General features: G+C 72.6%; 51 protein-coding genes (2 of these 51 running past the window's edge). 17 read left to right on the forward strand and 34 right to left on the reverse strand.

All coding sequences use genetic code 11. The features are described from left to right. From ACIP64_RS05135 to ACIP64_RS05155, 5 genes are all read left to right on the forward strand, one after another. Positions 1-7, forward strand: partial view of a WGR domain-containing protein gene (locus ACIP64_RS05135; RefSeq protein ID WP_401582011.1) — the end only. Its footprint begins 1,439 nt before the window's first position; 7 of the gene's 1,446 nt are visible here — the last part of the coding sequence; its start codon lies beyond the left edge, outside the window; its stop codon occupies positions 5-7. Positions 8-100: 93 nt separating this feature from the next. Next, on the forward strand, positions 101-2,977 hold the full coding sequence (locus tag ACIP64_RS05140) for a SpoIIE family protein phosphatase (RefSeq protein ID WP_401582013.1): 2,877 nt from the start codon (positions 101-103) through the stop codon (positions 2,975-2,977). 71 nt (positions 2,978-3,048) lie between these two features. After that, positions 3,049-3,720, forward strand: coding sequence for a nitrile hydratase subunit beta (nthB, locus tag ACIP64_RS05145; protein ID WP_401582015.1), 672 nt, complete (start codon positions 3,049-3,051; stop codon positions 3,718-3,720). After that, positions 3,717-4,313, forward strand: a complete 597-nt coding sequence (nthA, locus tag ACIP64_RS05150; protein ID WP_401582018.1) for a nitrile hydratase subunit alpha — start codon at positions 3,717-3,719, stop codon at positions 4,311-4,313. Before nthB ends, nthA begins: the two co-directional genes overlap by 4 nt. Then, the gene (locus tag ACIP64_RS05155; protein ID WP_401582020.1) at positions 4,310-4,651 is read left to right on the forward strand and encodes a nitrile hydratase accessory protein; all 342 of its coding nucleotides are present in this window, start codon (positions 4,310-4,312) and stop codon (positions 4,649-4,651) included. The genes nthA and ACIP64_RS05155 overlap by 4 nt, the downstream gene beginning before the upstream one ends. A 49-nt stretch (positions 4,652-4,700) precedes the next feature. Here the strand turns inward: ACIP64_RS05155 and ACIP64_RS05160 are convergent, their stop codons facing one another. Then, positions 4,701-5,657 (reverse strand): hypothetical protein, encoded by a 957-nt coding sequence (locus tag ACIP64_RS05160; RefSeq protein WP_401582022.1) that lies wholly within the window; start codon positions 5,655-5,657, stop codon positions 4,701-4,703. A 216-nt stretch (positions 5,658-5,873) separates the two neighbouring features. Then, positions 5,874-6,314 (reverse strand): winged helix-turn-helix transcriptional regulator, encoded by a 441-nt coding sequence (locus ACIP64_RS05165; RefSeq protein ID WP_401582023.1) that lies wholly within the window; start codon positions 6,312-6,314, stop codon positions 5,874-5,876. 203 nt (positions 6,315-6,517) lie between these two features. Here ACIP64_RS05165 and ACIP64_RS05170 point away from each other — a divergent pair, with 203 nt between their 5' ends. Beyond that, the gene (locus tag ACIP64_RS05170; RefSeq protein ID WP_401582025.1) at positions 6,518-7,171 is read left to right on the forward strand and encodes an FMN-dependent NADH-azoreductase; all 654 of its coding nucleotides are present in this window, start codon (positions 6,518-6,520) and stop codon (positions 7,169-7,171) included. 72 nt (positions 7,172-7,243) lie between these two features. On the opposite strand, the gene ACIP64_RS05175 is transcribed toward ACIP64_RS05170, so the two are convergent. Then, positions 7,244-8,551, reverse strand: coding sequence for an FAD-dependent oxidoreductase (locus tag ACIP64_RS05175; RefSeq protein ID WP_401582028.1), 1,308 nt, complete (start codon positions 8,549-8,551; stop codon positions 7,244-7,246). Continuing rightward, complete coding sequence (locus tag ACIP64_RS05180; protein ID WP_401582031.1) at positions 8,548-9,447, reverse strand: LLM class flavin-dependent oxidoreductase; 900 nt, start codon at positions 9,445-9,447, stop codon at positions 8,548-8,550. Before ACIP64_RS05180 ends, ACIP64_RS05175 begins: the two co-directional genes overlap by 4 nt. Positions 9,448-9,677: 230 nt before the next feature. On the opposite strand from ACIP64_RS05180, the gene ACIP64_RS05185 reads away from it, so the two are divergent. Continuing rightward, positions 9,678-10,397, forward strand: a complete 720-nt coding sequence (locus ACIP64_RS05185) for a hypothetical protein (RefSeq protein ID WP_401582034.1) — start codon at positions 9,678-9,680, stop codon at positions 10,395-10,397. Here ACIP64_RS05185 and ACIP64_RS05190 read toward each other — a convergent pair. Further along, positions 10,388-10,759: a winged helix-turn-helix transcriptional regulator gene (locus ACIP64_RS05190; RefSeq protein ID WP_401582037.1), complete on the reverse strand. Its 372-nt coding sequence runs from the start codon at positions 10,757-10,759 to the stop codon at positions 10,388-10,390. The two genes, ACIP64_RS05185 and ACIP64_RS05190, sit on opposite strands and share 10 nt — an antisense overlap. A gap of 64 nt (positions 10,760-10,823) precedes the next feature. Further along, positions 10,824-11,402: an MEKHLA domain-containing protein gene (locus tag ACIP64_RS05195; protein WP_401582039.1), complete on the reverse strand. Its 579-nt coding sequence runs from the start codon at positions 11,400-11,402 to the stop codon at positions 10,824-10,826. A 350-nt stretch (positions 11,403-11,752) separates the two neighbouring features. Between ACIP64_RS05195 and ACIP64_RS05200 the strand changes: the two genes are divergently transcribed. Continuing rightward, positions 11,753-12,199: a universal stress protein gene (locus ACIP64_RS05200; protein ID WP_401582042.1), complete on the forward strand. Its 447-nt coding sequence runs from the start codon at positions 11,753-11,755 to the stop codon at positions 12,197-12,199. 89 nt (positions 12,200-12,288) lie between these two features. On the opposite strand, the gene ACIP64_RS05205 is transcribed toward ACIP64_RS05200, so the two are convergent. From ACIP64_RS05205 to ACIP64_RS05300, 20 genes are all read right to left on the reverse strand, one after another. After that, on the reverse strand, positions 12,289-12,918 hold the full coding sequence (locus tag ACIP64_RS05205) for a hypothetical protein (RefSeq protein WP_401582394.1): 630 nt from the start codon (positions 12,916-12,918) through the stop codon (positions 12,289-12,291). A gap of 8 nt (positions 12,919-12,926) precedes the next feature. Continuing rightward, entirely contained in the window at positions 12,927-14,273 is a 1,347-nt protein-coding gene (locus tag ACIP64_RS05210) for a hypothetical protein (protein ID WP_401582044.1), read from the reverse strand. Continuing rightward, positions 14,270-15,061, reverse strand: coding sequence for an ABC transporter ATP-binding protein (locus tag ACIP64_RS05215; protein WP_401582395.1), 792 nt, complete (start codon positions 15,059-15,061; stop codon positions 14,270-14,272). The genes ACIP64_RS05210 and ACIP64_RS05215 overlap by 4 nt, the downstream gene beginning before the upstream one ends. A 29-nt stretch (positions 15,062-15,090) precedes the next feature. Continuing rightward, positions 15,091-16,023 carry a zf-HC2 domain-containing protein gene (locus ACIP64_RS05220; protein WP_401582047.1) on the reverse strand — a complete coding sequence of 311 codons (933 nt, stop codon included), beginning with the start codon at positions 16,021-16,023 and terminating at the stop codon, positions 15,091-15,093. Beyond that, positions 16,020-16,598, reverse strand: coding sequence for an RNA polymerase sigma factor (locus ACIP64_RS05225; protein WP_401582049.1), 579 nt, complete (start codon positions 16,596-16,598; stop codon positions 16,020-16,022). The genes ACIP64_RS05220 and ACIP64_RS05225 overlap by 4 nt, the downstream gene beginning before the upstream one ends. 293 nt (positions 16,599-16,891) lie before the next feature. Continuing rightward, on the reverse strand, positions 16,892-17,980 hold the full coding sequence (locus ACIP64_RS05230; RefSeq protein WP_401582052.1) for a sugar phosphate isomerase/epimerase family protein: 1,089 nt from the start codon (positions 17,978-17,980) through the stop codon (positions 16,892-16,894). Positions 17,981-18,014: 34 nt separating this feature from the next. Next, positions 18,015-19,403 carry a nucleotide pyrophosphatase/phosphodiesterase family protein gene (locus tag ACIP64_RS05235; protein WP_401582055.1) on the reverse strand — a complete coding sequence of 463 codons (1,389 nt, stop codon included), beginning with the start codon at positions 19,401-19,403 and terminating at the stop codon, positions 18,015-18,017. After that, positions 19,400-20,569 (reverse strand): metabolite traffic protein EboE, encoded by a 1,170-nt coding sequence (gene eboE, locus ACIP64_RS05240; RefSeq protein WP_401582057.1) that lies wholly within the window; start codon positions 20,567-20,569, stop codon positions 19,400-19,402. The genes ACIP64_RS05235 and eboE overlap by 4 nt, the downstream gene beginning before the upstream one ends. Before the next feature lie 13 nt (positions 20,570-20,582). Continuing rightward, positions 20,583-21,431, reverse strand: coding sequence for a TatD family hydrolase (locus ACIP64_RS05245; RefSeq protein ID WP_401582060.1), 849 nt, complete (start codon positions 21,429-21,431; stop codon positions 20,583-20,585). Continuing rightward, positions 21,431-22,060, reverse strand: a complete 630-nt coding sequence (locus tag ACIP64_RS05250) for an EboA domain-containing protein (protein WP_401582063.1) — start codon at positions 22,058-22,060, stop codon at positions 21,431-21,433. Before ACIP64_RS05250 ends, ACIP64_RS05245 begins: the two co-directional genes overlap by 1 nt. Next, positions 22,057-22,914: a sugar phosphate isomerase/epimerase family protein gene (locus ACIP64_RS05255; RefSeq protein WP_401582066.1), complete on the reverse strand. Its 858-nt coding sequence runs from the start codon at positions 22,912-22,914 to the stop codon at positions 22,057-22,059. The genes ACIP64_RS05250 and ACIP64_RS05255 overlap by 4 nt, the downstream gene beginning before the upstream one ends. After that, positions 22,911-24,074, reverse strand: coding sequence for an SCO3242 family prenyltransferase (locus ACIP64_RS05260; RefSeq protein ID WP_401582069.1), 1,164 nt, complete (start codon positions 24,072-24,074; stop codon positions 22,911-22,913). Before ACIP64_RS05260 ends, ACIP64_RS05255 begins: the two co-directional genes overlap by 4 nt. Beyond that, positions 24,071-25,240 (reverse strand): inositol-3-phosphate synthase, encoded by a 1,170-nt coding sequence (locus tag ACIP64_RS05265; protein ID WP_401582071.1) that lies wholly within the window; start codon positions 25,238-25,240, stop codon positions 24,071-24,073. Before ACIP64_RS05265 ends, ACIP64_RS05260 begins: the two co-directional genes overlap by 4 nt. Before the next feature lie 75 nt (positions 25,241-25,315). Continuing rightward, the gene (locus ACIP64_RS05270) at positions 25,316-29,044 is read right to left on the reverse strand and encodes a ThuA domain-containing protein (protein WP_401582073.1); all 3,729 of its coding nucleotides are present in this window, start codon (positions 29,042-29,044) and stop codon (positions 25,316-25,318) included. Positions 29,045-29,345: 301 nt separating this feature from the next. After that, on the reverse strand, positions 29,346-30,350 hold the full coding sequence (locus ACIP64_RS05275; RefSeq protein ID WP_360904023.1) for a sugar phosphate isomerase/epimerase family protein: 1,005 nt from the start codon (positions 30,348-30,350) through the stop codon (positions 29,346-29,348). 30 nt (positions 30,351-30,380) lie between these two features. Continuing rightward, complete coding sequence (locus ACIP64_RS05280; protein ID WP_401582076.1) at positions 30,381-31,598, reverse strand: Gfo/Idh/MocA family protein; 1,218 nt, start codon at positions 31,596-31,598, stop codon at positions 30,381-30,383. Positions 31,599-31,647: 49 nt separating this feature from the next. Beyond that, positions 31,648-32,703 carry a substrate-binding domain-containing protein gene (locus ACIP64_RS05285; protein ID WP_401582079.1) on the reverse strand — a complete coding sequence of 352 codons (1,056 nt, stop codon included), beginning with the start codon at positions 32,701-32,703 and terminating at the stop codon, positions 31,648-31,650. A gap of 164 nt (positions 32,704-32,867) precedes the next feature. Then, the gene (locus ACIP64_RS05290) at positions 32,868-33,902 is read right to left on the reverse strand and encodes an ABC transporter permease (protein WP_401582081.1); all 1,035 of its coding nucleotides are present in this window, start codon (positions 33,900-33,902) and stop codon (positions 32,868-32,870) included. After that, on the reverse strand, positions 33,902-35,443 hold the full coding sequence (locus ACIP64_RS05295) for a sugar ABC transporter ATP-binding protein (protein ID WP_401582083.1): 1,542 nt from the start codon (positions 35,441-35,443) through the stop codon (positions 33,902-33,904). The genes ACIP64_RS05290 and ACIP64_RS05295 overlap by 1 nt, the downstream gene beginning before the upstream one ends. A 127-nt stretch (positions 35,444-35,570) precedes the next feature. After that, the gene (locus ACIP64_RS05300; RefSeq protein ID WP_401582086.1) at positions 35,571-36,752 is read right to left on the reverse strand and encodes an ROK family protein; all 1,182 of its coding nucleotides are present in this window, start codon (positions 36,750-36,752) and stop codon (positions 35,571-35,573) included. A 286-nt stretch (positions 36,753-37,038) separates the two neighbouring features. Between ACIP64_RS05300 and ACIP64_RS05305 the strand changes: the two genes are divergently transcribed. Further along, entirely contained in the window at positions 37,039-38,355 is a 1,317-nt protein-coding gene (locus ACIP64_RS05305) for an acyltransferase (RefSeq protein WP_401582088.1), read from the forward strand. A 25-nt stretch (positions 38,356-38,380) separates the two neighbouring features. On the opposite strand, the gene fabV is transcribed toward ACIP64_RS05305, so the two are convergent. After that, positions 38,381-39,607, reverse strand: a complete 1,227-nt coding sequence (gene fabV, locus ACIP64_RS05310) for an enoyl-[acyl-carrier-protein] reductase FabV (RefSeq protein ID WP_401582090.1) — start codon at positions 39,605-39,607, stop codon at positions 38,381-38,383. A 223-nt stretch (positions 39,608-39,830) separates the two neighbouring features. Next, positions 39,831-40,718 (reverse strand): alpha/beta fold hydrolase, encoded by an 888-nt coding sequence (locus ACIP64_RS05315; protein WP_401582092.1) that lies wholly within the window; start codon positions 40,716-40,718, stop codon positions 39,831-39,833. Positions 40,719-41,363: 645 nt separating this feature from the next. On the opposite strand from ACIP64_RS05315, the gene ACIP64_RS05320 reads away from it, so the two are divergent. From ACIP64_RS05320 to ACIP64_RS05330, 3 genes are all read left to right on the forward strand, one after another. Next, the gene (locus tag ACIP64_RS05320) at positions 41,364-41,879 is read left to right on the forward strand and encodes a hypothetical protein (protein WP_401582094.1); all 516 of its coding nucleotides are present in this window, start codon (positions 41,364-41,366) and stop codon (positions 41,877-41,879) included. A gap of 96 nt (positions 41,880-41,975) precedes the next feature. Then, the gene (locus ACIP64_RS05325; protein WP_401582097.1) at positions 41,976-42,227 is read left to right on the forward strand and encodes a hypothetical protein; all 252 of its coding nucleotides are present in this window, start codon (positions 41,976-41,978) and stop codon (positions 42,225-42,227) included. 47 nt (positions 42,228-42,274) lie between these two features. Continuing rightward, positions 42,275-42,829 (forward strand): GNAT family N-acetyltransferase, encoded by a 555-nt coding sequence (locus tag ACIP64_RS05330; protein WP_401582100.1) that lies wholly within the window; start codon positions 42,275-42,277, stop codon positions 42,827-42,829. A 29-nt stretch (positions 42,830-42,858) separates the two neighbouring features. On the opposite strand, the gene ACIP64_RS05335 is transcribed toward ACIP64_RS05330, so the two are convergent. Then, positions 42,859-43,530, reverse strand: a complete 672-nt coding sequence (locus ACIP64_RS05335) for a hypothetical protein (RefSeq protein WP_401582102.1) — start codon at positions 43,528-43,530, stop codon at positions 42,859-42,861. A 172-nt stretch (positions 43,531-43,702) separates the two neighbouring features. Here ACIP64_RS05335 and ACIP64_RS05340 point away from each other — a divergent pair, with 172 nt between their 5' ends. The 3 genes from ACIP64_RS05340 (at position 43,703) to ACIP64_RS05350 (ending at position 48,122) form a co-directional block, all read left to right on the forward strand. After that, the gene (locus tag ACIP64_RS05340; RefSeq protein ID WP_401582104.1) at positions 43,703-44,911 is read left to right on the forward strand and encodes a HupE/UreJ family protein; all 1,209 of its coding nucleotides are present in this window, start codon (positions 43,703-43,705) and stop codon (positions 44,909-44,911) included. Positions 44,912-45,040: 129 nt separating this feature from the next. Beyond that, positions 45,041-46,966 (forward strand): fibronectin type III domain-containing protein, encoded by a 1,926-nt coding sequence (locus ACIP64_RS05345; protein ID WP_401582106.1) that lies wholly within the window; start codon positions 45,041-45,043, stop codon positions 46,964-46,966. A gap of 76 nt (positions 46,967-47,042) precedes the next feature. Further along, positions 47,043-48,122, forward strand: coding sequence for a WxL protein peptidoglycan domain-containing protein (locus ACIP64_RS05350; protein WP_401582108.1), 1,080 nt, complete (start codon positions 47,043-47,045; stop codon positions 48,120-48,122). A gap of 273 nt (positions 48,123-48,395) precedes the next feature. Here the strand turns inward: ACIP64_RS05350 and ACIP64_RS05355 are convergent, their stop codons facing one another. Continuing rightward, positions 48,396-49,301 (reverse strand): alpha/beta hydrolase, encoded by a 906-nt coding sequence (locus tag ACIP64_RS05355; protein ID WP_401582110.1) that lies wholly within the window; start codon positions 49,299-49,301, stop codon positions 48,396-48,398. 181 nt (positions 49,302-49,482) lie between these two features. Here ACIP64_RS05355 and ACIP64_RS05360 point away from each other — a divergent pair, with 181 nt between their 5' ends. Both ACIP64_RS05360 and ACIP64_RS05365 read left to right on the forward strand, forming a co-directional pair. Then, positions 49,483-50,031, forward strand: a complete 549-nt coding sequence (locus ACIP64_RS05360; RefSeq protein WP_401582112.1) for a hypothetical protein — start codon at positions 49,483-49,485, stop codon at positions 50,029-50,031. 118 nt (positions 50,032-50,149) lie between these two features. Further along, complete coding sequence (locus tag ACIP64_RS05365) at positions 50,150-50,902, forward strand: SDR family NAD(P)-dependent oxidoreductase (RefSeq protein WP_401582115.1); 753 nt, start codon at positions 50,150-50,152, stop codon at positions 50,900-50,902. Positions 50,903-50,983: 81 nt separating this feature from the next. Here the strand turns inward: ACIP64_RS05365 and ACIP64_RS05370 are convergent, their stop codons facing one another. The 4 genes from ACIP64_RS05370 to ACIP64_RS05385 all read right to left on the reverse strand — a co-directional run. After that, positions 50,984-51,343 (reverse strand): DUF805 domain-containing protein, encoded by a 360-nt coding sequence (locus ACIP64_RS05370; protein WP_401582117.1) that lies wholly within the window; start codon positions 51,341-51,343, stop codon positions 50,984-50,986. 508 nt (positions 51,344-51,851) lie between these two features. Continuing rightward, entirely contained in the window at positions 51,852-54,368 is a 2,517-nt protein-coding gene (locus ACIP64_RS05375) for a CehA/McbA family metallohydrolase (RefSeq protein WP_401582119.1), read from the reverse strand. Positions 54,369-54,847: 479 nt separating this feature from the next. Next, entirely contained in the window at positions 54,848-55,480 is a 633-nt protein-coding gene (locus ACIP64_RS05380) for a TetR/AcrR family transcriptional regulator (protein WP_401582121.1), read from the reverse strand. 52 nt (positions 55,481-55,532) lie between these two features. After that, positions 55,533-56,211 carry the 3' portion of an MFS transporter gene (locus ACIP64_RS05385; protein ID WP_401582123.1) on the reverse strand. 641 nt of this gene lie beyond the right edge of the window, so the window shows 679 of its 1,320 coding nt (coding positions 642-1,320); the start codon falls outside the window, past its right edge; its stop codon occupies positions 55,533-55,535.

Raw genomic sequence — 56,211 nt, forward strand, 5'->3', positions numbered from 1 at the left:
CTTGTGAACGGCCCTCGCGGGCCCGCGCCCGCCCGCACGCGTTCGGCGACGTCGTACGGCGCCACCTGCCAGGTTTCCTCCAGAAATGTACATTTACATGGTGAACGACCGATTGGCACTGCTCTCCGCCGTCGAGAAGGGCATCACGGAAGGCGAGGTGCTCCGGCTCGCGATCCAGCAGGCGGTGGCCGGATTGGGCGGGCTGGGCGGAACGGTCCACCTGTGCGGGCCCATGTCCGCGCTTCGCCTGGTGTCGACCGTGGGGCTGTCCCCCGCCCTCGTGCGGCACTGGGAGATCATCGATCAGGACAGCGCGGCCGTGCCGGCCCGCGTGCTGGACCGGGAAGAAGGGCTGTGGGCCCCGCACGGGGCCGCCGGGAGCGCGCAGCCGCCCGGAACGCGGGCGTGGCCCGGCACGGGTCTGGCGGCGGTACTCCTGTCGGACGGGGAGATCCCGGTCGGATCGCTCACCGTGGTCACCGGTTCCGGGGGAGAGCCCACGCGGGAGCAGTGGGAGTTCCTGGCGGCGGTGGCCGCCTGGGCGCAGGAGCGCATGGGCCAGTCCCCGCCCCCCGCCCGCCCCCTCCACGAGGACCCCACCGGCACCGGCCTGCGGCAGGCGCTCAAGGCGGTCGAGGTGGGCACCTGGGACTGGAACATCCGCACCGGAGACCTGGCCTGGGACGACGCCGCCATGGCCGTCTACGGCACCGACCCCGCCGACTTCGTGCCCCGGGTCGAGAGCTGGATGAAGGTGGTCCACCCCGACGACCTGCCGTGGACGCTCGCCGCCGCCGAGAAGGCCATCCGCAACCGGGGCGTGTTCGAGGCCGAGTACCGCGTGCGGCGTCCGGACGGCGGTTACGCGTGGACCGAGACCCGCGCCAAGGTGGTGCTCGACGACACCGGCGAACCCTACCGGATGATCGGCACGGCTTGGGAGAGCAGCGACTCCCGCTCGGCCCGTGCCGCGCTCAGCCGAGCCCTGCGGCACATGAGCGACGGTTTCCTGTCCGTGGACGACGACTGGCGCATCACGTTCGTCAACCTCATGGCGGAGAACATGCTGGGCTCCCCCGAGGAGGAGCTCTTCGACCGCGTGCTGTGGACGCTGCCGTCGCTGCGGCAGATACCCGGCCTGGAGGCGCGCTGCCGCGAGGCCGCCGCCAAGGCGGTGCCCACGAGCTTCGACGTGGGGCTGCCCGACCGGGGGTCCTGTTTCCACCTGCGGCTCGTGCCGGTCCCCGACGGCGTCACCCTGTACTTCACCGATGTCACCGACCGGCGGCGGCGCGAGGCCGAGCGGGTCGCCTCCGAGCGGGCCTCCACCGAGCGCTCGGCCCGGATCGCCGAACTCACCGCGGCCCTCGCCGCGGCGACCACGTCGCGCGACGTGGTGGACGCGGTGGCCCAGCGGGTGCTGCCCCCGTTCGGCGCCTCCGGTCTGCTGGTGCAGGCGATCGAGGGCGACCGCGTCTACACCGTGGGCTCCGTCGGCTATCCGCAGGCCTTCCTGGACGGCCTCGAGGGCCGTCCGCGGGCCGTGGAGGACCCGGGATGGCAGTCGCTGTCCACCAGTGAACCGCTGTTCGTCTCCTCCGCCGAGGAGTACGCGGAGCGGTACCCCACCATGGCCGACCGTCCGGGCATGATCGGGAAGCAGTCGTGGGCCTTCCTGCCGCTGATCGCCTCCGGTCTCACCTTCGGGATCTGCGTGGTCGCCTTCGACGGGCCCCGCCGCCTCACCGACGAGGAACGCACGCTGCTGAGCACCATCAGCGCCCTGGTGGCCCACGCCCTGGAACGCGCGCGGCTGTACGACGCCGAGCACACCCGGTCCAGGGAGCTGCAGAGCGCGCTGCTCCCCCAGCAGCTGCCCACCCTCCAGTCGTGCTCGCTCGCCGCCCGCTACCTGCCGACGGAACAGGGCGCGGACGTCGGGGGCGACTGGTACGACGTCATCCCGCTGTCGGCCGGCCGGGTCGCGCTCGTGATCGGCGACGTGATGGGCCACGGCCTGTCCGAGGCCGTGACCATGGGCCGGCTGCGCACCGCCGTCCACACGCTCGCCGGCCTGGAGCTGCCCCCCGACGAGATCATGAGCCACCTCAACGACATCGTCAGCGGTCTCGGCGAGGACTCCTACGCCACCTGCCTCTACGCGCTGTACGACTCCACCACCGGTTCGTGCAGCATCACCCGCGCAGGGCATCCGCCACCGGCCGTCGTGCATCCGGACGGCACGGTCCATTTCCCCGAGGCAGCCCCGAACCCGCCCCTCGGCGCGGCGGAGCCGCCGTTCGAGACCGTCGAGATGGAGATCCCGCGGGAGAGTCTGCTGGTGCTCTTCACCGACGGCCTGGTCGAGTCGTCCGAGCGGGAGATCGACCAGGGCCTGTCCGACCTCGCGCACCTGCTGCGCAGCTCGGGCGGCGAGGACCTGGACCGGCTCTGCGACACCGTCATCACCAACCTGCTGCCCGCCGGGCGGACCACCACGGACGACATCGCGCTCCTGATCGCCCGTATGCACGCCCTCCCCGCGGACCGGATGGCCTCCTGGCCGCTCCCCCAGGACCCGCAGGCGGCCGCGCTCGCCCGCGGGCTCGTCCGGGAGCAGCTGTCGGACTGGGAACTGGACGAGCTGACGCCGACGACGGAACTGCTCGCCAGCGAGCTGATCGGCAATGTCGTCCGGCACGCGAAGGGGCCGATGCGGCTGCGGCTGCTGCGGGACACCGAGCTGATCTGCGAGGTCGCCGACGGCAGCCTGACGATGCCCCGTATCCGGCATCCCTCCGAGACGGACGAGGGCGGCCGGGGGCTGCAGCTCGTCGCCTCGCTCTCCCAGCGCTGGGGCACCCGCTACACCTCGAACGGCAAGTGCATCTGGACGGCGCAGCAGGTGCCCGGCAACGGCGCGCCCGTCCCGCCGCTGGAGGAATTCGACGTGGACGCCGTGCCGCCCCTCGCTTGAGCACCCCGGACCCCACAGAATGGGCTCTGTATGCATTTGTCCGTTCCTGGCGAGGTGCGAGAGGTGGTGCCATGGAGGGAATCGCCGACATGGGCGGCACGGACGGCTGGGGCCGTGTCCCCCCGTCGCGCGACGACGAACCGGTCTTCGCGGAACCCTGGCAGGGCCGCGCCTTCGCGCTGGGGATGGCCTCCATCCGGCTCGCCTGCGGCGGCCTCAACACGGACGCCTTCCGCCACACGGTCGAGCGGCTGGACCGGGCGGCCTACCTGGACGACGGCTACTACGGGCGCTGGCTCAACGGCGCGGAGCTGATGCTCACCGAGACGGACTTCCTCGCGCCGGGCGCCGTCGACGCCCGCGCCCGCAACCTGCTCGGCGGGCACACGGCCGAGCCTCCGGCGCCCGAGCACCCCAGGCCCGCCCCCGCACCGGCCCAAGACGGCTGGATGCGCGCCGTGGACACCCCGCCCGCCTTCGCCGTCGGCGAGCGCGTCCGCGCCAAGGACATCTCGCCGCCCGGTCACACCCGGATGCCGGGCTATGTCCGGGGGCACGCCGGCGTCGTCGAGGCGGTCCAGCCCGCCGCCGTACTGCCGGACACCAATGCCCACTTCAAGGGTGAGCATCCGCAGCACGTCTACTCGGTGCGCTTCGACTCACGGGAGTTGTGGGGCGCCGGGTCGGAACCCTTCGAGGTCACCGCCGAGTTGTACGAGAGCTATCTGGAGACACTTTCATGACCACCGCCGGACCGGGCGTGCGCCCGCCCGTGGCGCTGCGCGCCGAGGCCCTGGAGCAACTCCTCACCGAGCGGGGCCTGATCGACCCGAAGGTGATGGACGGGCTCATCACCGAGTACGAGACCACCATCGGCCCCCTGAACGGCGCCAAGGTCGTCGCGAGGGCATGGACCGACCCGGAGTACCGGCGCCGGCTGCTCGACGACGGGACCGCCGCCATCGCGGAACTGGGCTTCACGGGGCCGCAGGGTGAGCACATCGTGGTCGTCGAGAACACCCCGGCCATCCACAACGTCATCGTGTGCACGCTGTGTTCGTGCTACCCGTGGCCGGTGCTCGGGCTGCCGCCGAGCTGGTACAAGGACCCGGCCTACCGCGCCCGCGTGGTCAAGGAGCCGCGCGCCGTGCTGTCCGAGATGGGCCTCGACCTCGACGACGGCGTACGGATCGTCGTGCGCGACTCCACCAGCGAGGTGCGCTGGCTGGTGCTGCCCGAACGCCCGCCCGGCACCGAGCACCTGACCGAGGAGCAGCTCGTGCCGCTGGTCACCCGGGACGCCATGGTCGGCGTGGCCAAGGCGAGGACCCCGTGACCGCCCCGCTCGACACCGAGGGGCCGGCGGCCCCGCCTCGTGCCAATGGGGAGTTGATGTTCGCCGAGCCGTGGGAGAGCCGCGCCTTCGGCATGGCCGTCACCCTCTACGAGGCCGGCGCGTTCACCTGGCCGCGGTTCCAGGCCGCGCTGATCACCCGGATCGCGGTCTGGGAGGCCGCGCACGACCAGGACGGCGAGCCCTGGAACTACTACCAGCACTGGCTCGGCGCCCTGGAGGACGTGCTCGCCGGCCAGGGCACCGTGTCCGACGACGAGGTCACCGCCCGCGCCCGGGCCCTGGACCGGCGCCCCGCGGGCCACGACCACCCGCACTGACCTCCGCCTCCGGGCCGGCGACCGTTCCGCCGCCGGCCCGGAGGCTTCGTCAGGAGCGGTAGGTGTTGCGGGTGTAGGCCAGGCTCAGCGGGGCCGTGTTGCCGAAGTACACCGAGACCAGGTACGCCGGGTCCGGCGCGATGGAACCGCGCTGGAGGTCGCTGCCGTCGTTGGTGTCGTCCCAGCCCCACGGCGTGTGCGCCGCGTTGTCCTTGCCGTTGTCACCGGCGAAGGTGCCCCATGAGGCGTACGGCGGGTTGGTGTTGCGGCGCTCCCACAGGCCCCCCGCGCCGAAGATGTCGACGAGCTGGTAGCTCGCGGCCCGGTCGTTGCCGCTCCTGGGCACGGTGCCGCCCGTGCGGCTGGGGCGGTAGACGATGCCGTCACCGCCCGCGAAGTCGGCGCCGTCCCAGTTGTACATGCCGTGGCCGCGGGCCTCCTGGAACACCAGCGGGTGCTGCGCACCGTCGTACGCCTGCGTGAACAGGGTGCCGTCGACCGTCTCGCGGTTGCCGGTGAAGGGACTGCCCGCCGGGACGTAGGAGTAGTAGTTGTCGTGCGCCTGGGTGACGGCCGCCTGAAGGCTGCCGTAGGTGCTGCCGTCCTTGCGGACGACCTCCAGCACGCCCTCCATGTCGTTCTCGTGGCCCGTCAGGTTGATCGGGTAGTCCTTCCAGTCGCGGGGGTGGAAGAACGCGTACGTGATGAACCAGTGGGTGGAGGTCTCCACCACCGAGTAGTACGCGGTGCCGGTCAGCCGCTGGGTGTTGGCGTCGAGGTTCTCCCAGTTGTTGCGGGTGTTCCAGTCGCCGTCGTAGTCGACGGGCGAGAGGTAGTCCGCGGTGTAGTACGCCGACGACGTGTCCTGGTAGTGGAGGGGGGCCCAGCGGTAGGCAAGGTCCGCGTCGGTCGGCGCCGCGGCCCGGGCCGGGCCCGCGGCCACGAGGGTGGCGACGGAGAGGAAGAGCGTCATCGCAGCGGCGCCGAAGGCTCGCCAGGGCTTCATGGGGGGGGCTCCGAGTCAGGAGGAGGGACGCGCAACGAGGCGGCGCTACTCTCCTGGCGCCCAATGACGCTTTGTACGTGGCTTGTTGACCCGCGCGTTAACGTCGGCGGGACGGTGTGGGCGGCGGCGGGCCGACACAGGGGACGTACCGTCAGATGTCCCCGTACGGCGGGCCGGCGGGCCGGCGGGCCGGCGGGCCGGGACGCCGCGGAGGCCTCAGCCGTCCGCGGTGCCGCTTCCTTCCCCGCCGCCGTGGCCGCCGCCCGCGGACGTCCTGCGGCGCCGCACGGGCGCCTGGTCCACCTGGCCGAGGCGCCGGGCGCTCCACATGGCGAGGGGTTGCAGGGCCTCCACGAGTGTGCGGCCGTCGGGGGCGAGACTGTAGCGGATCTGCACGGGAGTGGTCGGCACCACCGTGCGCTCGATGAGCCCCTCCGCCTCCAGCTCCTTCAGCCGCTGCGCGAGCAGCCGGTCGGAGATTCCGGTGACCATGGCCCGGTACTCGCCGAAGCGTCGGGCCCCGTGCGAGGCGGCCTCCAGGATCCCGCCCGTCCAGCGGCGCCCGACCAGTTCCAGGGCGCCCTGCAGGTTCGGGCAACTGCTGTCGTCGATGCCGCGGACCTCGCGCGGCCGGGGTGACGGGGTACTCGCTTCCACTTACCCAAGATTAGCACCTAATACTTTCTTTGTTCCGGAGCGGCTGTCCGACCGACTGTGGACGCATGGCCGGTCACGGACCCCCGCTTCCCGGAGCACCTACCGCTCAGGGGCGGAATCCGCTGATCAGAGGCCCTGGACGCCGCCGGCGGCAGCCGCTGCCGGCGGCGCGCCCAGAACCGCCCTCCACCCCGGAAGAGACCATGGCAACCCTGCTCCACATCGACTCCTCCCTCCACGCCGGTACGGACTCCGCCTCCCGCACCGTGGCCCGGACATTCCGCGACGCCTGGCAGGCCCAGCATCCCGACGGCACCGTGCTCCACCGCGACCTCGCCGCCGACCCGCTGCCCCACTTCGGTCTGCCCGCCTTCTCGGCGGCCCTGGTGGACGCCCATGCCCGCACCCCCGAGCAGGCGGCGGCCTTCGCCGGGCGCCTGGCGCTGATCGAGGAACTGGAGCGCGCCGACGCGGTCCTCCTCGGCGCCCCGATGTACAACTTCACGATCCCCTCGACGCTCAAGAGCTGGATCGACCAAGTGCTCCTGGTCGGCCGCACCACCGGCGAGGACTCCACCGTCAAGGACCTCCCGGTCACCGTCGTCGCCAGCCGCGGCGGCTCCTACGCGCCGGGCACGCCCCGGGCCTCGTCCGAGTACGTGCAGAACTACCTGCGCTCCATCCTCGGCGAGTACATGGGCCTGGACGTCGACTTCATCGTCCCCGAGCTGACCGCGGCGGCGTCCAACCCGGCCATGAGCGAGCTCGTCCCCCTGGCCGAGGCCTCGTGGGCCAGGGCCCTGGAGGACGCCGCGGTCAAGGGCAAGGACATCGCGCTGCGCGTCGCCGCGAGCTGACGCCGCGGCGCGCAGGCGACGACGGCGCTCGCGTCCGGAACGGGATTCCGGACGCGAGCGCCGTCTTCGTGCTCAGCGGATACCGGGCCGCAGCACACCGTCGGGGTCGTACCGCTGCCGCAGTGCGGCCACGCGCGCACCGGTCTCCCCGGGGTAGGTGCGGGCGAAGGTCTCCGCGTCGGGATGGCTCTCGAAGTTGACATAGGCACCGTCGGTGTACGGAAGCAGCGGCTTCCACCCGGCCGACAGCGTCCCCCGGTCCCCGGGAGGAAAGGCCGTTGCGGTGACGAGGGTCCGCTGGTGACGGTGCGGGTAGGCCGTCGCGGCGGGGTCCATGTCGTTGACCGCGCCGCCCAGCGACCGCATCTGGATCAGCACGGGCTCCGGGGCGGTGACCGCCGCGACCAGACCGCGGGCGGCCTCCGGCGTCATCCGCGTGAGCAGGCCGTTGGTGGTGACCACGGGCATCTGACCGCTGTGTCCGTGCAGTTGGGCGGTGGAGAGCAACTGCGGGTACGGGAGGACGTAAGCCTGCTGGAGGACGGTGTCGCCCAGGCCGGCGAGCGGTTCCAGCGCGCGCCGGACGACGGACTCGCTGTCGGAGGCCACGACCGCGGTGACGGAGGCGACCGCGAAGGACCCCTGGCCGGAGAGGTTCACCGCGGTGGACAGCTCCCGGGGCGCCGCGGCCATCATGGCTGCCCAGCGGCGCAGGGCCGTTCCGGCGGGGTCCACCACGACGGTCGCCTCGGCGTACCCGACCCTGCCGAGCTCGACCGCCTCGATCTCGAAGGCGGTCGCTGTCGCCGTGCCCGCTCCCGCCCCGCGCATGACCCACAGCAGATCGGGCTCGTGCTCGGCGTCGGCGCGGACCACCGAGCCGTCGGCGAGCACCACTTCGACGGCGCGCACGTGGTCGACGGTCAGCCCGTACGAGCGCACGAGCCAGCCGATGCCCCCGCCGGTGGCCAGCCCGCCCACGCCGACGTTGCCGTGGTCGCCGGAGCTGATGGCGAGCCCGTGCGGGGCCAGTGCCCGAGCCACCTCGGCCCAGCGGGCACCGGCCTCCACCCGTACCAGGCGCGCCCCTCGGTCGAGGACCCGTACGCCGCGCATCGCGCTCAGGTCGACGACCAGTCCCCCGTCGTTGGTCGCGGCGCCCGACAGCCCGTGACCGCCGCTGCGGACCGCGACACGCAGCCGCTGGTCGGCGGCGAAGGCCAGGGCGCGCGCCACATCGCGCGGGGACTCCGGCAGCGCGACCAGGGCCGGGCTGCCGACCCGGGTGTACGTCGACCGGAGCGCGCCGTAGCGGCGGTCCCCGGGCCCGACGAGTTTGCCCGCGAGCCCGGCGGGCACCGGGTGCGGGACGGCGTTCATCGGGCGCTCCGCAGGCGTGCGACGCGCTCGCGCACCGCCGGGACGACCTCTTCGGCGAACACCGCGAGCTGCCTCTCCGGCTCGGCGGCCGGCCAGAAGACGAAGGTGTCGAAGCCGAGGCCGACCGCCCACTCGCTGAGGGTGTCCGCCCAGTGCCCGGCGTCGCCTGCGAGCCCGGGCAGCCCGCGCGGCTCACCGATCGTCCCGATGACGTTGTAGACGCGGCGGATGGACGCCGGGGCGCGCCCCGCCGCCTCGGCTGCCTCGTCGATGACACGCTGGGCGCCGGGGACCCGCTCGGGCGGCACGTAGATGTTCAGCGGGGAGATCCAGCCGTCGGCGGCGCGGCCGGTCAGGGCGAGCATCCTCGGCTTCTGCGCGCCGAGCCACACCCCGACCGGCGTGGGGGGCACCGGTCCGGCCCGGTAGCCCTCGACGGTGTGGTGCGCGTCCCGCAGCCGCACCGGCCCGCCGCCGAGGGCGCCGCGCAGCAGGCCCAGCGCCCCCTCGGTGAAGCCGACCATCGCCGCGCCGCTGCGGGGCACACCGCCCATGGAGGCGATGGCCTCCGGGAAGGCACCGCCACCGACACCGAGCTGGACCCGTCCGCCGGTGAGCACGCCGAGCGACGCGGCCGCCTTCGCCAGCATGGTCGGTGGTCGCAGCTGGAGATCCGCGACGTCGGTGAGGAACGAGATCCGGCGGGTCGTCCCGGAGAGGTGCCCGATCAGGGTCCAGGCGTCGAGGTGGCCGGGCTGGTACGGGTGGTCCTGGACGGCAAGGTAGTCCAGGCCGCGCGCCTCGGCTTCGTGCGCGAGTGCCCTGGTGCGGGGCAGCACATCGGCGTCGGGATCGAGGCTGAGCCCGAACGAGAGGGGGTGTCCGTAGTCATTCATGCCTCCACGCTGCGCACCGCGCCCCGCGGCACAAAGTCGGAGGTGAGTTACTTATCCGAAGTAAGTGGCCGCGCAGGCGGAGGCAGGCCCGTCGCTCGCTTCGCGGGCCGGGCGCGGTGCTGGGAAAATCAACGGAAAGGCCTGTTCCGGGCGGGAGTCCGGACCGGCACCACCCCCCACCCGGAGCGACCCCGCCGGGTCGCCGGGGACCGGCGACGGGACACCGAGCTGTGGACCAGTTACTGGCGAAGATCCTCCAGGCGCACGGCGGCAGTGACCGCTATGCGCAGTTCTCCGAGGTCCGCGCGACGATCGTCACCGGAGGCGGGCTGTGGGCGATCAAAGGGGTGCCGCAGGATCCCGACCCGCGGGAGATGACCGTCCGGCTCCACGAGGAACGGGCGTCGGTGCGGCCCTTCGGGGCGCCCGACCAGCGGACCGCGTTCACCCCCGGGCGCGTGGCGATCGAGCGGACCGACGGGACCGTGGTCGCGGAACGCCCGGACCCGCGCGCGTCCTTCGCGGGACACGAGTTCGCCACGCCCTGGGACGGCCTCCAGAGGGCCTATTTCAACGGCTACGCGATGTGGACCTACCTGACCACCCCCTTCCTGCTCGCCATGCCGGGAGTGACGGTCACCCCCCTCCCGGACCTGCACGAGAACGGCGAACGGTGGCACGGGCTGCGGGCCGCCCTTCCCGAGGACATCGCCAGTCACAGCCGCGAGCAGGAGTTCTGGTTCGGGGACGACCTGCTGCTGCGCCGGCACGACTACCGCGTCGACGTGGCGGGCGGGTTCCCCGCCGTCCAGTACGTCCACCACTACATCGAGGCCCAGGGGCTGCGCATGCCCTCGAAGCGCCGCGCCTACCGCTGCGGCGACGACGGCAGGGCCCTGCCGGACGAGTTGATGGTCGCGATCGACATCAGCGACCTGCGCTACAGCTGAGGCGGATGGCCCTGCGTCCCGGGATAGTGCTCGTCGGCCCAGCGGCTCAGCGCGGTGAGGGCGGGGCGCAGGGCGGCGCCCGCCTCGGTCACCTCGTAGCGGACCCGCAGCGGGGGCCCGGGGTCGACGTCCCTGACGACGAGGCCCGCCTCCACCAGCTCGGTCAGGCGCTCGGAGAGCATGCGCTCGCTGATCCCGGGGACCGCGCGGCGCAGTTGGGCGAAGTAGGTCGGCGACCCGGTCAGCACGGCCAGGACGAGGCCGGTCCAGCGCTTGCCGAGCAGCCCGAAGACGCGCGCCAGGGTGGCGTCCACCTCACGGCACGGCTCCTCGGGTTCGGCCGGTCCCGGCTCCCCGCTCATCCCGGCACCGGGAACGTCCGGGCCGGGCGTCCACGAGCTGCGGCCGGCACGAGGGCGGCGCCCCTCATGCGACCGGGTCGCCCGGGGCCGGGACCGGAACGGTCGAAACGGGCGACCACGAGCCGAAGACCGCGGCCTGGCCGTGCCGTTGGCCGTCGGCGTCCACGAGGTTCCACATGCAGACGTCCTCGATCCAGAAGCTGCTGCCGTCCTTGGCCAGCCGCAGGCCCCGGTAACCGTCGGCGTAACCGCGGTCGTTGACCGCCGCGAGCAGTGCCTCCCGGTCCTCCTGGCCGCCGGGACCGGCCGACAGGCGCGAGGGCAGGCCGACGAATTCCTCCCAGGAGTAACCGAAGCACTCCTGCGCCGTGCGGTTCGCGTAGACGAACCGCGGGTCGGCGGAGGTGTCGTGCACGAGCAGCCCGAACGGCGCGTCCTCGTAGAGCCATGCCGCGGCCTCGTCCTCCGAGGACCAGACCGGCGGGCACAGCCCGACCCCGACCAGGCTGCGGTGGCTGTCCAGCAGCAGGGACGCGAACCGGGAACCGCGCACCGGATCGGTCGACACGGGCGCGGCCGCGGGCGAAGCCACCGGCGTACGCCCGGGTACTCCGGTCCCCGCGCTGCTGTTCGGCTCGGTCACGGACATCCTCCACTGGATCGGCGGCACGGCACGGGCACGTGGTCGCGACGCGGCCCGCAGTGATTCTAGGTCGCCGGATCCGGGGGCGAGCAGGTGTGCGAGGCGTGGGCGGACCTCGCCTCGCCCCTGCCGGGTGCCGGCCGCTCCGTGTTCACGTCGTCGCATCCGGGGCGTCATCCTCGTCGCCGTGAGGGCATCGGGGGCGGGTGACGGAGCGCCAAGACGTGGCGTGGACCCCCCATACCGTTAACCGGGGATTCTTGGGAAAAGCGGAGGTGATAGATGTACTGGGCCGGTATTCGCGTGATCGGCCGCTTTTCCACAAAGCTCGATACGGAGATGAAGACGCAATGTTCCAGCGCATCATGGTCGCCATCGACCCCACCCCCGCCCGCCACTCCGCCCTGCGCATGGCCCACGGTCTCGCGCGGCTCTCCGGCGCCCAGGTCCACGTCGTGCACGTCGCCACCTCCGCTGTCACGTACAACACGGTCCTGCCGTTGGAGGACGACGACGAGGCCAAGGCCATCCTGGCCGAGGCGCTCGCCGGGTTCCGCGAGGACGGCATCGAGGCCGACGGCGCGCTCGCGACCGGCCTCGTCCAGCAGGTCCCCGACACCATCGCCGAGGAGGCCGAGAAGTTCGGGGCCGACCTGCTGGTCCTCAGCCCGCACCACCGCAACTCCCTGGCGGCGCTGTTCAACCCCCGTGTCAGCGACGCGATCGCGCACCGCGTCGACATAGCCGTGCTCCTCGCCCCCGAGGACGCCGAGGCCGCAGAGGCCGACGCCGGCTGATCGTGCGACGCACGGGCCGGTCGGTGAACCGGCCGTGAAGGCAGCAGGCCCGGTCCCGCGCACGGGACCGGGCCGCTCCTCCTCCGTGGTCACACAGGCCGCTCGCGTTCGGGGCGCGACCCGAGCCAGGCGTACAGCGCGGAGCCGAGGACGAACAGCACCGCGGCCGTGGTCCACGCACCGGGGACCGGCCCCGGCTGCAGCGGCCAGGCCCACACCACCCTGGTGCCGCCCGGTTCCCCCGGCGCGCCGGCGAGGTAGACGGCGCTCAGGTACACGGTGGCCGGCAGCCAGCTCAGCCGCGCCCCGAGCAGCGCCGCACCCGCGGCGCAGATCCCCGTGGCCCCCAGCACATTGCGCACCGCTGCGGACCACCCGAAGTCCGGGGAGTGGCCGGGCAGGGCGAGGGCCAGCAGCGCGGCCGCGCACGCGGTGAGCGCGAGCAGATGGGCCAGCCGCCGAGGCCACCAGGCGCGTACCGCGGTCCGGTCGAGGTCGTCGCTGTACGTGTGCAGACCGGTTCCGATCGCCCCCGCCGCGAGCAGCGGGGCCAGTACCACCACCGGCACCAGCGCGTTCGCGCCGAGGGACGGCAGGTCGAGGAGCCGGCGCGCCGACCAGTAGGTCACGGCGGCGGTTCCGATCAGTGCGGCGGCACTCGCGGGCAGCGCACGGGAGCGCAGGTAGAGGCCGGGCCCGCGGTGGGCGAGCCGCGGCATCACGGTGCTCACGGAACCGGTACCGCCTTCAGGTCGCACCGGTCGGCGGCGAGGTAGCGGGTGAGGTACGCGCGTCGCTCGGCGGCGTCCTTCTCCCGCAGGTGGCGCAGCATCGTCCTGGCCCCCTCCCCGTTCATGTCCTCGAAGCCCGGCTGCGGCGCGAGCCACTGCACCACGGCACCGTCCACGTCGTAGGCACGGCTCGCGGCCGCGGCCGCGGCGTCGTCGGTACCGGTGTCGGCGGGGCAGTCCCTGACGAAGAGGTTCGCGACCGCGTTGTGGGCGTAGCGGGCCGGATCCCGCAGTTCGCCGTGGCGCATCCCGTCCCCGAGGTCCGCCAGCCGGGCATCGTGCGGCCCGAGGGGCGCCGGCCCCTCGACCCAGCGGGTGGGAGCGCCCGGTACCCCGCGCAGTTGGCCGCGGACCCCGGTCAGCGCCTGTGAGACGGCGGCGAGTGCCTTGCTGTCGGCGGCGCTGACGCACACCTTCGGGACCCCTGTGTCGCACACCGGTCGTGCGGCGCCCGGATCGGGCCGCCACAGTCCGTCGCCCGTCCGCGCGACGGGCACCGCGGCGGCGACGGCGAGCGCCAGCGGGATCACCGCGGTGGCGCGGCGCCGTGCCGCCAGGGCGAGCAGCGCGGCCGCCGCGAGTCCCGCGGTCCAGACCGCGCTCGCGGGACCGAACCACCACTGAGGCCGGTCCCAGGCGAAGGTGTGCTCCTGGACAGGGCCGAGCCAGCGCGCGTCCTCGGTCAGGTACGACGGGAGACCGAGTACGACGTAGGTGATCACGGCGACGAGCAGCGGCAGCAGACGCCACGAGGCCATCCGCCCGACGACGAAACCGAGCAGCCCCATCGCGCCGAGCGCGACCGCGTCGGCCAGCAGGAGCGTGCCGAACGGATGCCCGTACCCGGCGAACGGCAAGGTGGCGAGCAGGCTGACCGCCGCGGCCAGGAGGTACCCGGCCACCGGCCACAGGGCTGCGGGGGCGGCGGCGAGCAGCGTCCTGCGCAGTGCGGGGCGGGGGGTGGTCGCCAGCAGGTCCCGCAGGCCCAGCCGGCGTTCCCGGCTGCCCTGCCGGCAGCCGGCCGCCGCGGCCAGCGGGCCGCCCAGCAGCAGGCCCGCGATCCGGAGCAGGTCGGTGGTGTCCGTCCAGCGGCTCTGCCAGGCGGGCGCCTTGGCGAACATCGCGATGCAGACGACGACCGCGATCGCCGCCCCGGTGGCCGGTCCGATTCCGCGGATCAGCTCGGTACGCAGGACGCGTCCCGACCGGGGACGCGGCCGCGCCGGTCCGCCGGACGTTCCCCGGCCACCGGAACTCCCGGTCCGCACGTCGACGGCGCTCATCGCTGCCCCCCGGTGGCCACACCCGCGCGGTGGGCGCGCAGTGCGGCGGCGTAGCCGCGTTCGACCGGACTGACATCCGTCTGCCCGTCGCCGTCGCTCTCGCCGAGGCGGATGAGTTCGGCGGTGGTACCCCGATAGGTGACACGGCCCGACTCCAGGAGGGTCACCTCGGAGCACGCGGCGGCGACGTCCTCGACCAGATGGGTCGACACGATCACCGTCGACGTCGTCCCCAGCTCCCGCAGGAGCGACCGGAACTCCATGCGCTGCTCAGGGTCGAGGCCCGCCGTCGGCTCGTCGAGGAGCAGCAGCCGGGGCTCGTTCACGATCGCCTGAGCGACGCCGACCCGCCGGACCATGCCGCCGGACAGCGTCTTCACCTTCGCGTCGATCCGGTCGGACAGCCCCACCCGGTCGACCGCCCGCGCCACGGCCTGCGGCACGTCCGCCGCGGGCATCTCCTTCAGCCAGGCCACGTACGACACGAACTCGCGCACGGTGAAACCCGGGTAGTAGCCGAACTCCTGCGGCAGGTAGCCGAGGCTGCGCCGGATCTCCGCGCGTTCCCGGTGCGCGGACAGGTCACGCCCGAGCAGTTCCACCCGGCCGGCCGCCGGGGCGGCCACCGTCGCCAGCACGCGGATCAGCGAGGTCTTGCCCGCGCCGTTGGGTCCCAGCAGGCCGTGCACGCCGGGCCGCAGGCTGAGGTCGACCGCGTCGAGCGCGATCCTCTTGCGGTGACGGACCGTCAGTCCGGTCACCTCCACGCCCGTGCCGGTCGCTGTCATGTCGATCCCCTCGATGGTTCCGTTCGCGTTCACATGTGCCCCCGGCGGCCGGAGTGGGCGACGTCGAAGGAGCGCCTGCGCAGGACGAGCAGTCCCGCGCACACGGCGGCTCCGGCCGCCCACCCGCTCTGGGCGGCAGGGGCGGACAGCAGTGTCAGATGGTGTGCCAGCGCGTCGGCCGACACGGTGAGGCCCCGGGACAACCTGAGTACGGGCGTGAGCACCGCCAGCGCCCAGCCGCCAGAGACGATCCCGGCGGCCGTCCGGCCGTCCAGGAACGAGCCGAGTGCCGGCACCGCCAGCGTCAGCGCGAAACCCGGCAGCAGCCACGTCGCCGCCCCCGGACCCGGCGCCCCGGAGGGCAGCAGTGCCCCGGCCAGGGTCAGCGCGGGCATGCTGACGGCCAGCACGACCGCGGTCCTGGTCAGCAGCAGACGCAGCCCGCCGCCGGGAGTGGAGGCGTTGATCTCGTGCATCGGGTCCGCGTGCCGCCCGTACGACAGCGCCACCCCCGCCACCGGCAGGAAGGGAGCCAGTGCCAGCAGCAGCGGACGGCTCACGTCGGACGCGCCCGCGAGGGCCAGCCCGAACGCGACCGCGATCACCAGCAGCAGCGCCACGGTCCAGGGCCCGCGCAGAGCCGGCCCCCCGGCCCTGACCAGGCGGGCGACCGGGCCGGGACGCGGCGCCCCCGCCACCGTCGGCACGCCGGCTTCCGATCGCGCGGCGACGCGGGGACCGGCGGCCTCCGCGGGCTGCCGCCCCGCGGTCACGGCCCGTACGTCCGCGAGGACGGCCGTCAGCACCGGACCGGCCGGTCCGGACCGTACGGCGGCCGACACCAGGCCGGCGCATGCCTCGCAGACCTCGACGTGCTTCTCCACCGACCAGGCGTCGGAGTCCGGGACGGCCCCGGAGGCGTACCGGGCGGCGAGCGCACCGCTCACGTGCCATGCGTTCATGCCGTTCCCTCCAGTCCGCCCAGCGGGCCGATGTCGCCCAGCAGCAGCCGCAGCTCCCTGCGGGCCCGCATGGCGCGGGTCTTGACCGTGCCTTCCGGGATGCCGAGCAGTCGTGCGGTCTCCCGGGTGGTGAGCCCGTCCACGACGGTGGCGCGCAGGACGGCGCGCAGCTCCGGGGAGATGCGGTCGAGTGCCGCTCCGACGTCGCCGAACTCCAGGCCCGAGAGCACGTGCTCCTCGGCGGAGGGGATGACGCCGGGCAGTTGGTGCGGCACGCGCTCCGAGCGCGCCCGCGCCCGCTCGGCGTCCACCAGACGCCGGGCAGCGATCACCCACAGCCAGCCGCCCGCCGGGCCGCCGTGATGGGCCGCCGCCGACTGCCACACGCTCACGAAGGTGTCCTGCAGCACATCACGCGCGGTCTCGGGATCGGGGCACCGCCGGAGCAGCCGCGCGTACAGCCACCCGGCATGCCGCTCGAACAGCTCGGCCAGTGCCCCCTCGTCACCGGCGGCCACGGCGCGCAGCAGCGCGGCGTCGTCCTGATGGGCCCCTGGGGGGCGGAAAACTCTCACGTTCCCTCTGTCGCTCCGCCGCGCGCCGACGGTTCACGGCGGGGGCGGCGGGCTGCGGTGCGCGGGGCGGCGGCCGGTCTGCCGGCCCCCATCCTCGCAAAGGACCGGTCGGCGAAGAGGCGGGAAAGCGCACAAATCGAACGATGTCCGAATGGAGGGGGCGGATCCGGGCCGGAGAGAGGGTGGCAACGATGTCAAAGCTGCCGCCGCCTGCCTGGACGGCTGTGCCGCCGCGCCCCGCTCGGCGGGGGCGGCGGCACCGGTACTCCGGCGGACGGCGGGAGGAAGCGCCGTCAGCAGTCCTTCTCGCGCAGCGCGTGCAGGTACGCGCTGGAGCGGCGGGCGAAGGACAGGGAGTCCGCCGGGAAGTCGTGCTCGGTCTGCCAGTGGTGGGACTGCCGGCCGCCGCGGGTGCGCGTGACGGCCGAGATGAACCCCTCGTAGTCGATGTCGCCGTCGCCGACGTCCACCATGTCGTAGCCGTCGCTTGCGGCGTCGTTGCGCTCGCCGTCCTTGACGTGGAAGAGGGGGTAGCGGTCGGGCTGCCGGAGGACGTAGCGCAGCGGGTCGAAGGGGGCGGGGGTGCCGTCGACGCGCTCGGAGAAGCGGTACTGCCCGACAAACGCCCAGTAGATGTCCATCTCCAGGTACACCAGGCGCGGATCGGTCTCGGCGAGGAGCACGTCGTAGAGCCGCACGTCGGGGCGGTCAGTGGCGAAGGAGAACTCCTCGGCGTGGTTGTGCTGATAGAACTTCATGCCGCGCGCCTTGGCGGCGGCGCCGAACACGTTGAACTCCTCGGCGCAGCGCTTCCATCCGTCGACGGTGCTGCCGTAGCGCCAGGGGCCGGAGGCCGTGCCGATGTGCTTCAGGCCGAGGGCCTCGGCGTCGTCGAGGACCTTGGCGAGGTTCTGGGCGAAGGTGTAGGCGCCGGGGTTGCCGTCGTCGTAGTAGCCGACATGACTGCCGATGGCCGTAAGCCCGTGGTCCCGGGCGAGCCCGCGCAATTGGGCGAGGGTGATGGCGCCCGCGGAGCCCTGGGTGTAGCCGGCGTACTCGACCTCGTCGTAGCCGTATTTCGCGAGCTCGGCGAAGACCGGGGCGAAGCCGAGGGTGGAGACCTTGTCGCGCAGCGAGTAGAGCTGGATGCCGAGGCGGCCGGGGGGCAGTACGGGACGTCCGTGGCCGCCCCTGCCGTGGCCCTTGTGGTGATCCTCGCCGTGGCCCTTGTCGTGGGCGGCGGCGGTGGGGGCGGTGGCACCGAGGAGGGCGGCCGCGGTGGCGCCGGCGGCCACACCGAGCATGCCGCGCCTGCTGAGCCTGCTGAGCCTGCGGCTGAGCTCCGGGTCGGGCGTGCCGCTTGTACGACTATTGCCGCGCATTGTGGATAACTCCCTGTCGTCGATGGCGTGTGGTTCAGTGAAGTCCTGCGAGGCGCAGGAGCAGGGACTTCACATCGGTGGCCGCGACGCGACCGCTGAGGGCACGGGGGACGGAGCAGAGGATGAGGGGACCTTCGTCGTCGCTCGCCGGGAGGCGGCCGTGGCTGCCGCGAATAGGCGAGGGATCGAGCGGTACGACCGCCATGCGGTAGCGCATGCCGAGCTTCTTGCGGGCGAGCGCCGTCGCCGCCTTGACGCGGACGTAGGGGTCGACGGGGTCCATGAACAGCTCGACGGGGTCGTAGCCGGGCTTGCGGTGGATCTCGACAAGCTGCGCGAAGTCGGGCGCCCGGTCGTCGTCGAGCCAGTAGTAGTACGTGAACCACGCGTCGGGTTCGGCGACGGCGACGAGTTCGCCGGAGCGGTGGTGGTCGAGGCCGTGCCGCTTCTTGCCCTCGTCGTCGAGGAGTTCGGCGATCCCGGGCAGGTCCGCCAGGGCCGCGCGGGTGGCCTCCAGGTCCTCGGGGCGGCGCACGTACACATGGGCGATCTGGTGGTCGGCGACGGCGAAGGCACGGGAGGCCATCGGGTCGAGGTACTCCATGCCGTCCTGGGTGTGGACCTCGAGCAGGCCGGCGCGGCGCAGGGCCCGGTTGATGTCGACCGGTCGGCTCACCGGCGTGATGCCGTACTCCGACAGGACGACCACGGTGCGGCCTTCGCGCCGGGCGTCGTCGAGGAGCGGGGCCATCGCCGTGTCCAGGTCGGTGGCGGCCCGGCGGGAGCGCGGGTCGTCCGGGCCGTAGCGCTGGAGGTCGTAGTCGAGGTGCGGGAGGTAGCAGAGGGCGAGGTCGGGAGTGCGGGTGCGCAGGATGTGCCGGGTGGCGTCGATGATCCAGCGGCTGGAGACGATGTCGGCGCCCGGGCCCCAGAAGCGGAAGAGGGGGAAGGTGCCGAACCCCTGGGTGAGTTCGTCGTGGAGGTCCGGCGGGCGGGTGTAGCAGTCGGGTTCCTTGCGGCCGTCGGCGTAGTAGACGGGGCGCGGGGTGACTGTGATGTCGGTGTCGGCACCCATCGCGTACCACCAGCAGATGTTGGCGACGGTGTAGCCGGGGTGGGCGCGGCGGGCGGCGTCCCACAGCTTGTCGCCGGCGACCAGACCGTTGTGCTGGCGCCACAGCAGGACGTCGCCGAGCTCGCGGAAGTACCAGCCGTTGCCGACGATGCCGTGTTCGGAGGGAGGTGCGCCGGTGAGGAAGGTGGACTGTGCGGCGCAGGTGACGGCCGGCAGCACCGTGCCGAGCGGGGCCCGGGAGCCGGCGTCGGCGAAGCGTGCCAGGTGCGGCATGTGCTCCAGCAGCCGCGGTGTGAGGCCGACGACGTCCAGGACGAGGAGCGGGGTCGGCCCGGCGGTCGCGTTCATGGCAGTTCCTTGAGGCCGAGGTCGTGCAGGAGGTCACGGGCGAGGCCGAGTTCGGCGGCGATCCCGTCGGCGAGCTGGGCGCGGGTGCGCGGCCGCAGTTCGGCGGGGAGTGCCTGCCAGGTGTAGGTCTCGACCTCCAGGTGGTGGGTGAGCGGTACGGGACCGCCGACGAGGCGGCCCAGGGCGTCCTTCAGGACGCCGAGAGTGGAGGTGAGGGGTGGTGCCGGTGGTGCGTGCAGGGGCACGTGGAAGTGCGAGCGCCATGGTGCGCCGGTGGGGAGGGCGTCCGGGGTGAGGGCCTCGTGGAGGTCGTCGGTGCTGAGGAGGCCGCCGGCGGTGCGGGTGCGGGTCTGGTGCAGGAAGCGGGGTTCGGCGAAGGCGGCGAGTGCGTCGCGCACGCCGGGGAGTTCGGGGTGTTCGGCGTGCAGTGCGGCGGAGAGCTGGACCTTGGGAATGGCGATGCCGGCGGCGGCGAGTGCGTTCAGCGCCGCGACCGGTTCTTCGAAGGAGGTGGCGAGATGGCAGGTGTCGACGCAGATGCCGATGCGGGGCTGGGCGAGGTCCGTGAGAGGGCCGATCGCGTCGGCGGTGGTCTCGATGGTGCAGCCCGGCTCGGGTTCCAGGGCGATCCTGATGGACTTCCCGGTGAGCTCGGCGAGCGCGTCGAGACGCTGGGCGAGGGTGGTGAGGGCGGCGCGGGCGGTCGCGGCGGCGCGCTCGTCGAAGAGGGTGCGCCAGGCGAGCGGGAGGGTGGAGACGGACCCCTCGGTGACGTCGTCCGGGAGCAGGGCGGCGAGCAGGTCGGCCAGGACGCTGGTGTAGGCGAGGCGCTCGGGTTCGGTCCAGTCCGGCCGGTAGACCCGGTACTTGACCTCCTGGGCGCCGAACCCCTCGTACGGGAAGCCGTTGAGGGTGACGACCTCGAGGCCCCGGCTGTCCAGGGCGGCGCGCAGTCCGCGCAGCGACGCCGGATCGGTGTGCAGGGCGCGCGCGGCGTCCTTGGCGAGCCACAGGCCGATGCCGAGGCGGTCGCGGCCGAGGCGCTTGCGCACGGGTTCGCAGTGGTCGCGGAGCTGGGCGAGGACGCCGTCGAGCGTCTCGGCGGGGTGCACGTTGGTGCAGTAGGACAAGTGGACGACGGAACCGTCCGGGTGGCGGAAGCGCATGGTGGCCGTCCCCTCATTCCCCGCCGCGGAGCAGGGAGTTGCCCTCGTGCAGGGCCCCGGTTTCGGGGGTGTCCAGATGGAGCCTGCCGCTGCGGCCGTAGAAGGCCACCGGGTTGCGCCACAGGACCTGGTCGACGTCGTCCGCACCGAAGCCGGCGGCGAGCATGGCGTCGGCGGTGCGGCGGGTCTTGAGGGGGTCGCTCTTTCCCCAGTCGGCCGCGGAGTTGACGAGCACCTTCTCCGTGCCGTGGGCCTTCAGCACGGCGACCATGCGGTCCTCGTCCATCTTGGTGTCGGGGTAGACGGAGAACCCGAGCCAGCAGCCGCTGTCGGCGGCCTCTTTGACGGTGGTCTCGTTGAGGTGGTCCAGGAGGACGTGCTCGGGGTCGAGCGACGACTCGCGGACGACGTCGATGGTGCGCCGCATCCCGGCGAGTTTGTCGCGGTGCGGGGTGTGCACGAGGGCGGGCAGTCCGTGGTCGGCGGCGAGCTGGAGCTGGGCGGCCAGTGCCGTGTCCTCCGCCGGTGTCATGGAGTCGTAGCCGATCTCCCCGACGGCGACGACGTTGTCCTTGACGAGGTAGCGGGGCAGGGCGTCCAGGACGGGGGTGCAGCGCGGGTCGTTGGCCTCCTTGGGGTTCAGCGCGATGGTGCAGTGGTGGGCGATGCCGTACTGCGCGGCCCTGAAGGGTTCCCAGCCGAGGAGGGAGTCGAAGTAGTCGAAGAAGGACTCGGGCGAGGTACGGGGCTGTCCGAGCCAGAAGGAGGGTTCGACCAGGGCGCGGACACCGGCGTCGTACATCGCCTGGTAGTCGTCCGTGGTGCGGGAGGTCATGTGGATGTGGGGGTCGAAGATGCGCATCAGGACTCCTCCGTGGGGGACGTCAGGGCGAGGAGGCGGTGCAGGTCGGCGGGGACGGGCCGGCCCGCGGCGGTGCGTTCGGCGGCGTAGTCGCCGAGCATGCGGGCCAGTTCCGTGTCGCCTCTGGCGCGGTCTTCGAGCCGGTCGGCCGCGTCCAGGGGCACCCCTGTAAACAGGCACTTCAGGAGGGCCTGACGCCAGGCGGGCGGGTCGAGGTGCTCGGCGGCGTAGGGGCCGACGGCGGCGGCGACCAGCCGGGTGTCGTTGGTGCGCAGCGCGTCCTGGACGAGGGGCAGTCCGTCCGCGGGGGCGGGTGCCAGGTGGGGCAGGGCCAGGAGGACCGCACGCCGTTCCGCGGCGGCGCCCTGCTGGTACAGCCGGGTCAGGGTCCGGGCGTCGGGGCGTGCCTCGCGCAGCAGGAGGACGCGCACGGCGTCGGCCTGCTCCTGGCCGCAGTGGCGGCCGGCGGAGGCGAAGCGCAGTTCCCAGGGGGCCACGGTGCGCCTCGGGCCGGGGGCGTCCCAGGACGCGGCGGCACTGAGTGCGGCGTCGGCGAGGGCCGTGTCGAGCCAGGTCCGGGCGTCGTTGTCGAGCCGGTTGCGGAGGTTCTCGCGGGTGGGTGCGGTCATGCCGTTGCTCCGATCGTGGGGGCGTGGGAGCGCAGGAAATCGAGGGAGGTGCGCGCGAGTTCGGGGCCCGCGTGGGAGTGGCGGGGCAGTTCGACCACGGTCAGGCCCTGGTAGCCGGTGGCGGCGAGGGCTTGCAGGACGGGCGGGAAGTCGATCTCGCCGTCGCCGAAGGGGAGGTGTTCGTGGACGCCGCGGCGCATGTCCTCGATCTGGACGTGCCGCAGCCAGGGTGCGGCCTGTGTCACGCAGTCGGCCGGGGTCGCCGGCTCCAGGCACTGGCAGTGGCCGATGTCGAGCGTGAGGCCGAGCGGCCCGGGGTCGCCGAGGAGGGAGCGCAGGTGGTGGAAGTCGTCGAGGCACGACAGGAGATGACCCGGCTCGGGTTCGACGGCGAGCGGCACGTCCGCGGTGGCCGCGGCGTCCAGGACAGGGGTGAGGGCGGATCGGAGCCGGTCCCAGGCGACAGCGGACGGGGTGCCGTCGGGCGTGATGCCGCTGAAGCAGTGCAGGGCGTGGGCGCCGAGGTCCGCCGCGACCTGGACGGCCCGCACGAGAAGGCGGGTGCGGGCGGCACGGGCGTCTGGGTCGGGGTCGAGGAGGGAGGGGCCGTGCTTGCGCCGCGGGTCCAGGACGTAGCGGGCGCCGGTCTCGACGGTGACCTGGAGACCGAGCCGGTCCAGACGCCCCGCCAGGCGGCGGGTGCGGTCGGTGAGATCGGGCGCGAGGGGGTCCAGGTGCATGTGGTCGAGGGTGAGTCCGAGGCCGTCGTAGCCGAGGTCGGCAAGGAGGGTGAGGGCGTCGTCGAGGCGGAGGTCGGTGAGGCCGTTGGTCCCGTAACCGAAACGCAGGGTCATGTGGGGCTCACCTTCCGGGCCAGCCGACGGGCGAGCGGACCGAGCGCGAGAACGGCCAGCGCGGTGGTTCCCGCGCCCGCCCGTGCCGCGAGAGCCGCCTGCAGCGGGATCATGGCGCGGATTCCGGCGCCGACTCCCCGCTGGGTCAGCTGCGGGGAGGGGTTGAGCGCGGCGTGGACGAGAGGAGTGAGGGCGGTACGGGCGTACGAGGCCGCCGCCAGGGCGGCGACGGCCCGGGGCGCGAGCTCCGGTCGTCCGGTCACGGGTCGGGCGGGAGGGAGGGCCCGCGCCGCACCGGCATCGGGGCGGCGCGGGCCCGCGGACGCGGGGAGGGCCGCGTCGCGCGCGGACCGCCGGTAGCCACGCAGTGAACGGAGCGCCCCGGCACCGCCGGCGGTGACACCGGCGATGCCCGCCGTCACGGCCACCGCCGCCAGCGGCGCCGCGGTGGAACCGCCGTGTGCCTCGTGCCGGGACACCGAGGTGACGGCGTAGGTGTGGGCGCCGAGGATTCCCGCGTGGGGCAGGGCGGCGGCGAACGCGCGGGGCCGGGTCGCCGTCGCGCCGAGCAGCAGGTCCAGCGCGCGGGCCGACGCCATGGCGGCCGGGCCTGCCGGGGTGTGCTTCAGTCCCAGGTCGTACGACCAGACCGTCGCCGCCAGGGCCGTGGCGGCGGCCAGCGGGGCGCGCCCCGCGCGGCGGGCGAGTGCCAGCCCGGCCACGGTGAGCACCCCGGCCGCCGTCAGGGCGGCGGCAGGTGTGATCCGGCCGGACGGGATGGGGCGGTGGGGGCGGTCGACGGCGTCCTCGTCGCGGTCCGCGTAGTCGTTGAGGGCCATACCCGCGTGGTACAGGCACAGCGAGGTGCCGACGGCGAGCAACGTGCCGCGGTGCGGGCGCCTCCCGGCGGCCGCCGCGCCCGCGAGGGCGTCGCCGGGCACGGTGAACAGGGCGGAGATGCGCAGCAGTTCGGCCCAGGCCCAGAACCGCGCGGCTGGTGCCGGGGCATCGGCGACCGGTGCGGGCGGCCGTGCGGCGCCGACCGCCGGCCTGCCGTCGTCGCGTACTTCGGCCCGCCCCTGCGGGGCGCGCGGATCCCCCGTCGTCGGGGCCCCGTCGTCGGCGACGGCGGAGGCCCGCCTGCCCGGTGGGGGCGTCACCGTGACTCCCCCAGCCGTTCGGCGAGGGTGAGGAGCGCGGCGTACTGGTCGGCGAGGGCCGCGGGGGCACCCGGGTCGGGGTCCTTGAAGTAGAAGGCGAATTCCGGCAGCGGGCCGGTCAGCCCGGCTTCGTGGGCGCGCGCGACCAGCCGTGCGAGGTCGAGGACGAGAGGAGCCGCGAGGGCGGAGTCGCACCCCTGCCATGTGGTCTGCAGCACCATGCGGGTGCCGAGGAAGCCGTCGAAGGCGATGTGGTCCCAGGCGGTCTTCCAGTCACCGAGGGCCGGGACGTCGTCGATGTGCACCTCGCCCTCGGGAGCGCCGCCGAGGATGTCGGCGAGGACGCGTTCCTTCCCCGCGTTCTTGGCCGCGGCCGCCGCGGGGTCCGCGAGCGCTGCCCCGTCGCCGCCGCCGAGCAGGTTGGTGCCGGACCAGGACCGTACCGAGAGCGCGCGCTGGACGAACATCGGGGCGAGGACGGAGCGGAGCAGGGTCTGCCCGGTCTTCCCGTCCCGTCCGGCGTGCGGAAGCCCGCGTGCGCCGGCCGCGTCGGTGAGCGCGGCGGTCCGTATCCCGGTGGAGGGGGTGAAGTTGACGTAGGAACATCCCGCTTCGATCGCCGCGGCGGCGTACAGGGAGCTCGCCGGCAGCCGGGTGCTGCCGGGTTCGGGCACGGGCTCGGTGGAGGCCACGTTGACGACGACCGTCCGGCCGAGGGCGTGGCGGCGGGTGAAGGCGGTGATGTCCGCCGCGAACGCCGCGATCAGTTCGTCGTCGCCGCGGGTGTCGCCGGGCAGGGGTCCGCCGCTGCGGATCTCACTGTCGGCGGCGGCCAGTTCGGCGTGGAGTGCGGACGGCAGGCCGTGCGGGAGGACGCCGGCCTCCGCGAGGAGTTCGGCCCGCTTGCCCAGCGGGCAGGCAGCCGTGTCGTGTCCGCCGAAGACCAGGGAGGACAGCGCCGGCAGCCCGGCGTCAGCGAAGGGTGGGGTCTCGGTCACCATGCCGGTCGCCGGGTGGAGCCCGGCGGTGACCGCCGCGCAACCGGCGACGGCGGTGGTGGCGACGGAGCCGCGGGCTCCGATGAGCCACACTCCGGTGCGGTCGGGCGACGGGCGGTCCAGTGCCTGGGCGTGCGGATTCGTCACGGCTGCCTCTCCCTGCTGCATGGGGTGGGGGCGGCGGGCGGGGGCACGGCGTCTCCCCGCCCGCCGCCGGCTCATGGGGTGCCGGCAGGGACTGCCCTACGAGGAGGGCAGCTCCTTGATCTGGACGTTGCGGAAGGACACCTGGTCGTCGGCGCCGTGGTTCTGCAAGCCGATGTAGCCGTCCTTCAGGCTGCGGACAGGGTCGGTGTTGGTGAAGTCGTTGATCTTGACTCCGTTCAGGAAGACCTGGAGTCGTTCACCCTGGACCTTGATCTCGTAGCTGTTCCACTGGCCCGGAGGCCTCAGCACCTGGTCGCGGGCCTTGAGGTTGGCCGACTTGAAGGTGTAGACGGAACCGGTGGTGCGGTCCGGGGTGTCGGTGGCGTCGATCTGGATCTCGTAGCCCTTGTTCACCGCGGACCACGGGTCGTCCGAGGCCGGGAAGCCGAGGAAGACACCGGAGTTGTCGTCGCCGTCCATCTTCCAGTCGAGCTTCAGGGAGTACGAGCCGAACTGCTTGGACTGGTACCACAGCAGGCCCATGCCGCCCTCGGTGCGCAGTTCACCGTTGGCGACGTTGAACTTGCCGGGGCCCGCCTGCTTCCAGCCTTCCAGGGTGTGCCCGTTGAACAGGTCGCGGTAGCCGGTCTGCGGCTTGCAGTCGGCCTTGACCTGCCCGACGGCGTAGCGCAGTCCGCCCAGGAGGTGCTGGCGGAAGGCCGGGTCGACGTAGGACTCCTTGGTGTGCCCGAGACCGGTGTAGAAGGACCGGCCGGACTGGTAGTTCTGGCACCACGCGATGGGGTGGTCGCCCTTCATCGTGCCGCCCTGGTAGGTGGTCTCGTCCAGGGTGGCGAGGACGTGAACCTGACCGCGCGGGTTGGTGCGGTAGTTGTACAGCTCGTCGGTGCGCTGCCAGCCGGCCTCGTCGAGGTGCGCGGTGGCGGGGTGCTCGTGGTCCTCCGCGCGGACGGTGACCGGCTGGATCTGCGGGTGCCCCTGGAAGTAGGCACCGACGAGGCCGCCGTAGAAGGGCCAGTCGTACTCGGTGTCGGCGGCGGCGTGGACGCCCATGTAGCCGCCCCCGCCCTTGATGTAGTTCTCGAACGCCTGCTGCTGCTCGGCGTTGAGCACGTCACCGGTGGTCGACAGGAACACCACGGCGTCGTAGCGCGCCAGGTTGTTGCTGGTGAACTGCTTGGGCTCCTCCGTGGCGTCGACGGTGATGTTGGCGGTGGGGCCGAGCTCCTTCAGCGCGGCGATCCCGTTGGGGATGGCGTCGTGGCGGAAGGCGGCGGTCCTGGAGAAGACCAGGACGCGCTTGGCGGCGCGGTCGGCCGGGACGTCGGAGAGCTCGAAGTCGTCCAGGTCGTAGAGCGCCCCGGAGCCCGAGCCGCCCTTGAAGACCAGGAAGAGTTCGGTGGTCTTCTTCGGCACGGCGCGCAGCGGTACGTCGATCTCCTGGAAGGTCTCCCAGCTACCGGTCACCGGGACGGGTGCGGAGCCCAGGATCGGGCCGGTCGCGGAGCCGGTGCGCACCTCGAGGAAGCCGCCCGCGCCACCGGAGGAGACCCGTGCGGTCAGCCGCACGGAGCCGGTGAGGTTGTAGGGCTTGAAGGAGATCCAGTCGCCGTCGTCGATGTTGCCGACGGTGCGGCCGCCGTGGGCCTCGGCCTTGTCGAAGAGGTCGATGCCGGACGAGGAGGTGAAGTGCTCGGCCTGCCGGTGGCGCGGCTGGAGCTGCGCCTGGTCGTGGCCGGCGAGCGCCTCCTGGCCGCCGCCCCCGCCGTCGGTGTACTCGGCGTCGATGACGCCGAAGATGTTGGCGTTGGGGTCGTGCCCGCCGTCCGCGGAGGTCTTGATGGTGCCGGAGCAGCCGTTGACGGAGGTCACGGGGTGGCCGTGGCTGTCATGGCCGAGGATGTAGGTGACCTTGACCTTCGAGCAGTCGACGGTCCCGTCCTCGGGGTCGGTGACGGTGACGTCGAACGGGATCTCGTCACCGAAGCTGAACAGGGCGCCCTCGGCGGGCAGGTTCAGCGTCACCTTGGGCGCGGTGTTGCCGACGACGACCTGGACGCTCGCGGACGCGGTGCGGCCGGTCGGGTCCTTGACCGTGAGGGTCGCGGTGTAGGTGCCGTTCGTGCGGTAGGTGTGCGCCGGGTCGGCCGCGGTGGACGTGCCGCCGTCACCGAAGTCCCAGGCGTAGGTGAGGGCGTCGCCGTCGGGGTCGACGGTGCCAGCCGACGAGAAGCCGACCCTCAGCGGCGCGACGCCGGAGGTCTTGTTCGCGGAGGTCTCGGCGCTCGGGGAGCGGCCGCCGGTGGCGTTCTCGATGCGGTAGAGGGCGGAGTGCTCGTCACCGCCGAACCAGGCGGTGCCGTAGTCCAGCACGTACAGCGCGCCGTCCGGGCCGAACGCCATGTCCATGATCTGCGTGCCGGTCCAGGGGACGTCGTTGATGGACTGGACGGCACCGTTGTCGTCCTGGTCGATGCGCTTGATCCAGCGGCGCCCGAACTCGCCGGCGAAGAAGTCGCCGTCGTACGCCTCGGGGAACTTCACCGGGGAGTCCAGCGCGGGGTCGTACCGGTAGACCGGGCCGCCCATCGGGGACTCCGAGCCGCTGCCGAACTCGGGCACCGATCCGCCGTCGTAGGGGATCCACGCCGCCTGCGCGGGCGGCAGGTCGGTCAGGCCCGTGTTGTACGGCGAGTCGTTCTTCGGCGCGGCGCAGTCGAAGGTGGATCCGGACTGCCCGGTCGCGAAGTCGTAGTCGACGTACGGGTCGTTCTTGCCCGTGCAGAAGGGCCAGCCGAAGTTGCCGGCCTGGGTGACGCGGGCGAACTCGACCTGGCCGCCGGGTCCGCGCTTGGGGTCGGCCGCACCGGCGTCGGGTCCGTAGTCGCCGACGTAGGCGATGCCGGTCTTCTTGTCGACGCTGAAGCGGAACGGGTTGCGGAAGCCCATGGCGTAGATCTCGGGCCGGGTCCTGTCGGTCCCCGGGGCGAAGAGGTTGCCCGCGGGGATCGTGTACGACCCGTCGTCGGCGACCTTGATGCGCAGCAGCTTGCCGCGCAGGTCGTTGGTGTTGCCCGAGGTGCGGCGGGCGTCGTAGGCGGGGTTGCGGCCCGGCCGGTCGTCGAGGGGCGCGAAGCCGTCGGAGGCGAACGGGTTGGAGTCGTCGCCGGTGGACAGGTAGAGGTTGCCCTGGGCGTCGAAGTCGATGTCACCGCCGACGTGGCAGCAGATGCCGCGCGTGGTGGCGACGTCGAGGACCTTCTTCTCGCTGCCGAGGTCGAGGCTCCAGTCGGCCTTCAGCGTGAACCGGGAGAGCCGGTTGACGCCGTCGAACTTGGCGAAGTCGGCCGCGGTCCCCTGGTCGGGGGCGTCGCCCGCGGGGGTGTCGAGCGGGGGCGCGTAGTAGAGGAAGATCGCCCGGTTCTGGTCGAAGTCCGGGTCGATGCCGACGCCCTGCAGGCCCTCCTCGTCGTGGGTGTAGACGGGGACGGTGCCGATCACCGTGGTGGTGCCGGCGGCGTCGGTCCTGCGCAGCTCGCCGTCGCGCGAGGTGTGCAGCACGCTGCGGTCGGGCAGGACGGCGAGCGACATGGGCTCGCCGGTCTCGGGCTCCCCCTTGGCGAGGGTGACCTGCTGGAACTGCTCGGCCGCCGCGGCGGCCGCGGGCTCGGTGTCGAGCGGGCTGGCCACCGCCCCCATGGGGGCTGCGACGACGAGGGAGGTCGCCGCTAAGAGGCTGCCGGTGAGGAGTGCGAGTCCTTGTCGGATCCGCGAACGGTGTGCTCCGGGCCGTTGTCTGTGCACGTGTGTCCTCCGGAGGAACGGTCGTACGGGCGGATGTGCTGCCGTGCGGTATTTCCCGGGGACCGGCGTGCGCCGTCACGCTGGTCGGGTCACGCGAGCAGGACCGGCCTCATGTTTCGGGCCCGTGTCCTGTACACCTCAGGGACGGTAGCCGGGTTCGTCCGGGACCGAAAGCCCTTGAGTGGCAGATAAGTTGAACTTTCTCCCGGGTCAGGACAAAGCCGGGCCCGGGCAGCCCGACAGGCCCGGCGGCGGTGCCGCCGGGCTGCGGGCTGCTGCGCTCCTGAGCTGGGAGAAGGGCCTAGTCGTTGCCTCCGAAGGCGGCGTCGAACGACGCCGCCGGCGGGTCGAAGTCGTACCTCTTCAGGAGGGAGAGCGCTTCCGGGGCGCCGGCGAGGCGGTCCATCCCGGCGTCCTCCCACTCCACCGAGACCGGGCCGTCGTATCCGATCGAGCGGAGCATCCGGAAGACGTCCTCCCACGGAACGTCGCCGTGTCCGGCCGACACGAAGTCCCAGCCGCGCCGCGGGTCGCCCCACGGCAGATGGGAGCCGAGGCGCCCGTTGCGGCCGTCCAGCCTCTTGCGGGCCTCCTTGCAGTCGACGTGGTAGATGCGGTCCTTGAAGTCCCACAGGAACCCGACCGGGTCGAGGTCCTGCCACACGAAGTGGCTCGGGTCGAAGTTCAGCCCGAACGCCGGCCGGTGGCCGACCGCCTCCATCGCGCGGTGCGTGGTCCAGTAGTCGTAGGCGATCTCGGCGGGGTGGACCTCGTGGGCGAAACGGACCCCTTCGGCGTCGTAGACGTCCAGGATCGGGTTCCACCGCTCGGCGAAGTCCTCGTAGCCGCGCTCGATCATCCGCTCGGGAACCGGCGGGAACATCGCGACCAGGTGCCAGATCGACGAGCCGGTGAAGCCGATGACGGTCCGAACGCCGAAGGCCGCCGCGGCGCGCGCGGTGTCGGCCAGCTCGCGGGCCGCGCGCTGCCGGACGCCCTCGGGTTCGCCGTCGCCCCAGATCCTGGCGGGCAGGATCGCCTGGTGGCGCTCGTCGATCGGGTTGTCGCAGACGGCCTGCCCGACCAGATGGTTCGAGACGGCCCAGCACTTGAGCCCGTACTTGTCGAGCAGCGCCCGCCGCCCGTCCAGGTAACCGGGGTCGGCGAGGGCCTTGTCGACCTCGAAATGGTCGCCCCAGCAGGCGAGTTCGAGCCCGTCGTAACCGAAGTCGCGGGCGAGGCGGCAGACCTCCTCCAGGGGAAGGTCGGCCCATTGGCCGGTGAAGAGGGTGAAGGGACGTGGCACGGCGAGGACCTCCTCTAAACGGTTGCGCGGTCAGGCGGGGACAGGGGTGTAGACGGAGTTCTTCTCGGCGCTCTCCTCCACGGCCGCGAGCACCCGCTGCACCTGCAGCCCGTCGGCGAACGTCGGCGCCGGGGCCGTGCCCTCCGCGACGGCGACCAGCAGGTCGCGCGCCTGGTGCGTGAAGGTGTGCTCGTAGCCGAGGGCATGGCCCGGCGGCCACCACGCCGCCAGGTACGGGTGGTCCGGCTCGGTCACCAGGATCCGGCGGAAGCCGGCCGTGGCGGCGGGCTCGGTGTGGTCGTGGAAGAACAGCTCGTTCAGGCGCTCCAGGTCGAAGGCGAGCGACCCGCGTTCGCCGTTGATCTCCAGCCGCAGGGCGTTCTTGCGGCCCGAGGCCATCCGTGTGGCCTCGAAGTTGGCGAGCGCCCCGGAGGCGAGGCGCCCGGTGAACAGCGCGGCGTCGTCGACGGTCACCGGTCCCCGCTCGGAGCCGACGGCGGAGCCCGACAGGCCCGACGACACCCCGGCGAGCAGCGGCCGCTCCCGTACGAACGTCTCGGTGAGCGCCGAGACACCGACCAGGGGCTCCCCCGCCAGGTACTGCGCGAGGTCCACGGCGTGCGCGCCGAGGTCGCCCAGCGCCCCGGAGCCGGCGTACTCGCGCTTGAGCCGCCAGGTCAGCGGGAAGTCCGGGTCGACGAGCCAGTCCTGGAGATAGGTGACCCGCACATGACGGATCGTGCCGAGCCGGCCCTCGGCGACGAGCCCGCGGGCGTACGCCGCCGCCGGCAGGCGCCGGTAGTTGAAGCCGACCATGGCCACCTGGCCCCGCGCGGCGGCCCGTTCGGCCGCCGCGACCATGGCTTCCGCCTCGGCGACCGAATTGGCCAGCGGCTTCTCGCACAGGACGTGCTTGCCCGCCTCCAGCGCCGCGATGGCGATCTCGGCGTGGCTGTCCCCGGGGGTGCACACGTCCACGAGCTGGACGTCGTCCCGGGCGATCAGGTCCCGCCAGTCCGTCTCCGCGGCGGCCCAGCCGTGCTGGGCCGCCGCGGCCCGTACCGCCGCCGCGTCCCGGCCGCCGATGGCGGCCAGGACCGGCCGCACCGGCAGGTCGAAGACGCGGCCCACGGTGCGCCACGCCTGGGAGTGGGCAGCGCCCATGAACGCGTAGCCGACCATCCCGATGCCGAGGGCCGGCGCAGCGCCCTCCGCTCCACGGGTCTCGTTATCGGCCGTACCAGCCATGCCTTGCTCCTCGTCGGTTGCTCGGATCGGACGGGCGGGGCACTGCCCGTTAGTTGAAGCCCGTCGGCAGGTACTGGTCGACGTTCGCCTTGGTGACGACGGCCGAGTAGAGGGTGATGGAGGCCGGGATCTCCAGCTCGGCGAGCCCGCCGATGCCCTTCTTCTGGCCGAGGGTGCGGGCCAGGTCGATGGCGGAGGCGGCCATGGTCGGCGGGTAGAGGACGGTGGCCTTCAGCACGCCGTTGTCGGCCTTGATGGCGTCCATGGCCGACTTGGCGCCCGCGCCGCCGACCATGAGGAAGTCGTCGCGGCCGGCCTGCGCGATGGCGCGCAGGGCGCCGACGCCCTGGTCGTCGTCGTGGTTCCACACCGCGTCGAACTGCTTCTGCGCCTGGAGCAGCTGGGCCATCTTGGCCTGGCCGGACTCCACGGTGAACTCGGCCGCCTGACGGGCGACCTTCTTGATGTTGGGGTAGTTCTTCAGGGCGTCGTCGAAGCCCTGGGTGCGCTGCCGGGTCAGCTCGAGGTTGTCCAGTCCGGCGAGCTCGATCACCTTGGCGTCGGCCTTGTCCTTGAGCTGCTCGCCGATGTAGTTGCCGGCGTTGAGGCCCATGCCGTAGTTGTCGCCGCCGATCCAGCAGCGGTACGCCTGCGGGGAGGCGAAGATCCGGTCGAGGTTGATCACCGGGATGCCGGCCTTCATGGCCTGGAGCCCCACCTGGGTGAGGGCCTTGCCGTCGGCCGGCAGGATCACCAGCACGTCGACCTTCTTGTTGATCAGGGTCTGGACCTGGCCGATCTGGGCGGCGGTGTCGTTGGAGCCCTCGGTGATCTCCAGGGTCACGTCGGAGTACGTCGCCGCGCGGTCCTTGGCGTTCTGGTTGATGGCGTTGAGCCAGCCGTGGTCGGCCTGGGGACCGGCGAACCCGATGGTGACGGGCGTGCCCGGCTGGTTGTCGGTGGTGGCGGTGGAGGGGGCGTTGGTGGCGGCCGCCTCCTGCTTCTTCGGCTCGTTGCTGGTGCAGGCGGTGAGGGCGGCGCCGGCGGAGACGGCGGCGGCGCCGAAGAGCAGGCTTCTGCGGCTGGTGATCGGGTTTTGTGGCATGGCGGTGAAACCCTCCTGGGTTTGGGCACACGGGGCGGGTGCGTGCTCTGCGGTGAGGTGGGTCGAGGGCGGGACAACGGGACGGCTGCGGGGGCCGGCGCCACAAGCGGCGCCGGTTCGGGAGACGTACGGGGCGGGAACGGTGCGGCGGCGGTCCGCTCGCGTCAGCTGTCGCCGCCGCGTGCGGTGCCGCGCTGGACCAGGACGGCGGCCACGATGATCGCTCCCTTGGCGATCTGCTGGACCGCGCTCTCCAGGTTGTTCAGGGCGAAGATGTTGGTGATGGTGGTGAAGACCAGGACACCGAGGACGGATCCGACGATGGTGCCGCGGCCGCCGCTGAGCAGCGTGCCGCCGATGATCGCGGCGGCGATGGCGTCGAGTTCGTAGAGATTGCCGTTGGTGTTCTGACCCGATCCGGCCAGGATGATCAGCAGGAAGGCGGCGATCCCGCAGCACAGCCCGGACAGCAGGTAGAGGTACAGCCGCTGCCGGCGGACGTCGATGCCGGCGAGCCGGGCCGCCTCGGCGTTGCCGCCGACGGCGACGGTGCGGCGCCCGAAGGTGGTGCGGTTGAGCACCAGCCAGCCGATGACGGTGACCGCGGCGAAGACCAGGACCAGCGGTGGGATGCCGAGGATGTAGGAGTCGGGGACGCCGAGGTCGAGCACCGACTTCTCGGTGACGATCTGGGTCTTGCCGTCCGTGAGCTGGAGGGCGAGTCCGCGGGCCGACGCGAGCATCGCGAGGGTCGCGATGAACGGCACCATGCCGCCGTACGCGATGAGCACCCCGTTGACGAGTCCGCAGCCGAGTCCCACCAGGACCGCGGTGAACAGGATGCCGGCGAAGCCGTACTCCTGCGTGGCGACGGTCGTCGCCCACACCGAGGACAGCGCGACGATCGCGCCGACGGACAGGTCGATGCCGCCGCTGGTGATCACGAAGGTCATGCCGACGGTGACGACGCCGATGACGGACGCCTGGGTCAGCACCAGTTGGAGGTTGGAGACGTCGAGGAACGAGTCGGGCTGCGTGATGCCGCCGACCGCGACGAGCACGGCGAGGACACCGAGCAGGGACAGGTTGCGCACGTCGGCACGGAGTCCGGCCGCCGGACGCCGGCCGCCCTTGACGGCGGAGGGCGCGTCCGCGGGCGGCAGCGGTGCCTGCGGGACCTGGGAAGCGGGCTGCGTCATCAGCTCGGGCTCCCTTCCATGACGAGGTCGAGTACACGGTGTTCGTCCAGCTCCTGTGCGGGCGCCGTGTGCACGACACGGCCCTCGCGGAGCACCAGTACGCGGTCGGCGAGGCCCAGTACCTCGGGCACCTCGCTGGAGACGAGGAGGACGGCGAGCCCGTCGTCGGCGAGCCGGCGGATCACGGCGTACAGCTCGGCGCGGGCGCCCACGTCCACGCCGCGGGTCGGCTCGTCCAGCAGCAGGACGCGGCAGCCGCGCAGCAGCCAGCGGGCGAGCACGGCCTTCTGCTGGTTGCCGCCGGACAGGGTGCGGACCCGCGCGTCCGGGTTGTCGGGCCGCAGCGACAGCGACCGGGTGGACTGCTGCGCGGCCAGGCGTTCCTGGCGGCGGTCGAGCCAGCCGCCGCGGGAGAAGCGGGAGAGCGAGGACACCGACACATTGCGGGTGACCGACTCCAGCATGAGCAGGGCCTGGGCCTTGCGCTCCTCGGGTGCCATGCCCAGTCCGGCGCGGACAGCCGAGCGGACGCTGCCGGGCTTGAGCGGGCGGCCGTCGACGGTGACGCGGCCCGCGGTGGGCCGGCGCGCGCCGTAGACGGTCTCCAGGATCTCCGAGCGGCCGGAGCCGACGAGGCCGGCGAGCCCGACGATCTCGCCGGGCCGGATCTCCAGGTCGACGGGCGCGAACTCCCCGTCGCGGGCCAGTCCTTCGACGGTCAGCACGGGTGCGCCCTCGCGCGGGCCCGCCGGACGTTCGGGGAAGACGTACTCCACGTCGCGGCCCGTCATCAGGGCGACGATGTCGCGGGTGGGCATCGACTTCGCGGGCAAGCCGCCCGCCACCGCCCGGCCGTCCTTGAGCACCGTGACACGGTCGCCGATGCGCCGGATCTCCTCCAGCCGGTGGGAGATGTAGACGACGGCGACGCCCTCCGCGGTGAGCTGGGCGACGATGCGCAGCAGGTTGTCGGTCTCCTCCGGGTCCAGCGCGGCGGACGGCTCGTCCATCACGATGAGCCGGACGTCGTGGGAGAGTGCCCGGGCCATCGAGACGATCTGCTGCTGGGCGGCGGACAGTTCGCCGACCTGCCGGGCGGGATCGATCTCGGGGTGGCCGAGCCGGCGCAGCAGGACCTCGGCCTCGCGGCGGGCCTGGCGGCCGCGCACCACGAACCCGGCCGTGGTGGGTTCGTGGCCGAGGAAGACGTTCTCCGCGACCGACAGCCCCTCCACCAGGTCGAGTTCCTGGTAGATGGTGGCGATCCCCAGGCGCATGGCCGCGATGGGCGACCTCAGCGCGACGGGTTCGCCGCGCCAGGTGATCTCCCCGTCGTCGGGCTGGTGGGCCCCGGCGAGCACCTTGATGAGCGTGGACTTCCCGGCGCCGTTCTGGCCCAGGAGGCAGTGCACCTCGCCGGCCTGGACGTCCAGGTCGACGCCGTCGAGGGCGCGGACACCGGGGAAGGACTTGGTGATGCCGGACATCGTGAGCAGCGAGGCCGCGGACGGCGGTGGCGGGGCCGGTGGTACTGGTGCCATGACGGATCCCCTCGGCGGGTGCGGGTACACGTGCGCGTGCGGAGCGTGCAGGTGGAGCCAGTGGTGCCGTGGTGCCGATGACTCGGTGGTGCTGTGCCTGTGGTGCCCTGCCGGTGGTGCGGGCCGGTCAGGCCGGGGAGAAGACGTGGTCGCTGATGAGCCGGGCCGCGCCGATCACGCCCGCGGTGGGGCCCAGTTCGCCCAGGACGATGGGGAGGTTGCCGGTCGCCAGGGGCAGCGACTGGCGGTAGACCTGGCTGCGGATGCTGGCCAGCAGGGTGTGGCCGAGCCCGGTGACACCGCCGCCGATCACGACGAGTCCGGGGTTGAAGAAGCTGACGAGTCCGGCGATGACCTGCCCGACGCGATTGCCGCCCTCGCGGATGAGTTCAAGCGCGGTCGCGTCACCGGCGGACGCCGCGACCGCGACATCGGCCGCGGACAGCCGTCCCGCCGCCTCCAGCCGGGCCGCGAGCGCCGGTGAACGCCCGGAGGTGGCGGCCTCTTTGGCGTCGAGGACGAGTGCCGCCCCGCTGAAGTGGGCCTCCAGGCAGCCGGTGTTGCCGCAGGCGCAGGGCCGCCCGCCGTCCACGACCTGGATGTGGCCGATGTCGCCGGCGCTGCCCGTCGCCCCGCGGTAGACCTCGCCGCCCACGACGATGCCGCAGCCGATGCCCGTACCGATCTTGACGCAGAGGAAGTCCGCGGCGGAGCGGGCGACTCCCGCGTGCTGCTCCCCCATCGCCATCAGGTTCACGTCGTTGTCGACCATGACGGGGCAGCCCAGTTCCTGGCTGAGCGCCTCGCGGACCGGGAAGCCGTCCCAGCCGGGCATGATGGGCGGCGCGACCGGGACGCCCTCCGGGTAGCGGACGGGCCCCGGCACGCCGATGCCCGCGCCGTCGAACCCTTCGGCGAGTCCGGCGGCCTGGAGCTTGGCGGCCATTTCGAGGATCCGCTCGAAGACGGCGACCGGGCCCTCGCGGACGTCCATCGGATGGTTGAGGTGGCCGAGCACCTCCAGTTCGGCGCTGGTGACGGCGACGTCGACCGAGGTGGCGCCGATGTCGACGCCCAGGAAGCGCAGGCTCGGGGCGAGTCGTACGTTGTGCGAGCGGCGGCCGCCGCGCGAGGCGGCGAGACCGTCGGAGACGACGAGACCGGTCTCCAGCAGGCGGTCGACCTCGACTGCCAGCTTGGAGCGCGAGAGCCCGATCAGGTCCCCCATCTGGGCGCGGGAGCTGGGCCCGCCGTCGCGGAGCAGCCGCAGCAGCCGCACCTGGTGCGCATTGGCGGGTCGAGCCGTCATACGTCTCACGCGCCCCTCCCCTCCCCCTGCCCCGTGGCACGGGGATGTGCGGCCGGCCACCGGCCGGCCCTGTCCTTGAGGCTTTCGAGGGGAAAGTAGCAGCGGCTGCCCGGAGGGGGAAGAAGTTGCGCAGGAATCAGCTCTCTCTTTTTCCGATCGCGGGACAAAGTCCGGTCGCAGCGCCTGCCGTGGTGTCCGGCGTGGTGATGTCATGACGGGCACGGATTGGTTGCGGCACGGGTTCCCGGTGCCCGATCCACCTGCGGTGAGGGCAGCATGACGACGCATGAGCAGAGACCGTTACGTCGACTTCCTCCGCGCGTGGGCGATCGTCCTCGTGGTGCTCGGCCACTGGCTGATCACCGGGCTGGTCAGGGAACCCGGCGGGGCGACCAGCGCACCGGAACTGCTGGCCGTCGTTCCCTGGACCCAGTGGCTGACCCTGGGCTTCCAGATCATGCCGCTCTTCTTCCTCGCCGGGGGCCGGTCGGCGGGCGACTCGTGGTCGCGCGCCCGGGCTGCGGGAGGCACGGCCGCCGGGTGGGTGGGACGGCGGTCCCTGCGCCTGCTGCTGCCGACCGCCGTGTACAGCGGGCTGGTGCTCCTCGCCGTGGGGATCTGCGCGGCGGCCGGCGTGGACGCCGGCACGCTCTCCCTGGTGGGCTGGGCGATGGGCATGCAGTTCTGGTTCCTCCCCGTGTACCTGGTCCTCGGCGCCCTGACACCCGTGCTGCACGCGGCACATGGCCGCTGGGGGCTCCGCGCGCCGCTGGCCGTGGCAGCGGCGGCCGTGGTGGCCGACGTCCTGGTGCTGACCGTGCACGCGCCGTACGTGGGCCTGCTCGACTACGTCCTGGTGTGGGGTGTCGCCTACCAGCTCGGCTTCTGCTGGGGGGACGGTCTGCTGACGCGGCGCCGGACGACTCCCGTGGCGCTGGCCGCGGGCGGCGCGGTGGTCTTCGCGGCCCTCGTCGGTCCCGGGCCGTTCCCGGTCAGCCTGATCCTGGTGACCGGGCAGGACCCGGGCAACACCGACCCGCCGTCGGTCGCCATGCTGGCCTGGGCGGTGGCGCAGGTGGGGCTGTGCGTGCTGGTCGCCCCCGCGGTGCGGCGGTGGCTGGCGCACGACCGGGTCTGGCGGCTGGTCCGTCCCGTGGGCGGGGTCAGCATGACCCTGTACCTGTGGCACATGCTGCCGGTGCTGGTGGTCGCCGCCGCGTTCTACCTCACCGGGCTCGCCCCCGAGCCCGCGTTCGGTTCACCGTCGTGGTGGGCGCTCCGCGTGCCCTGGCTGCTGCTGCTCGGCCTCGTACTGACCGGCGTCGTACGGCTGTTGCGCCCCGTGGACCGCGGCTTGGCGGCAGCGTCCGGGCGGACCCGCCCCGCTGCCGCCCCGCCTCGCCCCTGGCTGGTGTGGCTCGGCCTGGCCGCCGCCGTGCCCGCACTCGCCCGCTTCGCCGTGCAGGGCTTCGCGCCCGACGGCCGGTTCCCCGTCCTGCCCGCGGTGGGCCTGGCCGTGGGCACGGCCCTCGTCGTGCTGCCGTGGGACCGGGCCCGTCGCGGCAGTCCGGAGGCCGAGGACGCGCTGGAACCCGCGGCCTGACAGCCGCTCAGGAACCGCGGAGCGGCTACGCGGTGACGGGAGCGGCGGGGTCCGGCCAGTCCACCGCGGTCTCCACGGGGCGGCCGTAGTCGACACCGTCCACGTCGAAGCCGTACAGGCGGCGCACTTCGGCGCCGAACCAGTCGAGGTCGGCGAGGCCGGCGATGGTGCCGGTGGTCGCCCGGTCCCAGCGGTCGGCGACGGCGGCCTGGACGTCGTCCCCGAGTTCCCAGGTGTCCAGGCGCACCCGTCCTTCGTCGTCCAGGGGCAGTTCCGCCGCACCGGTCAGACCGTCCCACAACTCGGTGAGCTGAGCGGCCGGCGGCACGAGCCGGTCGCCGAGCACGCCCCGCAGCAGGCCCACGTACAGGGCGATGCCGGGGATGGCGGTCGAGGACTGCGTGACGGCCGCGCCGTTGACGGACGTGAAGGCACGGCCGCGGACGGAGGTGCCGAGCCGTTCGTCGAGGCGGCGGGCGGTGGCCTCCAGGTGGGCCTTGGCGGCGCCGATCGTGCCCTGCCGGTAGATCGCGGCGGTCAGCGGGGAGCCGATGTAGGACAGGGCGACGGTGCTGAAGCCGTCGGCGAGCAGCCCGCGGCCCGCGAGCCGGTCGATCCACCGCTCCCAGTCGGCGCCGCCCATGACGGCGACGGTCTGCTCGACGTCGTCGCCCTCGGCGGGCGCCGTCTCGACGTCGCGGATCTCGGGTGCGCCGTCGGCGCCGAAGACGAGGGTCTTCGTACGGTGGGGCGCGCCGATCGGTTTGAGCACCGAGGCGAACGTGGTGCCGGTGTCGGGGTCGGTGCGCCGGGGCGCGGCCACCGAGTAGACGAGGTGGTCGAGGCGTCCGCCGAACCGCCGCGCGAGCAGATCGGCGACCTGGTCCTTCATCGCGTCGCCGAAGGCGTCGCCGTTGAGGAAGACCATGTCGGCGCCGGCTTCGCGGGCGAGGCGGGCAGTGGTCGCCGTGCGGTACCAGCCGGCCGTGGCGGTGCGCCGCTCGGTGGGCCCCTTCTCGAAGCAGACGCCGATGCCCCGGATGCCGGCCCGCTTGAGCCCGGCGACCGTGGCGGCGAGTCCGTATCCGGCGGACGAGCCGATCACGAGGGCGACCGGCCGGTCCTCCGGGGACGCGGCAGGGGCCGCGGGGACGGAGGACCACATGGCCTCGACGACGCGTTCGCATCCGGCGGGGTGCGCGTCGAGGAAGAGGAATCCGCGGCTGCGGGGGGCGATGGTGCGCTGGGTCACCTGAGGTCCCTTTCAGGGATCGGCGGAGCCGAGACGGCCGCCACGTGCTGCCAGTCTCCGGTGCCGCGGCCCCGGATCCGGCTCGCGCAGCGCACAACAATCGCCGGACGATCTTGGAGCGTTCCCACGAGATCCCCCGGCGCGAGGCCCGCCGGAGTGAACTCGGCGGCACGGCCGGGCGCGGGCCCGGCCGTGCCCCCGGGCCCGCGGTCGCACAGCGCCGCTACGCCAGGAACCCGGCGGTGGCCGCCACAAAGCGCTCGGGGTCGTCGAGCCACGGGTGGTGCCCGGCCCCCGGCTGGACAACGAGCCCGGCCGCGGGGAAGAGCGCGGCGAACTCCGCGACCGCCGCGGGCGGAGCACCCGGGTCGACCTCTCCGGCCAGCAGGAGCACCGGCGGCGCGAAGTCGGCGAGCGCGGCGCGCGTGGCGTCCGGGGTGAAAGCGCCGTCGGCGCCGAAGGCGGCCATGACACCCTGGTTCATCTGGTTCATCTGGTTCATCCGCTCCTCCGCGGCGGCGTGATGGGTGCGCGCGGCTTCGTCCCACCGCCCGTAGGAGAACGGTGCGACAGCCTCCCAGTGGCTGTCGTCGCCCCGTCCCGCAGCGATGGCCTCCAGCGCCGCGTAGGCGGCGGGGTACCAGGGCTCGTCCTTGCGCAGCCGCGCGGTCGCGAGACGGAGGTCGCCGGCGATCGGGATGCCGACCGCCCTGACGCTGGGGGTGACCAGCACCATCGCGCGGACCCGTCCGGGACGGAGCGCCGCGTACTGGACGGCCGGATTGGCCCCCGCGCAGTGGGCGAGCAGGTCCATGCGATCGAGCCCGAGATGCTCGCGCAGGGCCTCCACGTCGTCGACGAGCCGGTCGCACCGGCAGGAGGCGAGGTCGTCGGGGACCTGCGACCGGCCGGTGCCGCGCAGGTCGAGTCGAATCACCCGGCGATGCGCGGAGAGACCTCCGAGGTCCCCCAGGTACGCGGAGTCCGTCGGCCCGCCGGGCAGGCAGACGAGGGGATCGCCGTCACCGGCGGAGTGGTACGCGAGCCGGGTTCCGTCGTGGGCGGAGAACGAGTCCGAGGAAAATGATGGAGAAGCGGCGAACTCGGGCATGGCAGAGGTCCTTTCGGCGAGTGCTCGGAACAAGTGCCGCCCTCACCGGACGGCTTGACGCGCGCAGATCACCCGCGGGAGTGCGGGGCGCAGGCATCCGGCGCGACATGCCGAGGGCAGGGGTCCGCGGGACCTGGGCGGCGAGGAGTTCCGAGACGCCGTTCGAGGTCGTCCCTGTCGTGGAGCGCATGGCAATGCGGCCTTCCGGGATGCCTGAGGGCGCTCCCGGGGCCGGCCGTCTCAGATGGACAGCGCGGCCGTACAGGAGGAGAGCGCCCAGCGTGCGACTGCGTTGATGGGACTCACCTCCTCGGTCGGTCACGTGCACGGTGACGCTATCAGGCCCTCACCGCCGGGAACAGAGCGCCGGAACGATCCCCGGGGACGGGCGTCCTTGACGTCCGGGATGCCGCCGCGCATCATCCTGTGACCCGGTGACGCATGTCGTCCATGTCACGACAGAGCCGCACGTCACGGCCATCCCATGCGCCAACCCCGCCACCGACGTGAGCGTCACCACCTTGACGGGTGACGCAGCCTGTGCGAGCGTCGTCATCAACCACGACCGGCATGGCCGGTGCCCCCTGGGCGAGGGACACGGAGCGGAATCCCGGTCACGGCTCCCGAGAGAAAGGCGCGCGCAGCATGCCGAACACACGCAGTACCCGCAAGGTACGGCTCCTGAGCGCGGCGGCCGGCGTGGCCGCCCTCCTCACCGGTGGCCTGGCCGCGGCCCCGCTCGCCTCTGCCGCCCCGGCGGCCCCTGCCGCCGCACACGCCGCCCCGTCCCGCACGGAAGTACTCGCACTGGTCGCCCGGCAGACCCAGTCCACCTCGGTGGACCTGGGCACGAAGGGGCTCAGCCTGGGCGACGAGCTCGTCATCGCCGAGGACGTCTACCGCGACGGCAAGAAGATCGGCGACCACAGCGTGGTCTGCACCTACGTCCACCTCGAACCGAGCGCGCTGCAGTGCGTGGGAACGTTCGCCCTGCCCAAGGGACAGATCAGCGGTCAGGTGCTGCTCCACCTGCCGCCCGCCCCGTCCATCGACATCCCCATCACCGGGGGTTCCGGCGCCTACGACACGGCACGCGGCTACGTCCACACGGTGCCGGCCGGCAAGACGGAACGGCATCTCACCTTCCACATCATCCACTGATCACCGATGGCCGGATCGACCCAGCGGACCCAGCGGACCCAGCGGACCCAGCGGACCCAGCGGACCCAGCGGACCCAGCAGACAAGGAAGCGGATCGTGTCGAAGACCTCGCGGAACATCACCAAGGCGCCCGAAGCTCCCGCCGCCACCGCGGCGCCCAGGGTCACCGTCGTCGCCGCTGCCGTCCCGGCCGCGGATGCCGACGCGGCGGCCCGTCGGGCCAGGTTCGGGGCACTGCCCAAGCGCATACGGCCGCAGGACACGACGGAGGTGGTCCCCCTCGTGGACAGGTATCCGTCGCAGGACCACTACGACCACGAGAAGTGGCTCACCTGCCGGTTCGTGTAGAGGTATATCCGATCGACCCGCGCGGGAGACCGGGCTAGGTTGGCGCGATGACCGAACTGCGCACCGAACGCCTCCTGCTCCGCGGATGGCGGGACTCCGACCGCGCGCCCTGGGGCGCGCTCAACGCCGATCCGCGGGTCCGCGAGTTCTTCCCCGGGGTGCTCACCCGGGAGCAGAGCGACGCGTCCGCGGCCCGGTTCCAGGCCGACCTCGAACGGCGTGGCTGGGGGTGGTGGGCCGTGGAGGTCGCGTCCACCGGGGAGTTCATCGGGTTCACCGGGCTCGACCCGGTGGACGAGGGCATGCCGTTCACCGGGGTGGAGGCCGGCTGGCGCCTGGCCCGTTCGGCGTGGGGCCACGGCTACGCCACCGAAGCGGCCCTGGCCGTGCTGGCCTTCGGTTTCCAGGACCTCGGTCTCGACGAGATCCTCGCGGTCACGACCGCGACCAATCTGCGGTCCCAGGCCGTGATGCGCCGCGTCGGCATGACGCGTGACCCGGCCGACGACTTCGACGACCCCGAGGTGCCGGACGGCCCTCTGCGGCGCAGTGTGGTGTACCGCCTCCGGGCCGGCGACCCGCCGTCGCCGAGCGTGCCGTAGGCCCGTGCGTCCGGACCGGACGCCGGCGGTCACACCTTGTCGAGCCAGAGCACGATGCCGGTCATGTCGCTGAGCACCGCCGCGACGCCCGCCCTGATCGCCGCCTCGCACCGCTCGGTGGTGAACGAGGCGGCGTCGTAGGTGGACGACATGCCGAGTCCTTCACCGCGGAACGAGGCGCCGGACCAGTCGACCGCCGTCACGTTGTGCGTGGGTTCGGCGAGTTCGGCACCCACGACCAGGAACCGTTGCGACAGGTGGTTGGGGGTGACCATCGCGAGCGGGTCGATCAGGTCGTTGCCCGCGCTGACGATGAGGTCGGCGTGCATCTTCAGGGCCCTGCTCGCCGCCGGAATGTAGTCGGACGAGCCGTCGGCGGCCACCGTCCTGAGATCGACGTGCTCCGCCTCGGCCCAGCCCTTGACCGCCGCGACGAGCGCCTTGGTCGGGGCGTCGTCGCCCGCGGTGAGCAGCACGACGCGGTAGCCCCGCGGCGGGTGGACCCCGCTCCAGGAGCCGGGCCGCGGGGTGGCGGTGGCCTCCGGTCCTGGCGGGTTGGCGGGGTCGACGAACCCGGGGCCGAGCGTGCCGACGGCGGTCGGCTCGGGGTGCGGCCGTGACCAGTCGTCACCGGAGCCGCATCCGGTGAGCAGCGCGACGGCCACGGCCAGCGTGGCGAGGGCGCGAAGCGGGGCGCGCAAGGTGATCGTCCTCCGAGTGGTGAGGGTGGTGCGTCCCCCATCCTGCTCCCCCGTTCGCGTCCGCGGTCGTTCGCGGGTCCCGTTCTCGATGTTGTTGTTCGACGGTTCGCCGACAGGGCGCATCGTGTTCACCCGTGGCATGCACCGTGCACTGGCAACCTGAAGGAGCCACATGTCACAACGTGTCCGCCGCGCCGTCATCGGGACAGCCGCGGCCGTGATCGCTTTCCTGGGCCTGGCACAACCGGCGCAGGCCCACGGGTTCTCGTCGACCGTGTACGTCAACGTCACCTCGGGGGACGAGGGCCGGACACGGACGACGCTGCAACTCGAGTACGACCTCTTCGTCGTGTCGACCGCCGACTACCAGCACGACGACGCCCTCTTCAAGGAGGGCACCGCAGCGTTCGACGCGGGTGACGAGAAGGCGCAGGGAGCGGCGCTCGACGCCCACGCCGCGTCGGCGGTCGCCTATGTCACCAAGCGCTTCTCCGTCTCCTCCGCCGGCAAGGCCTGCACCCCGTCGCAGGTCGGCGGGTTCACTATGGGGCAGCGGGAGGGCGTGCCGTACGCCGGCCTGACGCTCGACTGGGCCTGCGCCGCGGAGGGCGACGACCACGCGGTGCGCGGCGGGCTGTTCGCCGACTCCGAGGGCTACGTCAAGGGTGTCAAGACGATCGTCACCTACGACCTCGACGGCCGCTCGGGCAGCGCGGCCATCGACGCGGAGCACCCGTCCTTCTCGATCAGCCAGACGTGGTACGAGCGGTTCTGGGAGTTCTTCCGCCTGGGCGCCGAGCACCTGCTGACCGGTATCGACCACATCCTGTTCCTGCTGGCGCTCATCGCGGGTTCGCGCCGGCCGCGGGAGATCGTGCTCGCCGCGACCAGCTTCACACTGGCGCACTCGGTGACGTTCATGCTTGCCGCGCTCGGTGTGGTCGATGTGCCCTCGCGGATCGTGGAGCCCGTCATCGCCCTGTCGATCGCAGTGGTGGCCGGCTGGCACCTGTGGCGGATCTGGCGTCGTCGCGGTCATGCCACGGACTTGGAGACCGCGGGAGGCGGGCACTTCAGCCTGGACCGCGCGGGCTGGTCGCGCCTGGGCGTCGTGTTCTGCTTCGGTCTTGTGCACGGACTCGGCTTCGCGGGCGCGCTGGGCATCGAGGCGGCATGGTCGTGGACGCTGCTGTGGTCGCTGCTGGTGTTCAACGTGGGCATCGAGACCGTGCAGCTGGCCATCATCGCCGTGGTCTTCCCGGTGCTGATCCTGCTCCGCCGTCGGTCGCCGGTTACCGGCCTGTGGACGACAGGTGTCATCTCCGCGGGCGTGGCCGCGATGGGTCTGGTCTGGTTTGTGCAGCGGGCGTTCGGCGTCTGAAACCGACATACCTTCCGTGTGTTGTTCAGACAACTCGAAGATCGCATTTGGCTTCCCTTTACCAACAGCCGACAGTTTATTGATCTCCATTCCATGCACACACATCGTGCACAAGAGGATCGAAAACTCATGAGATCGAGCAACTCCTCGCAGGCTTCCGGGCCTGTGCGGCGCCGTGTCGCCACTGGCGCCACCGCGGCATTTCTCGGCCTGAGCGTGGCCCTCGGCAGCGGCCTGGCGACCCCCGCCACCGCCGCTGACGCGTCCACGATCACCGGCATCGTGCTCGGCGTGGGCTCCAACGAGTCGCAGCGCACCGTCACGTGGTACTCCTCCGCCGACACGGCGCAGAAGGTCCAGGTCGTCCCGACCGCGGCGCTCGTCAACGGCGAGTTCCCGGCCGACGCCACCACCTTCGACGCCATCGGCGCGGCGAACATCGCGACCAGCGGCGGCTTCAACCGCCACGCGACGATCACCGGTCTGAAGGAGAACACGGCCTACTCCTACCGAGTCGGCACCGACGGCAACTGGTCGACGGCGTACGCCTTCAAGACGCAGGACTTCGAGGGCGACTACGACTTCCTGTTCTACGGCGACCCGCAGATCGGCTCCTCCGGCAACCTGGCCGCTGACCAGGCCGGCTGGCAGGACACGGTCGACGTGTCGCTGAAGGCCAACCCGAACGCCGAGATCCTGGTGTCGGGTGGTGACCAGGTCGAGACGGCGAACACCGAGTCCCAGTGGAACTCCTTCCTCGCCCCGGACGGACTCCGCCAGTACCCGTGGGCCGCCACCATCGGTAACCACGACGTCGGCGGCAAGGCCTACGAGCAGCACTTCACCACCCCGAACACCGACCGTTCGGCCCCGTACTACGACAACGGGAACCCCGACGGCACCAAGTCGGGCGGTGACTACTGGTACATCTACAAGGATGTCCTGTTCATCGACCTGAACAGCAACAGCTACAACTCCGCCAACGGCGCCGGTGACGCGGCACACGTGAACTACGTGACCGACGTCATCAACAAGCACGGCAACGAGGCCAAGTGGAAGGTCCTCGTCTACCACCACGCGATCTACTCGCCGGCCTCGCACGCCAAGGACGGCGACAACAAGCAGCGTCGTCTGGACTTCCCGACCACGTTCTCCAAGCTCGGTGTGGACCTGGTCCTGCAGGGCCACGACCACAGCTACTCCCGCAGCTACCTGATCAAGAACGGCGAGAAGGAGAACCCGGCCGAGAAGCCGGGTGCCGCCGACGTGTACCCGGGTCCCGGCGGCGTCCTGTACGTGACGGCCAACTCCGCCTCGGGCTCGAAGTACTACGACATCACCGCGCCGGACAACAGCGGCACGAGTGGTGCGGGCAACGGCGCCGACCCGCTGAACCCGAAGAACTACTGGTACAACTCGGTTCAGAACCAGGAGCACGTCCGCACCTACGTCAAGGTGCAGGTGCGCAACGACAAGCTCGTGGTCGAGAACATCCGCAGCGCCGCCAACGGCGCCGACCAGCCGGTCGGTTCGCACGTCGACGACGTCACGGTGCACCCGTACCACGGTGACGCGCAGGACCTCCAGGTCAACGTCCCGAACCCGGCTCCGGGCGAGTTCGGCTGGACGATCGACGGCTACAACGGCCTGGTGGACCTCGGCACCGCCGAGGAGAAGAACGGCAACCACTTCGAGGCCGACGGCCGGATCAACCCGATCGTCGTCTCCGACAGCCGCCGCTCGCTCGCCCCGTGGTCGGTCTCGGCCAGCGTCAGCGCGTTCAAGGACGCCGACAAGACGTTCGCGGCTTCCTTCCTCGGCTGGACGCCCCGCGTCCTGGTCGACGGTGCGGGCGCCACGGCCAACGCGTCGGTCGCCTCGGGCTACGACGACCAGGGCCAGGGCCTCGCGATCTCGCGTGGTCTCGCCTCCGCCGAGCAGGGCCACCCGCGCGGCGAGGCCAAGGTGGGCGCCGACCTGGATCTGAAGATCCCGGACAGCGTCCAGAAGGGTGACTACCGCGCCACCCTGACGATCACCGCGCTCAGCAGCTGATCGGACCCGTTCCACCTTGGCGGGGCGGGCACCGTCCGGTGCCCGCCCCGCCTCCCCGTTGCAGGAGAATCCCGAGATGCACGCACCCGTACCGCACCGGACGACCGCCGCCATCGCGCGCGTCCGCACCGTCGCCCTGGCCCTGCTCCTGGCCTTCGCGTTCACCGGCCTGAGCGGCGGCCCCGCGCGGGCGGCCGACGGCGACGTCACCTGGACGGTCAGGACGGCCGCGAACGGGTACGGCGACGACCGGTCCAGCTACAGCTACGACGTGAACCCCGGCGGCCAGGTCAAGGACGCCATGGTCGTGGCCAACCACAGCAAGTCCACGCTCCGCCTGGCGCTCTACGCCGCGGACGGCTACACCACCGAGACGGGTCAGCTCGACCTGCTCACCAAGGACAAGAAGTCCGTCGGCATCGGGGCCTGGGTCCACGCCGACCGCGACAGTGTCGAGATCAAGCCCGGCAAGACCGCGCAGATCCCCTTCACCGTCAGCGTCCCCGCCAACGCCACGCCCGGCGACCACGTGGGCGGCATCCTCACCTCCCTCAAGCAGTCCGACGACGCCGCGGGCATCAACGTGGACCGGCGCCTGGGCATCCGGGTCAAGCTGCGGGTCAGCGGCGCGCTCAAGCCGCAGTTGGCGGTCGAGGACCTGCACGTCGACTACGCCGGCACCGCGAACCCGTTCGCCAAGGGCGACGCCACCGTCACCTACACCATTCACAACACCGGCAACGCCACCTTGTCGACCCGCCAGGCGGTCTCCGTCACGGGCCCGTTCGGATGGCTGAGCGCCGAGGCCGGCAGCATCCCCGCCTCGCCGGAACTGCTGCCCGGCGAGACCTGGCAGGTGAAGGTGCCCGTCCACGGCGTCGCGCCGGCCGTGAGCCTGACGGCGAAGGCGACCCTCTCCCCGCTCCTCACCGACGCCTCGGGCACCACCACCCCGCTCAAGGCAGTCCAGGCCACGGCCCACGGCTGGGCCGTCCCGTGGACGCTGCTCGTGCTCGTCGTCGTCGTGATCGCGGCCCTCGTCGGCTGGTTCCTCCTCGCACGCCGCGCCCGCGCACGCCGCAAGGTGCGCGAGGACGCCCGGGTGCAGAACGCCGTCGAGAAGGCCCTGCTCGAACGCACGACACAGGAGAGCTGACCGACCGACCACCGCCGCGCGGTGCGCGTCGCCGGGCCGTCCGCGGCCGGGACGACGCGTGCCGCGCGGACGTCGTACGGGCCTGAGGCAGAGGGCGCGGGCATGACTGCGCGGCGCGGGCAGAATTACCCTAGGGAGATCACATCATCCGCCCGCGCCTCCACCGAAACCCTGTGCCCCGGTGGTGCTTTCACCCTAAACCAGCACGTTCCGGCCGACACACCCAGGTCCCGGGCTCGGGCACCGGGAAGCCCGCCGGGAACGGACCGGACGTCAGCGCGCCTTGTCGTACGCGGCCACGACGAACGCGATGACGTCGCGTTCCAGGGCGGCGCCGCGCCGCCCGCGCCGGATCATGTCGGTCCCGTGGTAGCCGCTCTGATCGATGACGAGCCGCTTCTGCGTGGCCGCCGACGCCGCGTAGACCTCACGCACCTGCTTCTCCACCGCGCCCAGCATGTCCCCCGGGGACACGACGAACAGGGACGGGGCGTCGATCTTCCGCGCCGCCGCCACCGCGTCCACGCCGCCGCACCGGGCGGGTGAGGACATCATCAGCAGCCCCACCACGGGAAGTTCGCCCTCGGCCCCGACGACGGCGGCCGTGCTGCCGCCGCACGACGCGCCGCCGAGGAAGACCCGCTTCGCACCGAGGCGCTTGAGTTCGGCGAGGCCCGCACGTGCGTCGCGCTCGATGTGCTCGTTGTCCGCGAGGTGCTCGGACGCCCCGTGGTTGCGGTACTCCGGGATCACCACACGGTAGCCGCGCGCGGCGAGCTTCCTCCCGATGCCGAGGAACGAGCAGATGTTGTAGCCCTGTTCGTGATCGAGGAGCACACCGTCGGGGCCGTCGCCGAGTTCGAGGGCGGACAGATGGACGCCGTCGCTGGTGGTCAGCGTCGTCGCCTTGTCGCGGAGTGACTCCGGGACACAGGTGTCGACGAGGTACCCGGCTTTGGTGCGGGTGGTCCGGTCGGGCCAGCTGGGCTTGTAGGCGACGGGCGGGTGGGCACTGGGCGGGCGCAGGCCGGGCCGCTGCGAGGGCTTGCCGGCCGACGACTGGCGCACCGACGCCTTGGTGGGCTCCGGCACGTCGGCGGCCTCGGGTGCGGAGGAGCAGGCCGACAGTCCGCCGAGGCACAGCAGGGCAACCGGGATCGCCCAGCGGGTTGTTCTCACGTTCGTCCTTGGGTGTGGGTGCCTGGGAGCACCGTCGCGCGGGCACGGCGCGACGGTCCATTCGTCCACACAGACGCGCGGCGCCCGCGGGCGTTGCGGCCGCGGTGCCGATTTTTTCCCGGGCGGGAGAGGCGAGGTCCCGGCTAGGGTTCCGCACACAGGACCGAGGGGGTGGGGCGGGATGCGCCCGGTACTGATGGTGGACGTGGACGGACCGCTGAATCCGTACGCGGCGAAGCGGCACCAACGGCCGCACGGCTACGGGACGCACCGGATGCTCACACCCCGCTGGGCGGCGGCCGAGCAGGCCCGGCGGTCCGCATGGGGGCTGACGGGCAGGCGGATCAGGCCCCTTCGCGTGTGGCTCAATCCAGAGCACGGGCCCGCGTTGCGGGCGCTGCCCTTCGACCTGGTGTGGGCCACCATGTGGGAGGACGAGGCCAACGACTTCATCGCCCCGGTGCTGGGGCTGCCCGCGCTGCCGTTCGTCGCGTGGGCCTCGCCCCGTGCGGAGCCGGGCGGCGGTGTGTTCTGGAAGACCCCGGAGATCGTGGCATGGGCGGAGGGCCGTGCGTTCGCGTGGGTGGACGACGAGATCACCGATGCGGATCGTGCCTGGGTGGCCGCCCACCACGAGGGTCCGGCCCTGCTGCACCGCATCGACCCGCGGATCGGGCTGGCCCCCGGCGACTTCGCCGCGCTCGGGGAATGGGCCGCGGGCGTGGGCTGAGACCGCCGGGCAGCGCGGGCCGCGCCCGTGCCGGCCCCCGAAAGATGGACTTGCGGGTCCAATTTCCTCGACGCAAGGTGGACCCCGTTCCGTCCGCACCCAGAGGGGCAGCACGATCATGACCGCACGTCTGCAGCACAAGACCGCCCTGGTCACCGGGGCCACCAGCAACATCGGCCGGGCCATCGCCCTGGCCTTCGGTGCGGAGGGGGCGCACGTGGCCGTCTCGGGGCGCAGCAAGGAGCGCGGGGAAGAGGTCGTGGCGGAAATCCGCGCCCGGGGCGGCGCCGCCACGTTCGTCCCCGCGGACCTCGACGGCAGCGCCGCCGCCTCGCGGCAGCTGGCCGAGGAGGCCGGCCGGGCCCTCGGCGGGCGCATCGACATCCTGGTCAACAACGCGGGCATCTACCCGGGCCCGGCGACACCCGAGACCGACGAGGAGACCTTCGACCGGGTCATCGCCGTCAACATGAAGGCGCCGTTCTTCCTCACGGCGGCGGTCGCCCCGGCCATGGCCGCGGCCGGCGGTGGCGCGATCGTCAACCTGGGTTCGTGGATCGCGCGGTTGGGCCTGCCCCGCGGCGCGCTCTACAGCTCCACCAAGGGCGCGGTGGAGACGCTCACGCGCGCGTGGGCCGCCGAGTTCGGGGCGAGCGGAGTACGCGTCAACGCCATCTCCCCGGGAGTGATCCTGGCCCCCGGGCACAGCGCCGAAGCGCTGATGGTGGGTACTCCGGCGGGAACCGTCGGCTCCCCCGAGGACATCGCCCAGGCCGCGGTGTACCTCGCCTCCGACGAGGCGCGGTTCGTCCACGGGATCACCCTCGACGTGGACGGCGGCCGGACGACCGCGGCCGTGATCGCCGCCTGACCCGCGGACGGCGTCGGCGCACGGCGGGGCGGTCCCGGACGCCGTCGTCCAGGACCGCTCCGCCGTGCGCCGCGGGGGACGTCAGACGGCCGGACCGGCGACGAGCTTCGGGTTCACCCCGTACTCGTTGTCGCCGGGCTGGCTGTCGCCGCAGAAGAAGACCAGCAGGATGATGCCGCCGACGCACGGGATCAGGCCGAGCAGGTACAGCCAGCCGGTACGGCCGGTGTCGTGCAGCCGGCGGACACCGACGGCGATCGTGGGCAGGAGCACCGCGATCCCGTACAGGGCCGGCAGCAGGGAGAAGCCGATGGCGCGACCCACGAGGAGCAGCACGACGTAGATGATCACGTTGAACAGCGTGAACATCCAGTACTCGGTGCGGCGCGCCCGCCCGTTGAAGTCGGCGTACTTCTTGAGCACGTCGAGGTACCAGTTCATGCGATTGCCCCCAAGGCCATGTGTGAAGCTCGTCTTGAAATGATCGAGCAGGCGGAAGTTACGAGCCTTGTGCTGTGCAGGTCAAGACACGTTTCGATAACCGGTCCAGCGGCCGGTACGAACTCCCGCCGGGCGCCTCCCGCGCAGCGCCACACACCGGCGCGCACAGCCGCGTTCGCCCGGCCGACGCCCTGCGGCAATCCCCCCGTCCCCGGCGTCCGTTTCGATGCGGACACGGCATCAGCCGGCCCTCTTGGACAACCTCAGGACTCCCCGTGCTCCGCGATCTCGCCGTCCGTTCCGTCCTCGGCGTCCTCAAGGGGGTGGGCTACGCGTACTGGTACCTCTGGCGCCGGCGCCGGTATGTCCCGTACCACGATGTGCGCAGCGCCGATTACCACGGTGTGACTCGACACGGCGCAACGATGGAGGGTGCCGCACCGCCGCGGCCGTCCGGCCCCGGTGACGGCGATCGCCGTACGGTTCCGGGGCCGGACGGGCACACGGATCAGGCCAGCCGGGTCCGGTAGACCTGCTGGGTGACGTCCCGCTGGGTGCGGGTGGCGTCGCGGTCGGTGGTGAAGACGACCGTGCCGCCGTGCAGGGCGGGCCAGGTGTTGTTGCCGAGCGTGGTGACCTGCTCGGCCGCCGACCAGGTGCCGGCGGCGTCGACGGTGGCAGTGAGGACCTTCCAACGCCAGTCGGCGGAGCGGGAGTCGTACCAGACCGCCCGCACGCGGCCGTCGGGGTCCTGGGCCAGCCGCGCCCGCTGGCTCATGGCGTTCGGGTCGAGGGCGACCTGCCGGTACGGACCCCAGGTGGCACCGCCGTCGGTGGAAGTGCTGGACCGCAGCTGGAGGTTGGCGCCGGAGCTCTGCAGGGCGCCGGACTCCCAGACCGCCACGAGCGTGCCGTGCGCGTCGACCGCGACGCTCGGGTGCCGGTCCGCGCGGTCGGTGACCGCGCTCACCGCGACCGGGGTGCCCCAGGGGCGGCCCGGTGCGGTGCGGACCGCGGCGAGGATCTGCCAGTTGTCGGGGTCGGTGCCGCCGCTCGCGGGCTGACCGGCCGGCGGGGTGTGCCCGGTCCACAGCGGGTCCGGGTCGTAGCGGTCGTCCTGCCAGGTCACGACGGCGCGCTTGCCGTCGACGACGGTGACGGCCGGGAAGAGCGAGGCGGGGTAGCGGGGTGACCGTGCGTCGGCGGGGGTGCCGGGGCTGGTGGTCTTGCCCGCCGCGGACACGTTCACCGCGGCCTTGTCGACGCCGACGATCTGCGCGTACACGTCGAAGGCGCCGCCGCTGTTGTCGGACCAGACGACCAGCGGGTGCTTGTCCTCCACGAGAGCCAGCGCCGGCTGGATCGCCCGCCCCTTGCCCTTGCTGATCTTCTGGGGGGCCTTGAAGGACTGGCCGCCGTTGCCGCTGGTCGCCATCAGGACCACCGGCCGGTGCGGCTGCTCCTTGCCGAGTTCGTCCTGCCACACCACCCACACGTCGTCGCCGTGGGCGGCGATCCGCGGGAAGCGGGCGGTCGGCGAATCGCCGGACAGGGTACGGACCTTGCCGGGCCGGCCCTTGCGGTCGAGCATGACGTGGACGACCCGGGTCGCCTGGTCCTCGTGCACCTCGGCGACGACGTGGGTGACGTCACCGACCACCGCCACGTCGGCGAAGCCGGTGAACAGGCCCGTCTCACCGGTGACCCGGTCCGCACGGTCGGCGGTGGTGTCCGCGGCGGGCAGCGGGATCTCCGGGGCGGGTTCGGCGGGCGCGCCGACCGACAGGAAGATCGGGGAGGTCGCGGCGCGCAGCTGGTCCGGGAGGGTCGGGTCGGCCTCCGAGCCCGACGCGCTGCCGGGCGAACGGACCTCGACCCGGTACCAGGTGTGGTCGCCGCCCTTGATGTCGAGCGGCAGTTCGTACGTCTCGTTCGCCGTCCGCGGGACGAAGGTGGCGACCGGGCCGGCGGAGCGTCCGGGCGCGGCGTACACGTGCACGGTGGTGCCCTTGCCGGACTTCACCTTCACCCGCAGGCTCGCCTTGCGGGGGAGCTTGCGAGCGGGGACCACGATCTCGTCGCCGCCGATCGCCTCGAAGACGCCGTCGCCGTCGGCGTCGGCCTCCAGCGTGACGAACGGACCGGTGATGTTCTGCGAGACGCTGGTGCGGCCGGCCTGGAAGCCGTCGAGGATGCCGCGGACCGACCGCTGCGCGGCGAAGACCCGGGTGGTGGGCTCGCCGGGGCTGTCGATGTCCCACAGCTCGCGGAAGTGGCAGTCGCTGGCGGCGGCCACACCGAAGCGGAAGCCGTGGTTCCAGCGGTTCTCGGCGTACTCCATCTCCACGTCGGGGTCGCTCGCGACGTTCAGCACCTCGACCAGGTCGCTGCCCTGCACACTGGCGTTGGCGTTGACGCCGCCGGCCCGCGTGTACTCGCCGTCGTCGGGGTGCGCCTGCGACCACACGGCGTTCTGGGCGTGGACGTCCCACACCGACTGCTGGACGTGCCGGTAGGCCGCCGAACCGGGCGGGTTGGCGCCGTCGACCACCACGTCGACGTTGCCGAGCACGATGGCGTGCGGGGAGCCGTTGGCCTCCTCACCGGGCAGCAGGAGCAGGGCGGAGGAGGCCCACTGCGGGTCCCACACCTGGTCGTAGGTGCGGTGGTCGGTCAGCGGCATGAAGTCCAGGCCGACCTTCTCGCCCTGCGCGATCTGGTCGCCTACCGGGAGGTTGCCCGGGAGGGTCTGCTTCGAGGTCTGGCGGGGACCGCTGCCGTCGGAGGAGTGGTCGTCGTGCACATGAGTGTCGCCGGCGAGCCACGTGCCCTTGGGGGCCTTGACCTTGGCCTTCTTCGCAGCCACGTCCTCCGGGGCGGGGCTCCCCGGACCGCCGGTGGCCGTCGCGGCGTCGGCGACGCCCGCGCCTATGGTCGCGACGGCGACGGCCGCACCTGCCGCGACGAAGAGTTTCCTTCGGGACAGGTGGCCGCCTGCCGGCTCTTGGGGAGCGTCAGGTCGCATTGGGGCCTGCATCAGGACTACCGCCTTTCGTCCACTGCCCTGGGTGAGCAGTGCGGTCCCGACGCTAGAAAGATGCATGCGCAAATACATGAATTCGCCGCGAAGAGCCCCTTCCGGTCGGCCTAACACCGTGGGCCGCGGCCAGACGCCCTCCACGGGCCGCGGCCCGTGCCCCGCCGGCACGGATGACCGGTGAACAGCGCGTGACCTGCGCCGATTTGCCCCTCCATGGGGCGCTCCTACGGTCGTGGGACACCCCGCCGCGCGCGCCACCACGGGAGGAGCGCGGTCTTCGGCGATCCCGGGCCCAACGGCGCTTCGCCCTGTGAACCGCCGCGCGCTACCGGGTACCGGTGACCCACGTCGTCCGCGTCAACCGCACATGCGGGGCCCGCCGGAGTTCTCGGAGCTCCTGCGCGTCCCCGGCGGCGACTTCCTCGACATCGCGGGCGTCGACGTGCTCGCCCTGGCAGGCGCGGTCACCCGGGGCTGCCGCCGGGGTCCGGCGCCTGGCCGGCCAGGGCCGCGTCCAGCAGCACCTCGGCGACCGCCCGCGCCGCGGAGCCCGCGCCGGGGTCCCCGTCCATCCGGACGGAGACGGCGGAGCCGTCGTAGAGCAGCTGCAGCCGGCGCCCGAGGGCCTCCGCATCCACGACACCCGCCTCCCGCGCCAGCCGGGTCAGCAGACCGCGCACCCAGGCCCGGTAGTCGTTCGAGGCCTCTTCCGTCCTGCTGCCGGGCTTGGCCTCGGCACCGGCCGCGATGAACGCGCAGCCGCGGTACCCGGGGCCGGTGAACGCCTCCGCCTGGGCGTCGAAGACGCCGAGCAGCCGGTCGCGCGGGGTGTCGTGCCGATCGACGGCGGCGAGCACGCGACGGGCGGTGGCGGCGTGCCTGGCCTCCAGGTAGGCATGGACCAACTCGTCCTTGCTGCCGAAGGTGTTGTAGAGGGACGCCTTGGCCACACCGGCCCGGTCGATGACCCGGTCGATGCCGACGGTCTGCACTCCCTCGTCGTAGAACAGCTCGTTGGCCGCCTTCAGCAGGCGCGCGCGGGCGGAGGGCCTCGCCTCGGCGTGCCCGGCGGACGATCCCGTGGCCTTGGCTGCCATCGGCACTCCCTCCGGTTCCGTGTGGTCCGCGTGCTGCCTGCCCGCATTCACCCTAGTGCTGTGCGGGGCCGCCGACATGGCGCTTCTCCGTCAGCAGGCCGGCCAGCGCCAGCAGGGCGAGGACGATGACCGCGACCCCGTACTCCCGTGCCGTGGTCAGCAGACCCCCGGCGTGGACGACGAGGTATCCGGCGACGACCGCGGGCAGGCCCATGCCCAGGTAGGACACGACGTACAGCAGCGACAGCACTCCGGACCGCTCGTGGGCCGCGGTCAGCGGCATCACCGTGCGGATGCCGCCCTGGAAGCCGCTGCCGAAGCCGATGCCGGCGATGGCGGTGCCGGTGAAGAACAGGGCGGTGGAGCCGGTCCCGATCGCCAGCAGGGTCAGCGCGACGCCCGCGACGAGGGTCCCGATACCGGTGAGCATGACCCCGCGCGGGGGTGCGGTGCGCAGCACGAGGGTCGCCGCGGCGGCCACCCCGGCCAGTACGAACAGGGCCAGGCCGCCGTAGACCGCGGACGTGGAATGGGTCATGGTCCGCACCAGGGCCGGGCCCAGGGAACCGTAGAAGCCCGCCAGCGCCCAGACGGCTATCAGGACCGGGGCGGCGTTGAGGACCGCCCGCCGCACCGTCCGGGGCAGCTTGATGTCCGGCACCAGGGTGCCCAGCGCCCCGGGGGTGGGCTTCAGAGTCTCCTTCATCAGGAACACACCCACGGCCTGGAGG

Source organism: Streptomyces sp. NPDC088733 (assembly GCF_044751185.1).
In the GTDB taxonomy this organism is placed as follows: domain Bacteria; phylum Actinomycetota; class Actinomycetes; order Streptomycetales; family Streptomycetaceae; genus Actinacidiphila.

Bases quoted from the DNA above. Each gene is read 5' to 3' on its own strand.
- ACIP64_RS05250 (WP_401582063.1), bottom strand. From the start codon at position 22,060: ATGACCGCACCCACCCGCGAGAACCTCCGCAACCGGCTCGACAACGAC.
- ACIP64_RS05175 (WP_401582028.1), bottom strand. From the start codon at position 8,551: ATGAACGCCGTCCCGCACCCGGTGCCCGCCGGGCTCGCGGGCAAACTC.
- ACIP64_RS05295 (WP_401582083.1), bottom strand. From the start codon at position 35,443: ATGGCACCAGTACCACCGGCCCCGCCACCGCCGTCCGCGGCCTCGCTG.
- ACIP64_RS05230 (WP_401582052.1), bottom strand. From the start codon at position 17,980: ATGCGCGGCAATAGTCGTACAAGCGGCACGCCCGACCCGGAGCTCAGC.
- ACIP64_RS05370 (WP_401582117.1), bottom strand. From the start codon at position 51,343: ATGAACTGGTACCTCGACGTGCTCAAGAAGTACGCCGACTTCAACGGG.
- ACIP64_RS05215 (WP_401582395.1), bottom strand. From the start codon at position 15,061: ATGACAGCGACCGGCACGGGCGTGGAGGTGACCGGACTGACGGTCCGT.
- ACIP64_RS05160 (WP_401582022.1), bottom strand. From the start codon at position 5,657: ATGAAGCCCTGGCGAGCCTTCGGCGCCGCTGCGATGACGCTCTTCCTC.
- ACIP64_RS05340 (WP_401582104.1), top strand. From the start codon at position 43,703: ATGTCACAACGTGTCCGCCGCGCCGTCATCGGGACAGCCGCGGCCGTG.
- ACIP64_RS05320 (WP_401582094.1), top strand. From the start codon at position 41,364: ATGCCGAACACACGCAGTACCCGCAAGGTACGGCTCCTGAGCGCGGCG.
- ACIP64_RS05190 (WP_401582037.1), bottom strand. From the start codon at position 10,759: ATGAGCGGGGAGCCGGGACCGGCCGAACCCGAGGAGCCGTGCCGTGAG.
- ACIP64_RS05300 (WP_401582086.1), bottom strand. From the start codon at position 36,752: ATGACGGCTCGACCCGCCAATGCGCACCAGGTGCGGCTGCTGCGGCTG.
- ACIP64_RS05315 (WP_401582092.1), bottom strand. From the start codon at position 40,718: ATGCCCGAGTTCGCCGCTTCTCCATCATTTTCCTCGGACTCGTTCTCC.
- ACIP64_RS05360 (WP_401582112.1), top strand. From the start codon at position 49,483: ATGCGCCCGGTACTGATGGTGGACGTGGACGGACCGCTGAATCCGTAC.
- eboE (WP_401582057.1), bottom strand. From the start codon at position 20,569: ATGCGCTTCCGCCACCCGGACGGTTCCGTCGTCCACTTGTCCTACTGC.
- nthB (WP_401582015.1), top strand. From the start codon at position 3,049: ATGGAGGGAATCGCCGACATGGGCGGCACGGACGGCTGGGGCCGTGTC.
- ACIP64_RS05200 (WP_401582042.1), top strand. From the start codon at position 11,753: ATGTTCCAGCGCATCATGGTCGCCATCGACCCCACCCCCGCCCGCCAC.
- ACIP64_RS05290 (WP_401582081.1), bottom strand. From the start codon at position 33,902: ATGACGCAGCCCGCTTCCCAGGTCCCGCAGGCACCGCTGCCGCCCGCG.
- ACIP64_RS05375 (WP_401582119.1), bottom strand. From the start codon at position 54,368: ATGCGACCTGACGCTCCCCAAGAGCCGGCAGGCGGCCACCTGTCCCGA.
- ACIP64_RS05170 (WP_401582025.1), top strand. From the start codon at position 6,518: ATGGCAACCCTGCTCCACATCGACTCCTCCCTCCACGCCGGTACGGAC.
- ACIP64_RS05280 (WP_401582076.1), bottom strand. From the start codon at position 31,598: ATGGCTGGTACGGCCGATAACGAGACCCGTGGAGCGGAGGGCGCTGCG.
- ACIP64_RS05235 (WP_401582055.1), bottom strand. From the start codon at position 19,403: ATGAACGCGACCGCCGGGCCGACCCCGCTCCTCGTCCTGGACGTCGTC.
- ACIP64_RS05365 (WP_401582115.1), top strand. From the start codon at position 50,150: ATGACCGCACGTCTGCAGCACAAGACCGCCCTGGTCACCGGGGCCACC.
- ACIP64_RS05330 (WP_401582100.1), top strand. From the start codon at position 42,275: ATGACCGAACTGCGCACCGAACGCCTCCTGCTCCGCGGATGGCGGGAC.
- ACIP64_RS05210 (WP_401582044.1), bottom strand. From the start codon at position 14,273: ATGAGCGCCGTCGACGTGCGGACCGGGAGTTCCGGTGGCCGGGGAACG.
- nthA (WP_401582018.1), top strand. From the start codon at position 3,717: ATGACCACCGCCGGACCGGGCGTGCGCCCGCCCGTGGCGCTGCGCGCC.
- ACIP64_RS05350 (WP_401582108.1), top strand. From the start codon at position 47,043: ATGCACGCACCCGTACCGCACCGGACGACCGCCGCCATCGCGCGCGTC.
- ACIP64_RS05180 (WP_401582031.1), bottom strand. From the start codon at position 9,447: ATGAATGACTACGGACACCCCCTCTCGTTCGGGCTCAGCCTCGATCCC.
- ACIP64_RS05285 (WP_401582079.1), bottom strand. From the start codon at position 32,703: ATGCCACAAAACCCGATCACCAGCCGCAGAAGCCTGCTCTTCGGCGCC.
- ACIP64_RS05265 (WP_401582071.1), bottom strand. From the start codon at position 25,240: ATGCAGCAGGGAGAGGCAGCCGTGACGAATCCGCACGCCCAGGCACTG.
- ACIP64_RS05245 (WP_401582060.1), bottom strand. From the start codon at position 21,431: ATGCGCATCTTCGACCCCCACATCCACATGACCTCCCGCACCACGGAC.
- ACIP64_RS05380 (WP_401582121.1), bottom strand. From the start codon at position 55,480: ATGGCAGCCAAGGCCACGGGATCGTCCGCCGGGCACGCCGAGGCGAGG.
- ACIP64_RS05220 (WP_401582047.1), bottom strand. From the start codon at position 16,023: ATGAACGCATGGCACGTGAGCGGTGCGCTCGCCGCCCGGTACGCCTCC.
- ACIP64_RS05255 (WP_401582066.1), bottom strand. From the start codon at position 22,914: ATGACCCTGCGTTTCGGTTACGGGACCAACGGCCTCACCGACCTCCGC.
- ACIP64_RS05345 (WP_401582106.1), top strand. From the start codon at position 45,041: ATGAGATCGAGCAACTCCTCGCAGGCTTCCGGGCCTGTGCGGCGCCGT.
- ACIP64_RS05205 (WP_401582394.1), bottom strand. From the start codon at position 12,918: ATGCCGCGGCTCGCCCACCGCGGGCCCGGCCTCTACCTGCGCTCCCGT.
- ACIP64_RS05305 (WP_401582088.1), top strand. From the start codon at position 37,039: ATGAGCAGAGACCGTTACGTCGACTTCCTCCGCGCGTGGGCGATCGTC.